Origin of the sequence: Paenibacillus sp. AN1007, from assembly GCF_040702995.1 — a bacterium.
Taxonomy (GTDB): Bacteria; Bacillota; Bacilli; order Paenibacillales; family Paenibacillaceae; genus Paenibacillus.
In genome coordinates, this window is sequence record NZ_CP159992.1 from 1 (window position 1) to 57,201 (window position 57,201).

The window sequence follows — 57,201 nt, forward strand, 5'->3', positions numbered from 1 at the left end:
TCGTCAGATTCAAAATGAGCTTATCGCTCTTTTCAATACCCCGATGAGTTTCACAGCGTTTAACTACGCTGACGAAATTCATCTTTATTGGAGAGTTTGATCCTGGCTCAGGACGAACGCTGGCGGCATGCCTAATACATGCAAGTCGAGCGGACTTGAAGAGAAGCTTGCTTCTCGGATGGTTAGCGGCGGACGGGTGAGTAACACGTAGGCAACCTGCCCTCAAGCTTGGGACAACTACCGGAAACGGTAGCTAATACCGAATACTTGTTTTCTTCGCCTGAAGAGAACTGGAAAGACGGAGCAATCTGTCACTTGGGGATGGGCCTGCGGCGCATTAGCTAGTTGGTGAGGTAACGGCTCACCAAGGCGACGATGCGTAGCCGACCTGAGAGGGTGATCGGCCACACTGGGACTGAGACACGGCCCAGACTCCTACGGGAGGCAGCAGTAGGGAATCTTCCGCAATGGGCGAAAGCCTGACGGAGCAATGCCGCGTGAGTGATGAAGGTTTTCGGATCGTAAAGCTCTGTTGCCAGGGAAGAACGCTTGGGAGAGTAACTGCTCTCAAGGTGACGGTACCTGAGAAGAAAGCCCCGGCTAACTACGTGCCAGCAGCCGCGGTAATACGTAGGGGGCAAGCGTTGTCCGGAATTATTGGGCGTAAAGCGCGCGCAGGCGGTCATGTAAGTCTGGTGTTTAATCCCGGGGCTCAACCCCGGATCGCACTGGAAACTGCGTGACTTGAGTGCGGAAGAGGAGAGTGGAATTCCACGTGTAGCGGTGAAATGCGTAGAGATGTGGAGGAACACCAGTGGCGAAGGCGACTCTCTGGGCTGTAACTGACGCTGAGGCGCGAAAGCGTGGGGAGCAAACAGGATTAGATACCCTGGTAGTCCACGCCGTAAACGATGAATGCTAGGTGTTAGGGGTTTCGATACCCTTGGTGCCGAAGTTAACACATTAAGCATTCCGCCTGGGGAGTACGGTCGCAAGACTGAAACTCAAAGGAATTGACGGGGACCCGCACAAGCAGTGGAGTATGTGGTTTAATTCGAAGCAACGCGAAGAACCTTACCAGGTCTTGACATCCAACTAACGAGGCAGAGATGCGTTAGGTGCCCTTCGGGGAAAGTTGAGACAGGTGGTGCATGGTTGTCGTCAGCTCGTGTCGTGAGATGTTGGGTTAAGTCCCGCAACGAGCGCAACCCTTGATCTTAGTTGCCAGCACTTCGGGTGGGCACTCTAAGGTGACTGCCGGTGACAAACCGGAGGAAGGTGGGGATGACGTCAAATCATCATGCCCCTTATGACCTGGGCTACACACGTACTACAATGGCCGGTACAACGGGCAGTGAAGCCGCGAGGTGGAACCAATCCTAAAAAGCCGGTCTCAGTTCGGATTGCAGGCTGCAACTCGCCTGCATGAAGTCGGAATTGCTAGTAATCGCGGATCAGCATGCCGCGGTGAATACGTTCCCGGGTCTTGTACACACCGCCCGTCACACCACGAGAGTTTATAACACCCGAAGTCGGTGGGGTAACCGCAAGGAGCCAGCCGCCGAAGGTGGGATAGATGATTGGGGTGAAGTCGTAACAAGGTAGCCGTATCGGAAGGTGCGGCTGGATCACCTCCTTTCTATGGAGAATCGTCTTCTGCAACGAAGACATTCAAATATGCAGGTTCAATGGACCTGCAAGCAGTATCAAGTTGCTACTCCATTTGTTCAGTTTTGATGGAATTTGAGGGGCCATAGCTCAGCTGGGAGAGCGCCTGCCTTGCAAGCAGGAGGTCAGCGGTTCGATCCCGCTTGGCTCCACCAAACAATTTCATCTATTTGTTGTGTTCTTTGAAAACTAGATATCGAAACGAAACAAACGCGAATTAGAACATTCCTTTTAGGGATGAATGCTGGATCGGTTCAAGCAACCGAACAACAATCATCCGAGCTGAACTTGTGTCAACAAGTGAAAGTGTATATAAGGTAGTTAAATGCAATTGCGATGGTATCGGATGGGAGCGACTTTTGGCTTTGCGTAAGCAAAACAAGGGAAGCGAGCAAACGAAACCGGAGCAATCTGGTTAAGCTGCTAAGAGCACACGGAGGATGCCTAGGCGCTAGGAGCCGATGAAGGACGTGGCGAACAACGATACTGCCTCGGGGAGCTGTAAGCAAGCTTTGATCCGGGGATGTCCGAATGGGGAAACCCAGCTGGGGTAATATCCAGTTACTCACAACTGAATACATAGGTTGTGCAGAGGCATACCAGGGGAACTGAAACATCTAAGTACCCTGAGGAAGAGAAAACAATAGTGATTCCGTCAGTAGCGGCGAGCGAACGCGGAGAAGCCCAAACCAGAGAGCTTGCTCTTTGGGGTTGTGGGACGTCTCACATGGAGTTACAAAGGAGTCAGTTAAACGAAGAGGTCTGGAAAGGCCCGCCAAAGAAGGTAAAAGCCCTGTAATTGAAAGTTGATTCTCTCCGAGACGGATCCCGAGTAGTGCGGGGCACGTGAAACCCCGTATGAATCCGGCAGGACCATCTGCCAAGGCTAAATACTTCCTAGCGACCGATAGTGAAGCAGTACCGTGAGGGAAAGGTGAAAAGCACCCCGGAAGGGGAGTGAAATAGAACCTGAAACCGTGTGCTTACAAAAAGTCAGAGCCCTATGTTGCGAACTTGTTCGTCAACAGGGTGATGGCGTGCCTTTTGTAGAATGAACCGGCGAGTTACGTTCCCGTGCAAGGTTAAGGTGAAGAGCCGGAGCCGCAGCGAAAGCGAGTCTGAATAGGGCGACATAGTACGTGGACGTAGACCCGAAACCGGGTGATCTACCCCTGTCCAGGGTGAAGGTGCGGTAACACGCACTGGAGGCCCGAACCCACGCACGTTGAAAAGTGCGGGGATGAGGTGGGGGTAGCGGAGAAATTCCAATCGAACTCGGAGATAGCTGGTTCTCCCCGAAATAGCTTTAGGGCTAGCCTCGGAAAACAGAGTCGTGGAGGTAGAGCACTGATTGGGTGCGGGGCCCGCAAGGGTTACCAAGCTCAGTCAAACTCCGAATGCCATAGACTTACTTCCGGGAGTCAGACAGTGAGTGCTAAGATCCATTGTCAAAAGGGAAACAGCCCAGACCATCAGCTAAGGTCCCCAAGTGTGTGTTAAGTGGGAAAGGATGTGGAGTTGCACAGACAACCAGGATGTTGGCTTAGAAGCAGCCATCATTGAAAGAGTGCGTAATAGCTCACTGGTCGAGTGACTCTGCGCCGAAAATGTAACGGGGCTAAACACACCACCGAAGCTATGGCTTGGATCGACTTCACTGCTTCTTTGAGGCGGTGTTTACCACAAGGACATTTTTGTCTAACAAGGTTTGAAATCTTGGAAGACCAAATGTTTCTCAGGGGATAAACACAGGACTTCGAAGCTGGAGTGAAGTCGATCCAGGGGTAGGGGAGCGTTGTATAAGGGTTGAAGGTGTACCGTAAGGAGCGCTGGACATTATACAAGTGAGAATGCCGGTATGAGTAACGAAAAGATCAGTGAGAATCTGATCCGCCGAAAGCCTAAGGGTTCCTGAGGAAGGCTCGTCCGCTCAGGGTAAGTCGGGACCTAAGGCGAGGCCGAAAGGCGTAGTCGAAGGACAACAGGTCGAAATTCCTGTACCACCGTAAATCGTTACGAGCGATGGGGGGACGCAGTAGGGTAGTGACGCAGACTGATGGATGTCTGTCCAAGCAGTAAGGCTGATGTGTAGGCAAATCCGCACATCGTAAGGCTGAGCTGTGATGGGGAGTGAAAATTACAGTAGCGAAGGTCATGATCTCACACTGCCAAGAAAAGCCTCTAGCCAGATGAAGGTGCCCGTACCGCAAACCGACACAGGTAGGCGAGAAGAGAATTCTAAGGCGCGCGGAAGAACTCTCGTTAAGGAACTCGGCAAAATGACCCCGTAACTTCGGGAGAAGGGGTGCCCCGGTAGTGTGAATAGCACGAGGGGGCCGCAGTGAAAAGGCCCAAGCGACTGTTTAGCAAAAACACAGGTCTGTGCGAAGCCGTAAGGCGAAGTATACGGGCTGACGCCTGCCCGGTGCTGGAAGGTTAAGGGGAGTGGTTAGGAGCAATCCGAAGCTGTGAACCGAAGCCCCAGTAAACGGCGGCCGTAACTATAACGGTCCTAAGGTAGCGAAATTCCTTGTCAGGTAAATTCTGACCCGCACGAATGGCGTAACGACTTGGGCGCTGTCTCAACGAGAGATCCGGTGAAATTTTAATACCTGTGAAGATGCAGGTTACCCGCGACAAGACGGAAAGACCCCATGGAGCTTTACTGCAGCTTGATATTGAATTTGGGTACGATCTGTACAGGATAGGTGGGAGCCTTTGAAGCATGAGCGCCAGCTTGTGTGGAGGCACCGTTGGGATACCACCCTGATCGTATCTAGGTTCTAACCTGGTGCCCTAAGCGGGTACGGGGACAGTGTCAGGTGGGCAGTTTGACTGGGGCGGTCGCCTCCTAAAGAGTAACGGAGGCGCCCAAAGGTTCCCTCAGAATGGTTGGAAATCATTCGAAGAGTGCAAAGGCATAAGGGAGCTTGACTGCGAGACCTACAAGTCGAGCAGGGACGAAAGTCGGGCTTAGTGATCCGGTGGTACCGCATGGAAGGGCCATCGCTCAACGGATAAAAGCTACCCTGGGGATAACAGGCTTATCTCCCCCAAGAGTCCACATCGACGGGGAGGTTTGGCACCTCGATGTCGGCTCATCGCATCCTGGGGCTGAAGTAGGTCCCAAGGGTTGGGCTGTTCGCCCATTAAAGCGGTACGCGAGCTGGGTTCAGAACGTCGTGAGACAGTTCGGTCCCTATCTGTCGTGGGCGTAGGAAATTTGAGAGGAGCTGTCCTTAGTACGAGAGGACCGGGATGGACGTACCGCTGGTGTACCAGTTGTTCCGCCAGGAGCACCGCTGGGTAGCTATGTACGGACGGGATAAGCGCTGAAAGCATCTAAGCGTGAAGCCCCCCTCAAGATGAGATTTCCCAGTATGTAAGACCCCTTGAAGACGACGAGGTAGATAGGCTGGGGGTGGAAGTGCAGCAATGCATGGAGCTGACCAGTACTAATCGGTCGAGGGCTTATCCAATAGCAGGTTTTAAGTCGCGTAAGTTTCGTTTCGAATCTAGTTTTCAGAGAACAACACTCTGAATAGTGAAATGAAAATCGGTACATCCCTTAAGGTGTGGTTGGTTTTCAGTTTCAACTGAATGGAAAGAAGTACAACTTCGATCCAACCCTCGTTTGGTGGCGATGGCGGAGGGGTTCCACACGTACCCATCCCGAACACGACCGTTAAGCCCTCTAGCGCCGATGGTACTTGGACCGCAGGGTCCTGGGAGAGTAGGACGCCGCCAAGCAAAGAACCACTGCCGATGATGTTCGGTGGTGGTTTTTATTTTATATATCTTTTTCAGGAGATGCATCATGCATCTCCTGTTTGACTTTATGAGTAACCTCTGACAAACTCAAATGTATGGAGCAGCATCGTATAACCTTTTCACAAGAAATGGGCTTACACTACAAGAGAATGAGGTGCAGGATCATATGGAACTTCGCAAATTAACAACTGACGATTATGAGGCATGTATGGCTCTTTCCGAATATGCTTTCCAGTTCACGATGACAGAGGAACAGCTGGAGAGACGCCGTCAGGAATTTGCTGCACACAATGTACTGGGTGTATATGCAGATGGCCAAGTTGGGGCCAAACTTCAGATTATTCCTTTTCAAACCTATATAAATGGAAGATCGTTTGAGATGGGCGGCATCGCGGGTGTAGCCACTTGGCCGGAATACAGACGAAAGGGCTGGGTAGCAGGACTGCTGCAGTATGCACTGGAAGAGATGAATCGGAATAAGCAGAGTGTGTCCTTCCTGCATCCGTTTGCATTTGCGTTCTATCGGAAGTATGGATGGGAAACCTACGTTGAATATAAGAAATACAAACTGACGACTTCCCAACTGCCAGCTAAAAAACAGACGCCAGGTGTGATTAAACGAAATAATCCCGAGCTTGCTGTATTGAAGCAGGTATACAATGTCTATGCAGCGCGTTACAACGGAACGTTGAATCGTGATGACGCTTGGTGGACGAATTCAGTTTATGTCAAAAAAGGAAGCCAGCGGGCTGTTTACTTTGACGAGACGGGTGTACCACAGGGATATGTACTTTACGAAGTTAAGGAAGGCAAATTTACAATTGGTGAGATGATTCATCTCAACGAAGAGGCGAGACAAGGACTATGGACATTCATATCTAATCATGATTCCATGGTTGATGAAGTGACTTTGCAGGCACCTGCACGGGATATGCTTGCTTTTCAATTGGACAATCCTCGGATCCAGCAGGAGATTGTACCATACTTTATGGCGCGAATCGTAAGTGTGGAGCAGTTCATTTCGCAGTACCCTTTTGCAAGCCAGGACTCACCTGTACAGATTTTGCTTGAGGTTGAGGATGCCTATGCTCCTTGGAATGAAGGGGTATGGGAATTGAATGTGGCAATGAACGGAACAGCTTCGATATGGAAAAAGTCCGGATCAGAGCATGTTGGTCAGGAAGATCAGACGCTTCGCCTGAACATTCAATCGCTCACGGCGGTATTAATGGGATATCGCAGACCGGCAGAGATGGCCCAGATCGGCAGACTGGAAGGACCAGCTGCCGCGGTCCAAGCGCTGGAGAAGGCGGTTCCGGAGCGTGAAACCTATTTGCTTGATTTTTTCTAAGAGGTATATTGTTCAGCCGGATTAGACCGGGCAGATTCAGAGGGTAATCGTAAGACAATCAGACTTCTCCTGACATTTGGGAGAGGTTTTTTTGTGTCAGGCGAATATTTCGTGTAAAATCGTAAAAAATGAATAGTGCCCCCACTTGGCAAACCAGTAAAATATGCTATAATGTATATAAAGTCAAAGAAAGTCAAAGTCAACTGAAGGCTGAATAATAATGATTTCACCTATGACAGGATGTCGCGCTCTCTTACTGCTCTCTAATGAATGAAAAGTATCGTATTTCGGATACAAGTCATTTGGAAGATCAAGGGATATTAAAGGACCTTCGTGCTTCCTTTGTTCTCCTGTTTAGCACCTCAGTCAGCAAGATTCGCTGTTTCTCTGAATGGTTAAATGGGTGGAGAAGGTGTACTCTGTGGGGGCGTGCAGGTCCTTATTGACTTAACGTTTCAGACAGTGGAGGATGATTGGATGCGTAATATCTCTGATATTATCGAACGATATCTGAAGGGTATTTTGCATGAAAGTCCCGAAGGAATGATTGAAATTCAGCGTAATGATCTGGCAGATCAGTTTTCATGTGTACCTTCCCAGATCAATTATGTCATCAGCACCCGTTTTACTCTTGAAAAAGGTTACCTGGTAGAGAGTAAACGCGGCGGCGGTGGATATGTTCGCATACAGCGCATTGAATTGCCTGCCCAATCAGCACTGCATAATCATCTGCATCATAGTATTGGTGAGGAGATTGGACAGACTGCTGCTGAAGGGCTGATCTATCAACTGGAAGAAGCGCGTTTTTTAAGCAAGCGGGAAGCCGGTTTGATGCGTGCAGCTGTGTCGAGAGAGGTTCTAATGGTCAAACTTCCTTACCGGGATCAAATTCGTGCCAGAATGTTGAAGGCGATGCTAATATCTTTGCTCGGTAAATGAAAACTATCGGGATCAAAGGAGGTACATCTATATGCTGTGCCAAGAATGTAATAAACGTCCGGCTACACTGCATTTTACGAAAATTGTAAATGGAGAGAAGACGGAATTCCATATCTGTGAGTCATGTGCCCGTGAGAAGGGCGAGATGATTCCTGGAACAGCAGGAGGATTTTCGATTCACAATCTGTTGTCCGGTCTGCTTGATTTTGATCCGGCAGGCAAAAGTGCAGCACCTGCCAAGGCGCTGCAGTGTGAAGAATGCGGCATGACCTATGCCCAGTTCAGTAAAATCGGCCGTTTTGGCTGCAGTTCCTGTTACAAATATTTTGACAGCCGCCTGGACCCGTTATTCAAACGAGTGCATGGCAGTACATCACATGTAGGTAAAGTTCCTGCCAGAGCAGGTGGACGTATCAAAGTGAAACGGCAGATCGCCGATCTGAAGCAGCATCTGCAGCAGAGCATTGCTCAAGAAGAATTTGAAGAGGCTGCTCAGATACGTGACCAAATCAGGGAACTTGAAAAAGGAATAGCTCAGGAGTAAAGTTTGTCATGAGTAGGAGGGAAGCATAATGCCTAATCTGCGCTTTACAGAGAAGGCGCTCAGTGACTGGATGCGCAGCGATGCGGCTGATTCTGAGATTGTCATCAGCAGCCGTGTCCGGATTGCACGTAATCTTCAGCATATCCCGTTTCCCATGCTGGCTTCGGGTGAGCAATCGGAAGAGGTGCTGAATAAGCTGAGCGAAGTACTTCAGTACGATGACGTACACGCCTTTGGAGATTTTACTACACTCGATCTGACGGATATCGACGAACTCGACAAGCGTGTGCTGGTGGAGAAACATCTGATCAGTCCGAATCTTGCGAATGAATCGAGAAACGGGGCCGTAATCCTCAGTGAAGATGAATCGGTAAGTATTATGATTAATGAAGAGGATCATCTGCGTATCCAGTGCCTCTATCCGGGGTTCCAGGTAAAAGAAGCCTGGGAGAAAGCTTCCGCTATAGATGATGCATTTGAAGCGCACGTGGATTATGCCTTTGATGATCGCAGAGGTTATCTGACCAGCTGCCCAACAAACGTGGGCACAGGTGTAAGAGCATCAGTCATGATGCATCTTCCCGCACTCGTCATGACCCAGCAGATCGGTCGTATTCTCAGCGCTGTATCCCAAGTGGGATTAACGGTGCGTGGGATTTACGGTGAAGGCAGTGAGGCGATGGGCAACCTGTTCCAGATCTCCAACCAGATTACACTTGGACAGACGGAGCAAGAAGTGATCGAAAATCTGCACAGTGTCGTTTTACAGATGATCGGTCATGAACGTACAGCAAGAGAACGGCTGATTACGGATTCCAGATTACGTATTACGGATCGTGTGATGCGTTCATATGGAATTCTATCTCATGCGGCCATTGTCGACACGAAGGAAGCTGCGCAGCGGTTGTCTGATGTACGTCTTGGCGTAGACTTGGGACTGCTGAATGGGCTGTCCATTCCAGTGATGAATGAGCTGAATGTGATGACACAGCCTGGATTTTTGCAAAAAACGTATGGGGATATGCGTACCGATGAGCGTGATATCTATCGGGCTCAGTTAATTCGTGATACGATCAATGCAGCTAAAAGTTCTGGGTAAACTCTACCTAAAATTCAAGAAACTATTTCGGTTTCATGCCGCTTCTGCGGCTTTTATATAATAAGGTCTCCGCTTCTGCTGGAGTACCCATGATTTTATTCGCAGCATGGCTGCCAAAAAAATGATATGAAGAATACGAAGGATGATGAACTCGGGTGAGAGTCCCTTCGTTTTATTCAAAACCATGGAGGTGCAGGAGATATGATGTTTGGAAGATTTACGGAACGGGCCCAAAAGGTGCTCGCACTCGCGCAGGAAGAAGCTGTCCGTCTCGGTCATAATAACATCGGTACGGAGCATATTTTGCTCGGCCTCATTCGTGAAGGCGAAGGCATTGCTGCCAAAGCACTGATCGGCCTGGGACTCGGATTGGAAAAAATTCAGGATGAAGTAGAGACGCTGATTGGTCGCGGCCAAGAGCAGCCTACGAACATTGCATATACGCCGCGTGCGAAAAAAGTAATTGAACTGTCCATGGATGAAGCTCGTAAACTTGGCCACACGTATGTGGGCACAGAGCACATTCTGCTTGGATTGATTCGTGAGGGTGAAGGGGTTGCAGCACGTGTGCTCAACAACCTCGGTATCAGTTTGAACAAGGCACGTCAGCAAGTGCTGCAGCTGCTGGGCAGCAGTGAAGCTGTCTCCAGTCACAACGGCACACCGGCTAACGTAAGCACACCTACACTCGACAGTCTGGCACGCGACCTTACCGCTTACGCCAGAGAGAACAACCTGGACCCGGTTATTGGGCGCAGCAAGGAGATTGAACGTGTCATTCAGGTACTGAGCCGTCGTACCAAAAACAACCCGGTATTGATCGGTGAACCTGGCGTAGGTAAAACCGCTATTGCTGAAGGTCTCGCACAGAAAATCATTGCGAACGAAATTCCAGAAACATTGCGAGACAAACGCGTAATGACGCTGGATATGGGTTCGGTTGTAGCCGGAACCAAATATCGTGGTGAATTCGAAGATCGTTTGAAAAAAATCATGGATGAGATTCGTCAGGCCGGTAACATTGTCCTGTTCATCGATGAGCTGCACACGTTGATTGGCGCAGGCGGAGCTGAAGGTGCAATTGATGCATCAAACATTTTGAAACCAGCTCTGGCTCGTGGCGAACTGCAGTGCATTGGTGCAACGACACTTGATGAGTACCGTAAATACATTGAGAAAGATGCTGCGCTGGAGCGCCGCTTCCAACCGATTACAGTGGATCAGCCTTCACCGGAAGAAGCGATTCAAATTCTGCACGGTCTGCGTGATCGTTATGAAGCCCATCACCGTGTGAAAATTACGGATGAAGCGATTGTGCAGGCAGTCAAATTGTCTGACCGTTATATTACGGACCGTTTCCTGCCAGATAAAGCAATCGACTTGATTGATGAAGCTGGATCAAAAGTAAGGCTGAACTCATACACGATTCCGCCAAACTTGAAACAATTGGAGAGCCGTTTGGAGGATATCCGTAAGGAAAAAGACGCTGCGGTTCAGAGCCAAGAATTCGAAAAGGCAGCTGCGCTTCGTGATACAGAACAAAAGATTCGTGAAGAATTGGATACCACGAAAAATCAATGGAAAGAAAAACAAGGCCGTACCGATTCCGAAGTAACGCCGGAGGATATCGCTCAAGTGGTTGCCAACTGGACAGGAATTCCGGTGAACAAGCTGAAGGAAGAAGAAACGCAGCGTTTGATGACTCTGGAGTCCATTCTGCATGAACGAGTGATCGGTCAGGATGAAGCAGTTAAATCAGTAAGCCGTGCCGTTCGCCGTGCACGTGCCGGACTCAAAGATCCGAAACGTCCGATGGGTTCATTTATCTTCCTCGGTCCTACCGGTGTAGGTAAAACAGAACTCGCTCGGGCACTTGCTGAAGCAATGTTTGGCGACGAGAATGCCGTAATCCGGATTGACATGTCCGAGTACGGAGAGAAACATTCCACAGCACGTCTTGTCGGAGCGCCTCCAGGATATGTGGGATACGAAGAAGGCGGTCAGCTGACAGAGAAAGTTCGTCGCAAACCGTACTCCGTTGTCCTCCTGGACGAAGTGGAGAAAGCTCACCCGGAAGTATTCAACATCCTGCTGCAGGTACTTGAAGATGGTCGTCTGACCGATTCCAAAGGACGTGTGGTTGACTTCCGCAATACACTGATTATCCTGACGTCTAACGTAGGTGCAGAAGCGATCAAACGTAACTCCACCCTTGGTTTCACGGCTGTTGTCGATGCAGGTGCAGATTACGATAACATGAAGGGCAAAGTAATGGATGAGCTGAAGAAAAGCTTCCGTCCTGAGTTCTTGAACCGGATTGACGAAATTATCGTGTTCCACTCCCTCGAACAGAAACATATCGCTGAGATTGTTACACTTATGAGTGAGGAACTGCGGAAACGGCTTAACGAATATGAGGTTGATTTCGAGCTTACGGATAACGCTAAGGCCTTCCTGGCCAAAGCTGGATTTGATCCTGCTTACGGTGCACGTCCGCTTCGTCGGGCAATCCAGAAGCATATCGAAGATAAATTGTCCGAAGAACTGCTGACGGGTAATGTGACCAAAGGCGATTCCCTGCTTATTGACGAAGAGAATGGTGCATTGTCGGTTACCAAGAAAGATGCACCGGTGCCATCGAACGAGGAAATTGAAACGAAATAAATACAGCTTGCGCGGCTGACTACAGCAGACCTGCAGGGTGTATGATAATCCTTCCCGGCTTCGACCGGGGAGGTTTTTTTTGTATATGTCAGATGCCGGATGGATCTGTTCGAGAAATAAATAAGAATGCAGCGATAATTTCAGGAACATGTGTAAAGTTTGCGATAAACCTTTACGAAAAATCTCAAACAATGGTAAACTTTTAGTAACCCTGCATGTCAGGACTGCGAGCAAAATTCGTCGAATAATGCAAAATGCTGTTATAAAATAATATATTTATAGGAGTGCTGAAGTGGCCAAAGTAAAAACCAAGTTTCAATGTACAGAATGCGGCTATGAAGCCCCAAAATGGTACGGGAAGTGCCCTGGTTGTCAGTCCTGGAATTCGATGATAGAAGAAACCGAAACGGTAGTCAAAACACAAGGGAGAAATTCTCCTCTGTTTGACAGTAAAGATAAACCGCTTCCTATCATAGATATAGATAGCGGTCAGGAGCCGCGTGTACAGACTGGAATCGGGGAGCTTAACCGTGTTTTGGGCGGGGGTATCGTACCCGGTTCGCTCGTTCTGGTGGGGGGCGACCCCGGGATCGGAAAGTCAACATTAATGTTACAAACGTCTCATGCACTGACCCACTCGGGGCTGCGTGTGTTATATGTATCCGGGGAGGAATCCGTGAAGCAGACCAAACTGCGTGCAGACCGCCTGGGTGCACTGTCACCTGAGCTGTATGTGCTGTGTGAAACCAATATGGAACGGGTGGAGGAAGCGGTGGATCAGATCCAGCCGAATTTTCTGGTCATCGACTCGATTCAGACCGTATATCTGCCCGAAGTTACCAGTGCACCAGGAAGTGTAGCGCAGGTAAGGGAATGTACGTCCAGATTCATGCGAATTGCCAAAGGGCGAGGCATTGCAACAGTTCTTGTAGGGCATGTTACCAAAGAAGGTGCCATCGCCGGCCCCCGCATGCTGGAACATATGGTGGACTGCGTATTATATTTTGAAGGAGAACGGCATCATACGTATCGTCTCCTCCGTGCCGTGAAGAACCGTTTTGGTTCTACCAACGAAATCGGCATATTTGAAATGGGAGAAGACGGTCTTCGTGAAGTCGGCAATCCCTCAGAGTTATTTTTATCTGAACGTCCGCTCGGAGTAGCGGGATCTACGGTTGTAGCCAGCATGGAGGGGACGCGGCCGATGCTCGTGGAGCTGCAGGCATTGATTTCGACGACGCACTTTCCATCTCCGCGCAGGATGGCAACGGGGATAGATCATCATCGTTTAAATCTGATCATTGCTGTGCTGGAAAAGCGGATGGGCATGTTCCTGCAGACACAGGACGCTTATCTGAACGTGGCTGGTGGGGTAAGGCTGGATGAGCCTGCGGTCGATCTGGCTGTAGCGGTCAGCATTGCCTCCAGCTTGAGGGATGTGCCGACCAAGCCTGATGATGTCATCTTTGGCGAGATTGGCCTGACCGGTGAGGTTCGTGCCGTATCAAGGGCGGAACAGCGTGTAAAAGAAGCCGCAAAGCTGGGCTTCAAAAGGGTTATTTTACCAGAAAAAAGCTTAAAGGGCTGGAAACATCCTCGCGGGATACAACTGATCGGTGTAAATACCGTGGCAGATGCACTAGCGGTTGCTTTAGATTAGGGGGCATAACAAGATGAAGGATTCAAGCCAACTGGACAATATGAATGATTTGTTAAGGCTGATCGCACCGGGTACACCTTTCCGCGAAGGTCTGGAAAATGTGCTGCGTGCCAAGACGGGCGCACTGCTTGTTGTAGGATACAGCCCTGAAGTGATGGAAGTGGTGGATGGGGGATTTTCGATTAACTGTGATTTCTCCCCGAACTATCTGTATGAGCTGGCTAAAATGGACGGTGCGATTATTCTGAGTGAGGATTTGAAGCGGATTTTGTATGCCAACACACAGCTGATCCCGGATTCCTCCATCTCGTCATCCGAGACAGGTATTCGTCACCGGACGGCAGAGCGGGTGGCAAAACAAACCGGCAAGCTGGTGGTATCTATCTCACAGCGCCGGAATATTATTACCCTGTATCAGGGAACACTTCGATACTCGCTTAAAGAAATCGGGGTAATTTTGACCAAAGCGAATCAGGCCATTCAAACGCTCGAAAAGTATAAAGCGGTACTGAAGCAATCCCTTACAAATCTGAGTGCCTCTGAGTTTGAGGAACTGGTGACGATTCCAGAAGTGGTTAACGTCATTCAGCGTACAGAAATGGTGCTGCGGATCAAAACGGAGATTGAACGATATATTGATGAACTGGGTAACGAAGGCAGGCTCATTTCCATGCAGATGGAAGAACTTGTGGGTACAACAGAGGAAGAGGCGTGGCTGCTGTATAAAGACTATGCCCGGGACGACAGTGATGACAAAATCCGCGAAATTATCATGGGCCTGAAAAGATTGTCGGACGATGAGCTTCTTGATGCTCACCATATCGTACGGCTGCTCGGTTACCCTTCATCTGCGGCAACGTCTGAGGATTCGGTTGCACCGCGCGGATATCGGGTATTAAATAAGATCCCACGTCTGCCTAATGTAATTATTCATAATCTTGTGGATCAATTCGAGCAATTACCCCATGTCATCATGGCAACAATTGAAGAACTCGATGAGGTGGATGGCATTGGTGAGGTTCGCGCCCGCACCATCAAGCAGGGACTCAAACGTCTGCAGGAGCAGATGTTTATTGACAGACAGATGTAGGAATCGCCGTTAACGGCTTCTAATGAATGAGGTGAAACAATATGTTAACCAGATTCATTCCAAATCTTTTTACCTTGGGTAATCTGTTTCTTGGCATGCTGGCCATTTTGCTGGCGATTAACGGGAAATACAGTTCAGCCGCAATTCTGGTTATCGTTGCCATGCTGCTGGATGGTCTGGATGGACGGGTGGCAAGAGCGCTTAATGCACAGAGTGAATTCGGCAAGGAACTGGATTCCTTGTCTGATATGATTTCCTTTGGTGCAGCGCCTGCATTAATCATTTTTATGGTGTCATTTCAGGATGCTATGCCGATCTTTGCCTGGATTGCTACGGCGGCCTTTCCGATCTGTGGTGCAATTCGATTAGCGAGATTTAACGTACGTCCGGGTATTCCGGGGTATTTTACAGGCTTGCCCATTCCGGCTGCAGGTGGGGTACTCGCTACACTTTCCTTGTTTCACAAAGATATCGGGCCGATCAGCATGATGATTGCTGCGCTGTTGCTGTCGTATCTGATGGTCAGTTCGCTGAAATATCCCAATTTCAAAAAAGTCGGATTGCCCCGCAAGGCGATCTGGATCGCCCCTTGGGTTGTGCTGCTGGCCGTAGCGCTGGCTGTTCTTTTCCCGGATCAGCTTTCGAAACTGATCTTTATCCCGCTGGTGCTGTACGCCTTATACGGCATGAGATACAGCATGAGAACAGCAGCTTCCCGCAATCGTGCCCAGAAACGCAAGAATAAGAAGTCTTCCCGACCTTCCGACAATTAAAAGCAGCGCATTTCATCATAAGCACGAACATTATTATAAAAAAGCACGTACGTTCCTGAAAGGGAGCGTACGTGCTTTTTGTTTGACTTTGCTGATCTATGCTAAGGAGCGGACAAATTAACTAGGACAGATTGAACAAGCCCAGCGTTGAACATTTCTGTGATTCGTGATTTACGACCTCTTCCATGTTGATGTCCAGCAGATTGCAGAGAGCAGACATATAGAACAGGTTTCGCCCCAATTCGGAGCTGATTACCTCTTTGCAATTCTCACACAATTCACCTTCCACATGCGTTTCCAGCAGACTCTTGGATTGAGAAATCCCGCTTTCGGGTGCATATTGCTGTTTGGTGGCGTGCAGCTCAATGCAGCCGCATTCGGTAATGGCTTTGGACACAGCACGGTTAACAGAGGCTCCGGCTTGTCCTGTCTTGGACAGTACATCAATCAGGCTGCGATGACGCAGCAGCAGTTCGGAAACTTGATCCTGAAAAGCCTGTAAACTTAGCGTACTCATTTTGCCACTCACCTCGGGATATGAATTGAATTCATTATATGCCAATAAAAGTCTCACTTTCAACTGACGAATGGAACATTTCCAAAAACTTCATGCAGGGGCGATTAGCTTTTCGAAAATTGGATCATACTGGATATGAAAATGAAGAATGATTGAGGAGGTGCAGGAACTCATGTGGAGAAAAGGCATTTTAACTTTTACTGGATTGTGCGGCGCATGGTTCGGGTACACGGCATATTATCTGGCAGGAAAGTCTATACCCTGGATGGCTGAATGGATTCAGTCAGCAGGATTGCTGGGGGCTGGTGTGTCAACACTGCTGGGAGCAGTACTTTTTATGTCCGTATGTACGATTGGCGGCACAATGATTGCAAACCGATTGCACAGCAGTATCGATTCTTTAGCGAGAATACCGATGAACGAACTGGCTGCTGGTGCGGCAGGCATCGTAACCGGACTGCTGGCTGCATTACTGCTGTATCCCTGCCTGGCCTGGCTGGGAACTGCAGGAGAGGTGCTGCAGGTGGCTCTGACGGTCATTGCTGCGTATTCAGGATACAGTTTGGCTATGGCCAAAAAAGACGATCTGGCCGCATTCTGGAAGTCTGGACGGTGGGGACATCCCGAGGCGGAAGAAGAACGACGGATGGAAGAACATAAAATTTTAGACACCAGCGTCATTATAGACGGAAGAATCGCAGATATCTGCAAGACAGGGTTCATCGAAGGCACGATTGTTATTCCCGAATTTGTACTGGAAGAGCTGCAGCATATAGCAGACTCATCGGATCTGCTCAAGCGCAACCGCGGGCGCCGCGGTCTGGATATTTTGAACAAAATCCAGAAGGAGCTTGATGTGCAGGTCCTGATCTACGAAGGCGATTTCGAGGAAATTTCCGAAGTGGACAGCAAACTGGTGAAGCTCGCTAAAGTACTGCAGGGCAAAGTCGTCACCAATGACTTCAACTTGAACAAAGTCTGTGAACTCCAAGGGGTATCTGTACTGAACATCAATGATCTCGCGAATGCGGTGAAACCGGTTGTGCTGCCAGGAGAAGAAATTATGGTGCAGATTATCAAGGATGGCAAGGAACACGGGCAGGGCGTCGCTTATCTGGATGACGGAACGATGATTGTGGTAGAAGGTGGACGCGAGTATATCGGCATGATGATGGAAGTGCTGGTAACGAGTGTACTGCAGACGTCCGCGGGACGAATGATTTTTGCCAAGCCGAAACTGTTGGAAAAAGCCCAATAAAGCGGTATGATGGGTAGTGTATCGTTGAACGATGATGGGTATCGAAGCAGATATGAATTGTTGCCCGGCGATAAACTGACAGACAAGGCAGGGATTGCGGCATGGATAAAGGGTGGGGCGTTGTCATTGTAGCGGCTGGTCGGGGAACCCGCATGGGCACAACCGAAAGCAAACAATTTTTGCTGCTGCAGGACAAGCCCGTTTTCATACATACGCTTGAAGTATTTGCGGCTCTGGACGAGATTCGCGAGATGGTCCTGGTTACAGGAGCTGCAGATATTGAACGATGCCTGAAATGGGTAAAAGAATACCAGCTGGAATCGCGTGTCCGCGTCATCCCCGGAGGGAAAGAGAGGCAGCATTCGGTCTATGAAGGCCTTCGGGCGCTCGGTACCGATGGCGTCCTCGTTCACGACGGGGTGCGTCCTTTTGTGACCCGTGAGCAGATCAGAAACTGCATGGCTGCCGCCGCATCGGGCGGAGGTGCTGTGCTGGCTGTGCCGGTGAAGGATACGATCAAACAAGTGAATGCGGAAGGTGTCGTTACGGCGACGCCTGACCGCAGCAGTCTGTGGAGCATTCAAACCCCGCAGGCTTTTCGTCTTTCTTCCCTGCTGGAGGCTTATGAATCGGCGGAGCGTGACGGGTTTCTGGGGACGGATGATGCCATGCTGGCTGAGCGCCAGGGAATGTCGGTCAAGGTTGTGGAAGGCAGTTATACCAACATCAAACTAACGACACCGGAAGATTTACAGTATGCCGCGTTTTGGCTTGGGGGAGAGAAGAAGCGATGATACGTGTAGGACAAGGATTTGACGTTCACCAACTGGTGGAAGGTAGACCGTGTATTATTGGCGGGGTAACGATTCCTTATGAAAAAGGGCTGCTGGGCCACTCGGACGCAGACGTACTGCTGCATGCCATTAGTGATGCGATTCTTGGTGCGCTGGCACTCGGAGACATCGGCAAACATTTCCCGGATACCGATCCGGAATTCAAGGACGCCGACAGTCTGAAACTGCTGGAGCATGTATGGCAGCTTGTGAAGGAACGCGGTTATAAGCTTGGGAATATCGATTCAACGATTATTGCCCAGAAGCCTAAAATGGCGCCGTATATCCCGCAGATGGCTGAAGTGATCGCTAAAGCGCTGGAAGCGGATGTAACACAAGTGAACGTGAAGGCAACAACAACAGAGCAGCTTGGGTTCCCTGGTCGGGGAGAGGGAATTGCAGCCCAATCGGTTGTATGCCTGGTACGTGTGTGATAATATCAACCAATTAGAGACGGAGGGGATCATATGAGCGCAGAAATTCGGGTGCGCTACGCACCGAGCCCAACGGGACATTTGCATATCGGCAATGCTCGTACGGCACTGTTTAACTACTTGTATGCCAAACATAATAACGGAAAATTTATCATTCGTATCGAAGATACGGACGTGAAGCGGAACATTGCGGGCGGAGAAGAAAGCCAGCTGAAATACTTGAAATGGCTCGGCATCGAGTGGGATGAGAGTATTGATGTAGGCGGAGAATACGGGCCATACCGTCAGACGGAACGTCTGGATTTGTATCGCAAATATACGCAGGAACTGCTGGATAAAGGTCTGGCTTATCGCTGCTACTGCACGGAAGAAGAACTCGAACAGGAGCGCGAAGAGCAGTCAGCTCGTGGAGAGACCCCGCGTTACTCCGGCAAACACCGTGACCTGACACCAGAGCAGATCGAGGCATTTGAAGCTGAAGGCCGCGTGGCGAGCATTCGTTTCCGTGTACCTGCAGATCGCACATACACATTCAACGACATGGTTAAAGGCACAATCTCGTTCAACAGCAAGGAATCAGGCGACTTTGTCATTGTGAAAAAGGACGGCATTCCCACGTACAACTATGCCGTTGCCGTGGACGATCACTTGATGAAGATCTCCCACGTGCTGCGCGGGGAGGATCATATCTCCAACACGCCGCGTCAGCTGATGATCTATGAAGCGCTCGGCTGGGAGCCGCCGCAATTCGGTCATATGACGCTGATCGTGAACGAAAACCACAAAAAACTGAGTAAACGCGATGAATCCGTCATTCAGTTTATTGAGCAGTATGATCAGCTCGGCTATCTGCCGGAAGCGATGTTTAACTTCATCTCCCTGCTTGGCTGGTCGCCTGAAGGGGAAGAAGAAATTTTTTCACAGGAGCAGCTGATCTCTATCTTTGATACGAAGCGTCTGTCCAAGAGTCCGGCTGTATTCGACACACATAAGCTGGCACATTTGAACAACCATTACATCAAAAATGCTGACCCGGCACGAATTGCCGAGATGGCGATTCCGCATCTCCAAAAAGCAGGACGTCTTCCTGCGGACTTGTCTGCTGAGCAAAAAGAATGGGCGCATATGCTCGTGCATCTCTATCAAGAGCAGATGACAGCAGCTTCCGATATCGTGGAACTGTCCGAGGTATTCTTCCGTCCAGAGGTTGAACTGGAAAGTGAGGGTGCTGCGGTTCTTGCTGAGGAGCAGGTTCCCACGGTATTGAAGGCATTTGCTGATAAGGTTCAGGCCAGTGACGAATTTACGCCGAGCAAAATGGCTGCATTGATCAAGGAAGTGCAGAAGGAAACAGGCTTCAAGGGCAAACAGCTCTTCATGCCTATCCGCGTTGCTTTGACTGGACAGACACATGGACGTGATCTCAATCAGACCATTGTGCTGCTGGGCCGTGACACTGTCATAGAGCGTTTGCTGGCACAGGTGAAAGGTGCTTAAACAAGCGTTGTGAGAACGCCTGGTATTTCATAAGTGGAGCTAATCATTTACACAGAAACGGAGAGGACAGAAAAAACCTGAAAAAGCGAAGCGCTCGCCTAAAAGCTTTCTGCAAGAAAGCTGCATCGGAAGCATACGCTTATCACCGGATTTTCCCTTTGGAAAAGGGAATCAAAAAAATCTGGGGATAACAGCGATTGGAAGGTTATTCTGTCATCGGAGTGCTTGTGTAAATATTCATTAGTTCAACTTATGGAATTGGATTCTGCTGGTTGTCAGTAAGAAGGCTTTTCGCTATAATAGCAACACAAGGTTGAATTGTCATAATACGTTCATATAGAACAGCAAAGACCGGGAGAAGTAAGCTGATCCGGACAGACCCAGAGAGGATGGCCCCGCACGCGAGCAGGTATTAGATCTGTTTGGCGGGTGGTGGCTGCGAGCCGTCCACTGTCCAGCAGCCCGAAATGCACCCGTGAGCTGCACCGTCGAATCCGGCCCCGCCTCTGTCAACAAGATGAGGAAAACGTCAGGATAGATGGCGACGACTGGTTCCCGTTACCGAGCCGCCAGAGGGTTCATTCATTTCAGTCAAGATTGAAGAATGAACCAAGCAGAGTGGGACCGCGATTAACGCCTCTGCAGCTTCGTGCTGCAGAGGCGTTTTTTGTTTAGGCGAGTGCGCAGTATACTACCAAGGAACGCGCCGTCCGGCAAACCCGGAGGACGAGGACCTGAACAAGAGGGGAACGAGCATGTTCAAAAAGATCAGATCCGATATCCAGACGGTCTTTGAAAATGATCCGGCCGCCCGGAGTTGGTTTGAAGTGGTATTTACGTATTCTGGGCTGCATGCAATATGGGCCCATCGATTTGCCCACTATCTATACAAACGAAGATGGTTCTCGTTCGCCCGGTTCATATCACAGGTAAGCCGGTTTATGACAGGTATAGAGATTCATCCTGGGGCAACCATCGGCGAAAGGTTGTTCATTGACCACGGTATGGGGGTTGTCATCGGGGAGACCTGTGAGATCGGTGACGATGTCGTAATCTATCAAGGAGTAACGCTGGGTGGAACAGGAAAAGAAAAAGGGAAGAGACACCCGACAATTGGTAATAATGTGGTTATCTCATCTGGTGCCAAGGTACTGGGGTCGTTTCGTGTAGGGGATCAAAGCAACATCGGAGCTAACTCCGTTGTGTTAAAGGAAGTACCTGCGAACAGCACGGTGGTGGGAATTCCCGGAAGAATCGTCAAGCAGGATGGTCGGCGGGTGGATCGTCTCAATCAGCAGCTGCCTGATCCGGTTATTGATTCCCTGCGCAGCATGCAGCGCGAAATTGAGCGTCTGCAGGAGGAAGTGCGTACGCTGCAAAATACGCGTGAATCCGAAAAATGCACATAAATGCATAAGTAAACATAGAACATGGAATATAGTAAAGGCAGTTTAGGACGAAAGGAAAAGTGACTATGGCGCTGCAGATTTATAACACGATGAGTCGTACCAAAGAGGAGTTTGTACCACAAGAGCCTGGCAAAGTGAAAATGTATGTATGCGGACCAACCGTATACGACTACATCCATATTGGGAACGCACGTCCGGTGATCTTTTTCGACACCGTTCGCGGATATTTGGAGCAAACTGGACATGAAGTGAATTATGTCGTGAATTTTACGGATGTGGATGACAAACTGATTCGCAAAGCAGAGCAGCTGGGTACCGATGTTCCACATGTGGCAGAGAAATTTATTGCCGCTTATTATGCGGACCTTGAAGGACTTGGAATCCCTAAGGCCAGCAGTAATCCAAGAGTAACGGAGAATATGCCGCTGATTATTGATTTTATCCGTGAATTGGTTGACAAAGGTTTCGCATATGAGAATGGCGGTGACGTATATTATCGAACAGGCAAGTTCGAAAATTACGGTCAATTGTCGAAACAAAACCTGCAGGAACTGCAGTTTGGTATTCGGATCGGAGTAGATGAGCGAAAGGAGCATCCGGAAGATTTCGTGCTTTGGAAAGCAGCCAAGCCAGGCGAGATTTCCTGGTCCAGTCCTTGGGGAGACGGTCGTCCAGGCTGGCATATCGAGTGCTCTGCCATGGCAAGAGAATACCTTGGGGATACACTGGATATTCACGGCGGCGGACAGGATTTACAGTTCCCTCACCATGAGTGCGAATGCGCGCAGTCAGAAGCCATTACGGGCAAACCGCTCGCGAATTACTGGATGCATAACGGTTTTATTCGCATCGATAACGAGAAAATGTCGAAATCTCTCGGCAACGGTGTTCTCGTCAAAGACCTGCGCAGCGAGTACAAACGGGAAGCGATCCGTTACTTCATGCTGTCTACCCACTATCGTAACCCGCTCAATTTTACGGAAGATACAATGGAACAGGCGCAGAACAGCGTGGAGCGGATTTCCAACGCGGTAGGCAACCTGAAGCATCGTCTGAGTGCGGTGACTGTAAATCAGGAGGTTTCAGCTGAATTTGCAGCAAGATTAGAGCAGATTCGACAGCAGTATCACGAGAAAATGCAGGATGATTTCAATACACCGGATGCGATTACCGCGCTGTTTGAATGGGCTGCGGAAGCGAACCAGCTGCTGCAGCGGGATGTGGTTAATGCCGCTGCGATTCATGCACTGCTTGAACTGTTCAACGAACTGAATGCTGTGCTGCGAATCTATACAGAGGTTGAACCCGAGCTGCTGGATGAGGATATTGAACGATTGATCGCAGAGCGTGTGGAAGCACGTAAGTCGAAGAACTGGGCTCGTGCCGATGAAATTCGCGATGAGCTATCTGCCCAGGGTATCCTGCTGGAGGATACAGCACAGGGAATGAGATGGCGGCGCAAATGAGCAAAGAGAAGGAAAAGATTTTGTCTGCATCTGTCGAAGGGTCTGAAGAGGCCGATCAGTCTACCCGGACTGTGCCAAAGAATAAGGCAGATGTACTGGATGGTGGATGGTTTCCTTATCCGCCTTCCAGACCTGCCCGGCTGATCCCGCCAATTGCACTGGCATACATTGGCGATGCTGTATATGAAGTTGCCGTGAGGCAGTATCTGTTATCCAAAGCAAACATGCGTCCTAATCATCTGCACCGAAGTGCAACCAAATTGGTATCTGCCAAAGCACAAAGCCGCATACTGAATAGTATTGAGGCTGAATTGACGGCAGAAGAACTGGATATTGTCCGGCAGGGACGAAATGCCAAGTCCGGCAGTGTTCCGAAGAATGCGGATGTGCTGGAGTACAGACATGCAACAGCATTTGAATGTCTGATCGGCTATCTGTACAGCAGCAGTCAGCATGATCGAATGATCCAGCTGATCGGACTCGGGATTGAGCAGGCGGAGCAGGCCTCTGCTTCAGCAGAATAACTTTGGTATAAAACATATATAACAAGCAATTAAAGAGAGGAACGAACAAGGATGGAAGAAGAATGGATTGCCGGTAAACACTCCGTAACGGAGGCGCTGCGGTCAGGCCGGACCATTAATAAAATATGGATCGCCGATACGGCGCAGAAACATCTAACGCAGCCGATCATTGCGGAGGCAAAAAAACAGGGGATTGTCATTCAGCATGTGGACAAGCGCAAGCTGGATCAGACGGTTCCCGGTATTCAGCATCAGGGTGTGGTTGCTCAGGCGGCGCCTTATGCCTATGCTGAGGTTGAAGATATTTTAGATGCAGCCAAGTCCAAGAATGAGCAGCCGTTTATTCTTTTGCTGGATGAGATTGAAGATCCCCATAATCTGGGCTCCATTCTGCGTACGGCAGACTGCACAGGAGCTCACGGTGTCATTGTTCCCAAACGGCGCTCAGCTTCAGTAACGGCAACCGTGTCCAAAACATCGGCAGGTGCAGCAGAGTATGTTCCTGTTGCCCGCGTAAGCAATCTGGCACAGACCATTGACCGTTTGAAAGAAGAGGGGGTATGGGTTGTAGGTACGGATGTTACTGCGCGTGAAGCTGTTTTTGGCAATGGTGTATTCACAGGTCCGGTAGCACTCGTGATCGGAAATGAGAACAAAGGCATGGGCCGTCTCATTCGTGAGAAATGTGACGTACTGGTCAAACTGCCGATGCAGGGTCAGATTAATTCCCTGAATGCCTCCGTGGCAGCGGGTGTTGTCATGTACGAGGTGCTTCGCTCCCGCCAAGCACAGGGATAGATGATATGGCTGATTCCCGTGATGTGCTTCTAGTAGACGGGTACAACATGATTGGTGACTGGCCGGAATTATCCAAGTTGGCAGAAAGCGGGCTGGAAGAGGCGAGGAACAGATTGCTCTTCCGGCTTGCGGACTATCAGGCTTTCTCCGGCCGCCGAGTCATTGTTGTGTTTGACGCTTACCTTGTGCCAGGACTCGGTAAATCCTTTACACAGAGCAGAGTTCAAGTTCATTTTACAAAGGAAAAAGAGACGGCAGACGAATGCATCGAGAGACTCGTTCGGGAACTAAGCATGCGAAGACGCCAAATCTATGTAGCAACCAGCGATATGGTAGAGCAACATGTCATCTTCGGACAGGGAGCGCTGCGTGTGTCCGCCAGAGAGCTGCTGATTGAAGTGGAGCAGAACGAAAAGGAGCTCCAGCAGCGGCTTGCGGAAGACCAAGCCAGATCAACACGTAATACAATCGGAGGGAAATTAAGCCCGGATATTTTGAAGCAGTTTGAACGCTGGAGACGAGGCTGACAGCGGACTTTTTACAAATTTTACAATAATGAAACTATTGACAATTATGTTATAGCTGTTCTTTTTTAGGCATGGCGTGGTTGACGATGGGAGGTACCATCATATATACTTGTCCTATATTTCATAGAGTAGAGTAACGGGGTACCTTGCGTTGCAGCCGGAGGGATTGTCTGTGAGTGTCGACCTCAAAGATATCATGTTATCCAAGTATGATTACCAAAGTGACGAAGACATTGTCGAAGCGGTCCGTGAAGGCGAAAGCGAAGCGCTGGAGTTTTTGATCAACAAGTATCGCAACTTTGTACGCGCCAAGGCAAGATCTTATTTTTTGATCGGAGCTGACCGGGAAGATATTATTCAAGAAGGAATGATTGGCCTTTACAAATCGATTCGTGATTTCAAAGGGGACAAGCTTGCTTCTTTCAAGGCTTTTGCCGAACTGTGCATTACAAGACAGATCATTACGGCGATCAAGACAGCCACACGTCAGAAGCATATTCCGCTTAATTCTTATGTATCTCTGGATAAGCCCATTTATGATGAAGAGTCTGATCGTACGTTACTCGATGTGATTTGTGGAACTCAGGTCAGTGATCCGGAGGAACTAATTATTAACCAGGAAGAATTTGTGGGCCTGGAAGATAAAATGTCCGAGATTTTAAGTGACCTGGAACGTAAAGTGCTGATGTTGTATCTGGACGGGAGATCTTATCAAGAAATTGCAGTGGATCTGGACCGTCATGTGAAGTCCATTGATAATGCCTTGCAGCGCGTGAAGCGCAAACTTGAAAAGTACCTGGAAGTTCGAGATAATTGAACAAAAGTTGTTGTCGTTGATGGAAAAGGCTCGGTGTTTGAGTCTTTTTTTATTGTCTGAAGTTTATATTGTTCAGGATTGATAAATACTAGTAATCGCTCGGTTCATGCCGGAGCAGTGAAAAAATCAGAGATGAGAGATACGTGCGTTTTGTGCAGAAATAATACCCAATGATGAAAGGTTATTCTTTCATTGACATGCTTATACCCTTGTGATAAAGTGTTTTAGGTAGGCCTATTTTACGGCTTTTTTTTCAGGATCAATTTAGAGACTCTGCTTCAATGTGGAAGTCTTCGGGAGGTGTACATCATGCGGGTAATTATTACTTTGGCTTGTACGAACTGCAAACAAAGAAATTACACTACGACAAAAAACAAGCGTAATCACCCCGACCGCATGGAGATGAAGAAATTTTGCAAGTTTTGTAACGAGCAGACTTCTCATCGCGAAACCAGATAGTTTTTGGAGGTGTAGTCGGCGTGAAACGTAGTTTCAAATCTCTGATTTCCTTTTTCTCTGAAAGCTGGGCTGAACTTAAAAAGGTTCGCTGGCCTAATCGTAAAGAGCTGACGAACTACACGTTAATCGTACTTGGTACTGTTGTGGTTATGACGCTGTTTTTTTGGGTCGTAGATATCGGCATCTCCGCTGTGATCGAAGCGATTATTTAAGAAGGGTCCCAGGTGGCTTGATATGGAAAAAAGATGGTACGTCGTTCATACCTATTCAGGGTATGAAAATAAGGTCAAAGCCAATTTGGAAAAACGCGTAGAGTCCATGGGCATGGAAGACAAGATTTTCCGCGTTCTTGTTCCGATGGAAGAAGAAGTGGTGAACAAAGACGGTAAGAAAAAAACCGTTATGCGTAAAGTTTACCCCGGTTATGTCTTGGTCGAAATGGTTCAGACGGATGATTCTTGGTATGTTGTTCGCAATACACCGGGTGTTACCGGCTTTGTCGGTTCGACAGGTTCCGGTTCCAAACCAACAGCTCTGCTGCCAGAAGAAGTGGAACAAATTCTGAAGCACATGGGTATGGTTGAACCTAAGCCTAAAATTGAATTCGATATTAAGGAATCCGTACGAATCAAAGTCGGTCCTTTTGCGAATTTTGTGGGCTCCGTGGAAGAGATTTTGGTAGACAAAAGCAAGCTGAAGGTACACGTCAACATGTTTGGACGGGAAACGCCGCTTGAGTTGGAATACACCCAAGTGGAGAAGATATAGTTTCTTCAAGTTTCTTGTGGGAGGGCTGTGAAGCCCGCTAACCACTATTTTGCAAGGAGGTGTCAATCATGGCAAAAAAGGTAATCAAAATGGTAAAACTGCAGATTCCAGCAGGTAAAGCGAATCCAGCACCGCCAGTAGGTCCGGCATTGGGTCAAGCAGGTGTCAACATCATGGCATTCTGTAAAGAGTTCAACGCTCGTACAGCTGATCAGGCGGGATTGATCATTCCAGTTGAAATCTCTGTATTCGAGGACCGTTCCTTTACATTCATCACTAAAACTCCACCGGCGGCAGTTCTGTTGAAAGTGGCAGCGAAAGTTGAAAAAGGATCCGGCGAGCCGAATAAGAAAAAAGTTGCTACCGTTAAACGTGATGCGGTACGTCAAATCGCGGAAACAAAAATGCCTGACCTGAATGCTGCTGACGTTGAGTCCGCAATGCGTATGGTCGAAGGTACTGCCCGCAGCATGGGTATCACCATCGAAGACTAATTTTCACATGAAACATGGCTTCGTAAAGCCGGCCGATTCGCGGCCGGTCAATGTGGGAGGTATATCCGCTAAAACCACAAAGGAGGAATAAAACATGGCTAAACACGGTAAAAAATACCTGGAAGCTGCTAAGCTGATCGACAGCGAAGCAACTTACGAGCCTTCAGAAGCTGTAGAGCTTGTGAAAAAGGCAGCTACTGCAAAATTCGATGAAACAATCGAAGCGGCAGTTCGTTTGGGCGTAGACCCACGTAAGCAAGACCAGGCAGTACGTGGTGTTGTTGTCCTGCCACACGGTACAGGTAAAACACAACGCGTATTGGTATTTGCAAAAGGTGACAAAGCGAAAGAAGCGGAAGCGGCTGGCGCGGACTATGTTGGTGATGCAGACATGATCAACAAAATCCAACAAGGCTGGTTCGAGTTCGACGTCTGCGTAGCGACACCAGATATGATGAGCGAAGTAGGTAAATTGGGCCGTCTGCTCGGCGGTAAAGGCCTGATGCCTAACCCTAAAGCCGGAACGGTAACTTTCGATGTATCCAAGGCTGTTCAAGAAATTAAAGCCGGTAAAATCGAATATCGTCTGGATCGTGCAGGTCAAATTCATGCACCGATCGGTAAAGCTTCTTTCTCTTCCGAGCAGTTGAATGAGAACTTTAAAGCTCTCATGGACGCTCTGAACCGTGCTAAACCGGCGGCAGCAAAAGGTGTTTATCTGAAGAATGTAAGTCTTTCTTCTACGATGGGCCCTGGCGCACGCGTGAATGCAGCAGCTTTTAGATAAAATGTCTTGACAGGTTCGGCCTGTTCTGATATTCTATAAAAGTTGCGAGTCCGAGTGACTGACCGTTGACATTTGAATATGCTTGCCGTAGACAGTAGGTGCCATATGGCTTAATTTCCTACCGAGGTGTGATTATACAACTTGAAACGATGCAAATCGGATGCGAGTATATATCAAGCCTTCGTGATTCTACGGAGGCTTTTCTTAATGGGATAAATTTGATCAGGAGGTGTACAGATTGGCAAACGCAAAAGTGATTCAAGCAAAACAAGAATCCGTTGATGTAGTAACAGCAAAATTGCGCGAAAGCGCGACGACTGTTGTTGTTGACTATCGTGGATTGAACGTTTCCCAAGCTACTGAACTGCGCAAGCAGCTTCGTGAAGCTGGTGTAGAATTCCAAGTGCTGAAAAACACATTGCTTCGCCGTGCAACTGCTGCAGCAGAATTGACAGAACTCGATAGCGTTCTGACAGGTCCTACTGCAATTGCATTCAGCGGAGAAGATGCTGTAGCTCCAGCCAAAATTCTGAACGACTTCGCGAAAAAGAACGATGCACTGAAATTGAAAGGTGCTGTCGTAGAAGGTCGCGTAATTGGAGTAGAAGAAGTTAAGGCGTTGGCAGAACTGCCATCCCGCGAAGGTCTCCTCTCCATGCTCCTCAGCGTGCTTCAAGCCCCTATGCGCAACTTCGCGCTTGCGGTTAAAGCCGTTGCAGAAAAAGAAGAACAAGGCGCGTAAGCTGCTTGATCTGAATACTGCTTAGCAGTAATGAAATACAAAAAAATAAAATTATATATGGAGGTTCAATCATGAGTAAAGAGCAAATCTTGGAAGCAATCAAAGGCATGACTGTACTGGAACTGAACGATCTTGTTAAAGCAATCGAAGAAGAATTCGGCGTAACTGCTGCAGCTCCAGTAGCTGTTGTAGGTGGCGGCGCAGCTGCAGCTGAAGCTGAGCAATCCGAGTTCGACGTAATCTTGACTAACGCTGGTGCTTCCAAAATCAACGTTATCAAAGCAGTTCGCGAAATCACAGGTCTTGGCCTGAAAGAAGCAAAAGAACTGGTTGACAACGCTCCAAAACCACTGAAAGAAAAAGTGGCTAAAGAAGAAGCAGACTCCATCAAAGCTAAGCTTGAAGAAGCTGGCGCTACAATCGAAGTTAAATAATTTAGCTTATCCAAGCTGAATGAACAAAACAACAAACCCCTTGACTTATCAAGGGGTTTGTTGCTGTAAATGTAACTATGGAAAGTGAGTGAGGGCATGTCCAATCATTATTATTCGGACAAACCACAAGTGGCGCATGATCGTAAGGCCGCAGAAGCGGTCCTCCGCGGATTTAGTCTGCGGCTGGTGACGGATGCTGGGGTTTTTTCCAAAAACGGAATCGATTATGGCAGCAGGGTGTTAATTGATGCAATGGAACTGCCGTCAGGTGCTCATGTTCTTGATGTGGGATGTGGTTACGGGCCAATCGGGCTTACAGCAGCAAAACTTGTACCGGATGGGCATGTCACCATGATCGATATCAATGAGAGAGCCGTTGAGCTTTCCAGAGAAAATGCCAAAGCAAACGGCATTACCAACGTTACGATTATGCAGAGTAATCTACTAACTGAAGTAAACAAGCGGGATTTCGACGTGGTCTTGACTAATCCTCCGATTCGGGCGGGCAAAGAAACAGTACATGCTATCTTTGACCAGGCATATGACCATTTGAAGGTTGGGGGGGCGTTATGGATTGTCATTCAAAAGAAACAAGGTGCACCTTCTGCAAAAGCGAAGCTGGAATCGTTGTTTTCACGAGTGGATGAAGTAACGAAGGATAAAGGCTACCGAATCTTCAAAGCGGTAAAGGAAGAGTAGAGGAACTGTGAGAGGTTCATTCGAATTTGTAAAGTAAGCAGGGGATCATTTTTTTTGCAATAGGACTATTGACTTGAAATTCAAGCCGTGGTATAGTTGTAAAATGTCAGTATTAAGATGCCCTACTTGGCTTTAGCTAACTGAAAATGTCAACCTTTTTTACGCCGAACCGGGCTTATTATGCCTATGTTTGGCGTATAATATGTACATTTTGGGCAAACTGGGGATAAGAATGATTTGGAAAGACATCCGCCGATCAAAGTTGCTCTTTTATCGAACGACATTTCGAATAAGGGCTTTTCTTTATTTGCGGGTGCATTGCTTTGCTCTGTATGTGTACCATTATAAGGTTACAAACAGAGGTTCGCAACGAAATTTTTAAAGTGAGTAGACATTGAGGGGTGAGTTTAAGTTGGCAGGACATCTTGTTCAATATGGTCGACGCACTCGGCGCAGTTATGCACGAATTAACGAGATACTCGAAGTTCCGAACCTGATTGAAATCCAACAAAAATCATATGATTGGTTTTTGGAGGAAGGGTTGCGCGAAATGTTCCAAGATATCTCGCCGATCCAGGATTTCACAGGCAACTTGATTTTGGAATTTATCGATTACAGTCTCGGAGAACCGAAGTATACAGTAGATGACGCGAAAGAGCGCGACGTTACTTATGCAGCACCACTTCGGGTCAAAGTCCGGCTCATTAATAAGGAAACCGGAGAAGTCAAAGAGCAGGAAGTATTCATGGGAGATTTCCCGCTGATGACCAGCACCGGAACATTTATTATTAATGGTGCGGAACGGGTTATTGTCAGCCAGTTGGTTCGCTCTCCTAGCGTTTACTTCAGTACCAAAGTAGATAAGAACGCCAAAAAAACGTATACCGCTACAGTAATTCCTAACCGCGGCGCTTGGCTCGAACTGGAGATGGACGCGAAGGACGTTGTTTACGTTCGGATCGACCGTACGCGTAAAATACCGGTTACGGTTCTCCTGCGTTCTCTTGGTTTTGGCACAGACGCTGAGATTCTGGATTTGCTCGGTAATGACGAATATATCCGCAACACGCTGGACAAAGACAACACGGACTCTACGGAAAAAGCTCTCATTGAAATCTATGAGCGTCTTCGTCCGGGCGAGCCGCCAACGCTGGATAATGCGAAAAGCTTGCTCGTAGCACGTTTCTTTGATCCAAAACGTTATGACCTCGCAAATGTGGGTCGTTACAAAATCAATAAAAAGCTTCACATCAAAAACCGTTTGTTTAATCAGCGCTTGGCAGAGTCTCTGATCGATGCTGAAACAGGCGAAATTATTGCAGAAGCAGGTCAAATGGTAGACCGTCGTTTGCTCGACGAGATCATGCCTTACCTGGAGAAAAGCGTTGGCTTCCGTACGTATCATGTAGGCAACGGCGTTTTGGATGCCAATGATATCCCGATGCAAACGATTGATGTTTTTTCACCAATTGAAGATGGTAAAGTGGTTAAGCTGATTGCCAATGGCGACATTGACAAGTCCGTGAAAAACATCACGCCAGCGGACATCATTTCTTCCATCAGTTACTTCTTGAACCTGCTGCATGGCATCGGAAGCACGGATGATATCGACCACTTGGGTAACCGTCGTCTGCGCTCTGTTGGTGAGCTTTTACAAAACCAGTTCCGTATCGGTTTGTCCCGTATGGAGCGTGTGGTTCGTGAGAGAATGTCCATTCAGGATGCAAACGTCATTACACCTCAAGCATTGATCAACATTCGTCCGGTCATTGCATCGATTAAAGAGTTCTTCGGAAGCTCCCAATTGTCACAGTTTATGGATCAAACGAATCCGCTGGGTGAGTTGACGCATAAACGTCGTCTGTCCGCACTCGGACCGGGCGGTTTGACACGTGAACGTGCCGGCATGGAAGTCCGTGACGTCCATCCATCCCACTATGGCCGGATGTGCCCGATCGAGACACCAGAGGGACCGAACATCGGTTTGATTAACTCCTTGTCGACGTTTGCGCGTGTGAACGAATATGGCTTCATTGAAGCTCCATATCGCTGGGTTGATCCGAAGACGGGTGTCGTAACCGAGCAGATCGATTACCTGACAGCAGACGAAGAGGACAACTATGTTATCGCTCAGGCGAATGCGAAGCTGAATGAAGACAGTACCTTCGCAGAGGATGCGATCATTGTACGTTACAACAAACAGTCGGATAATATCCTTACGATGCCGAGTGAGCGAGTAGACTACATGGACGTATCTCCTAAGCAGGTTGTGTCGGTCGCTACGGCGCTCATTCCGTTCCTTGAGAACGATGACTCCAACCGTGCCCTGATGGGATCAAACATGCAGCGGCAGGCGGTTCCGCTCTTGATTCCTAAAGCTCCGCTTGTAGGAACAGGTATGGAACACAAAGCTGCCAAAGACTCCGGTGTATGTATTGTTGCCGAATATGACGGAATTATTGAACGTTCCTCTGCGAACGAGATTTGGCTTCGTCGTGTAGAAGAGGTAGACGGCCAGGAAGTTAAAGGCGATATCGTTAAATATAAATTACACAAATTTATGCGTTCGAACCAAGGAACATGCATCAACCAACGTCCGATCGTGAAAAGAGGCGCTGCTGTCAAAGCTGGCGACATTCTTGCTGACGGTCCTTCGACGGAAATGGGTGAACTTGCTCTTGGACGCAACGTTGTTGTTGCCTTCATGACTTGGGAAGGTTACAACTACGAGGATGCGATCCTGCTCAGCGAAAAACTCGTCAAGGAAGATGTTTACACATCCATCCACATCGAGGAATATGAGTCGGAAGCTCGTGATACGAAGCTCGGACCTGAAGAGATCACACGTGATATCCCTAACGTTGGGGAAGAAGCGCTGCGTAATCTGGATGAGCGTGGTATTATCCGCATCGGTGCCGAAATTGCTGCTGGCGACATTCTCGTTGGTAAAGTTACGCCGAAGGGTGTGACGGAACTGACTGCAGAAGAGCGTCTCCTGCACGCGATCTTTGGTGAAAAAGCACGTGAAGTACGTGATACATCGCTGCGTGTACCACACGGTACGGATGGTATCGTTGTTGACGTGAAAGTATTTACCCGTGAAAACGGAGATGAACTGCCACCAGGTGTTAACCAGCTCGTTCGTGTCTATATTGCCCAAAAACGGAAAATTTCCGAGGGTGATAAAATGGCCGGACGTCACGGTAACAAAGGGGTCGTGGCCCGCATCTTGCCGGAAGAGGATATGCCTTTCCTGCCAGACGGTACACCGGTTCAGATCGTTCTTAACCCGCTGGGCGTACCTTCCCGGATGAACATCGGTCAAGTACTCGAAGTTCACTTGGGTATGGCGGCAATGCAGCTGGGGATCCACGTGGCAACACCTGTATTCGACGGAGCGAAAGAGTATGACGTCTTCGATACGATGGAAGAAGCAGGTATGCAGCGTAATGGTAAAACCGTGTTGTATGACGGACGTACAGGTGAAGAGTTTGAACGTGAAGTTACCGTTGGTGTCATGCACATGATCAAACTGGCACACATGGTTGACGATAAAATCCATGCCCGTTCCACAGGTCCTTACTCACTAGTTACGCAGCAGCCGTTGGGTGGTAAAGCCCAATTTGGTGGTCAGCGTTTCGGGGAGATGGAAGTTTGGGCGCTTGAGGCGTACGGTGCCGCTTATACACTGCAAGAAATCTTGACGGTTAAATCCGATGACGTTGTGGGTCGGGTGAAAACGTATGAGTCCATTGTCAAAGGCGAGAACGTACCGGAACCAGGTGTTCCTGAATCGTTCAAAGTATTGATCAAAGAGCTGCAAAGCTTGGGTATGGACGTTAAGATTTTGAGTGAAGATGAGCAGGAGATTGAAATGAAAGAAATGGACGATGAAGATGACGCTGCGAGCGACAAGCTCAGCCTCAACCTTGAGGGTACAGAGGTCGGAGCGGAATAATCGCTTCGGGCGCAAGATGACCGGCGTTTTTCATCAGGCTCGCGTCATGCTCCGGCCTTGGCTGGAGCAGGCGTAACCTAGAATACAGGAATTAGGTTAAGGAGGGTTGCTCCTTGTTGGACGTCAACAATTTCGAATACATGAAGATCGGGCTTGCTTCCCCAGAGAAAATTCGTTCTTGGTCCCGCGGAGAAGTGAAAAAACCGGAAACGATCAACTATCGCACGTTGAAACCGGAAAAAGAAGGGCTGTTCTGCGAAAAGATTTTTGGCCCTACAAAAGACTGGGAATGTCATTGCGGTAAATACAAACGCGTTCGTTATAAAGGCGTTGTCTGTGACCGCTGTGGCGTTGAAGTAACACGTGCGAAAGTTCGTCGTGAACGGATGGGCCATATTGAGCTTGCTGCTCCGGTATCGCATATCTGGTACTTCAAAGGTATTCCGAGCCGTATGGGTCTCGCATTGGATATGTCTCCGAGATCTCTTGAAGAGATCATTTATTTTGCATCATATGTAGTAACCGATCCAGGAGAAACTCCACTGGAGAAAAAACAGCTGTTGTCCGAGAAGGAATATCGCAGCTACCGTGAAAAATACGGATACGGCTTCCAAGCCGGCATGGGTGCAGAAGCAGTTAAAAAATTGCTTCAAGACCTCGATGTAGAGAAAGAGCTTGAATTCCTGAAGGAAGAGCTTCGTACTGCACAAGGCCAGCGCCGCAACCGTGCAATCAAACGTTTGGAAGTTATTGAAGCATTCCGCAACTCTGGGAACAATCCGGAGTGGATGATCATGGATGTACTTCCTGTTATTCCACCGGAACTTCGTCCGATGGTACAGCTGGATGGCGGACGTTTTGCTACGTCTGACTTGAATGACCTGTATCGCCGTGTAATTAACCGGAACAACCGTCTGAAACGTCTGCTTGACCTGGGCGCGCCGGATATCATCGTGCAAAATGAAAAACGGATGCTGCAGGAAGCTGTTGATGCGTTGATCGATAACGGTCGTCGCGGTCGTCCTGTTACAGGTCCGGGTAACCGTCCTTTGAAATCCCTCAGCCACATGCTGAAAGGTAAACAAGGTCGTTTCCGTCAAAACTTGCTCGGTAAACGTGTTGACTATTCCGGCCGTTCCGTTATCGTTGTCGGACCATACCTGAAAATGTATCAGTGCGGTCTGCCGAAAGATATGGCACTGGAACTGTTCAAGCCTTTTGTGATGAAAGAGCTTGTCAATAAAGGGCTTGCCCACAACATCAAGAGCGCAAAACGTAAAGTTGAGCGTGTAAGTCCTGAAGTATGGGATGTTCTTGAAGAAGTTATCAAGGAGCATCCGGTTCTTCTGAACCGTGCCCCTACGCTTCACCGTCTCGGCATTCAAGCGTTTGAACCGATTCTGGTTGAAGGTAAAGCAATTCGTCTTCACCCGCTCGTATGTACGGCGTACAATGCCGACTTTGACGGTGACCAAATGGCCGTGCACGTTCCATTGTCCGCTGAAGCACAAGCGGAAGCACGTATTCTGATGCTTGCATCAGGCAACATTTTGAACCCGAAAGACGGTAAACCGGTTGTAACTCCTTCCCAGGATATGGTTCTTGGTTCGTACTATCTGACGATGGACAACAAAGAAGAGAAGGGTACAGGTATGGTTCTGCGTACAGTCAATGAGGCTGTATCTGCATACCAACGGGGTACTGCTGGTCTGCATGCACGTGTAGCGATTCCGGTTAAAGCGCTTGGTAAAACAAGCTTCACGGAAGAGCAGCAAAAAGGCATGCTGTTAACAACGATCGGTAAAATTATCTTTAATGAGATTTTCCCGGCAAGCTTCCCTTATATCAATGATGCGACGCGTGCAAACCTGTATCAAGGTACAGCCGATCACTCATTCGTATATGAGAAGGGTGCTGACTTGAGAGAAGCAATCATGAATGCTCCTCAAGCAGGCGGTGTCGGTAAAGAATATCTGGGCTCTATCATCGCACGCTGCTTTGAAATTTATCACACAACCGAAACTGCGGTTATCCTCGATAAAATCAAACAGCTCGGATTCACATACTCTACGCGTGCCGGTATTACCGTGGCCGTGTCTGACGTAATCGTTCCGGATGAGAAAACAGACATTCTGAAACAGTCTGAGGAGAAGGCACAAATTGTTACGAATCAGTACCGTCGTGGTCTGATCACGAATGAGGAGCGCTATGACCGCATCATCGATATCTGGTCGAAATCCAAAGATGATATCACAGATATCCTGATGAAATCGATGGATCGTTACAACTCGATCATGATGATGGTTGACTCCAAAGCACGGGGTAACAAATCGCAAATCACACAATTGGGTGGTATGCGTGGTCTGATGGCCAACCCGTCTGGTCGAATTATCGAACTCCCAATCAAATCGAACTTCCGTGAAGGTCTGACAGTACTCGAGTACTTTATTTCCACTCACGGTGCGCGTAAAGGTCTCGCGGATACAGCCCTGCGTACAGCCGACTCAGGTTATCTGACTCGTCGTCTCGTAGACGTAGCCCAAGACGTAATTGTGCGTGAAGACGATTGTGGTACAGATAAAGGCTTTACCGTTAGTCGTATCCAGGATGGTAAAGAGGTCATTGAAGATCTCTACGACCGTATTGAAGGCAGATACTGCTTCGAGACTGTTCGTCATCCGGAAACGAAAGAGATTATTGCCGGCCGCAATGAACTGATCGACTCTGATAAAGCAGAAGCGATTATCAAAGCTGGCGTAACCAAATTGCAAATCCGCTCCGTTCTCAGCTGCCGTGCAAGTCATGGTGTCTGCAAGAAGTGTTACGGTCGCAACCTTGCGACAGGTAAACACGTGGAGATTGGTGAAGCGGTTGGTATTATTGCAGCACAATCCATTGGTGAGCCAGGAACACAGCTTACTATGCGTACGTTCCATACCGGCGGTGTAGCCGGAGACGACATTACGCAAGGTTTGCCGCGTATCCAGGAGTTGTTTGAGGCTCGTAACCCTAAAGGTCAAGCAACAATCAGTGAGATTGATGGTGTGGTTAAAGAGATTCGCGAAGCGAAAGATCGTCGTGAAATCGAAATTCAAGGTGAAGCGGAATCCAAAGTGTACTCTGTTACTTACGGTTCCCGTGTCCGCGTGAGCGAAGGCATGGAAATCGAAGCGGGTGACGAGTTGACAGATGGTTCCATCGATCCAAAAGAAATGCTGCGCATCAAAGGTGTACGCGGCGTACAGAACTACATCTTGCAGGAAGTACAGCGCGTATACCGTAACCAGGGCGTAGAAATCAATGACAAACACGTTGAAGTTATGATCCGTCAAATGCTGCGTAAAATCCGTATCGTAGATGCGGGAGATACAACGCTGCTGCCGGGATCATTTGTGGATACCCATGAGTACGAAAGAGCCAACAAAATTGCGATTCTGAGTGATAAAGAGCCTGCGGTTGCAAAACCAATCCTGCTCGGTATTACAAAAGCATCCCTTGAAACAGACTCCTTCCTCTCTGCGGCATCGTTCCAAGAGACAACACGTGTATTGACAGATGCGGCGATCAAAGGTAAAGTCGATCAGCTGCTCGGTCTGAAGGAAAATGTAATTATCGGTAAATTGATCCCTGCCGGTACAGGTATGAACCGTTACCGCAGCATCAAATTTGCTGAACCAGAAGACGGCCAATCTTCCGTGGAAGAGTTGGAACCTGTTTCTGTAGATTAAATAAGTATTTTCTCTTCATGTGAGAGTAAAGAATGTGTGTTTCAGGAGGAGGACGTTTGTACAATTGAGACGGACGAATCCTGATCTACACAAACTTTATAAAATCTTTTAGGATTAGCATTGACAATGCTTGCGCTAGATGCTAATATATCAAAGGTGCGTGGGCAGCTGATTGTAATTGGTCCTATTCGGAGGAATGTACAATGTCTAATGAAAAAGGCTTGCAAGATGCTCATGTCAAGATTGGTACCAAACAGACCATGCGGACAGTGCAGACAGGAATGGCTTCTGAAGTCTATGTCGCAGAGGATAGTGATCCGCAGCTCACTTCCAAAATCATTGCTTTGTGTGAACAGCACAATGTGAAGTACACGAGAGTGGACACAATGAAAAATCTCGGCAAAGCGTGCGGGATTGGAGTGGGAGCAGCTATGGCTGCTGTCGTAAAATGATAGGGTAAGGAACGTTTTTGTCCGAGAACATTTAAGGATTCTCCAAGGCAAAAACTTTTCATTTGTCTTTTTATGAACCGCCTGGGTCTGTGGGCTTAGATAAAGGTTTGTAAAGAAACATGAATAATTGAGGAAGGGGGTGGCAATCACATGCCAACTATTAACCAACTGGTTCGTAAAGGACGTCAAGCTAAAGTTGAGAAGTCAAAATCACCAGCTTTGCAAAAAGGATTCAACGCTTTGAAACGTGAATCCACTAACATCAGTGCCCCACAAAAACGTGGTGTCTGCACTCGTGTAGGTACAATGACTCCACGTAAACCGAACTCTGCACTTCGTAAATATGCCCGTGTTCGTTTGACGAACCGTCTCGAGGTAACTGCTTATATCCCGGGAATCGGACATAACCTTCAAGAGCACAGTGTGGTATTGATCCGCGGAGGTAAAGTAAAAGACCTTGCAGGGGTTCGTTATCACATCGTTCGTGGAGCTCTCGATACTGCAGGCGTGAACAACCGTATGCAAGCTCGTTCTAAATACGGTGCAAAACGTCCAAAAGCTAAAAAAGCCTAAATTATGATAAGCAGGTTGCCTGAAAGCCTTCTGGCTTAGGTCTGGAAGGTACAGGGACTGCTGAACAAGAAAGAAAGGGGGATATCCATGCCACGCAAAGGTCCAGTTACGAAAAGAGACGTGCTGCCAGATCCGGTATACAACTCCAAGTTGGTTACTCGTTTGATCAACCGCATCATGCTCGACGGAAAACGCGGTGTTGCTCAAAGCATTCTGTATAATGCGTTCAAGTTGATTCAAGAACGTACGGGTAATGACCCGATGGAAGTATTTGAGACAGCAATCAAAAATATCATGCCAGTCCTGGAAGTTAAAGCTCGCCGTGTCGGCGGTTCCAACTACCAAGTACCAATCGAGGTGAAACCAGAGAGACGTACTGCTTTGGGTTTACGTTGGCTCGTGAACTACTCCCGCAACCGCGGTGAGAAAACAATGGAAGAGCGTTTGGCGGCTGAGATCATCGATGCTTCCAACAACACAGGCGCTTCCGTTAAGAAACGCGAAGATACGCACAAAATGGCTGAAGCGAACAAAGCGTTTGCTCACTACCGTTGGTAGGATTCAGTTCACAATAAAAAACTTCAATTTTGAAGGGAGACCCATTTCATGGCTAGAGAGTTCTCCTTGAAAAATACACGTAATATCGGGATCATGGCTCATATTGATGCGGGTAAAACCACGACAACTGAGCGGATCTTGTTTTACACAGGACGTACGCACAAAATCGGTGAAGTTCACGAAGGCGCTGCGACAATGGACTGGATGGAACAGGAACAGGAGCGCGGAATTACGATTACTTCCGCTGCGACTACCGCTGCTTGGAAAGGCCACCGCGTAAATATCATTGATACCCCGGGACACGTTGACTTCACTGTTGAAGTTGAACGTTCCCTTCGTGTATTGGACGGAGCAGTAGGTGTATTCAGTGCGAAAGAAGGCGTTGAGCCTCAGTCTGAAACTGTATGGAGACAGGCTGACAAGTACGGCGTACCTCGTATCGCATACGTAAACAAAATGGATATCATCGGCGCTGACTTCTTGAACGTTGTATCTGACATGCGTGATCGCCTTCAAGCGAACGCAGTTGCGATTCAACTTCCGATCGGTGCTGAAAATGATTTCAAAGGTATCATTGATATCGTTGCACAACGGGCTCATATGTATAAAGATGATCTCGGACAAGATATCGAAGAAACTGATATTCCTGCGGAATTCGTTGAGCAGGTTGAAGAACTTCGCAACGAATTGATTGAGCGTGTTGCAGAACTTGACGAAGAATTGACAATGAAATACCTGGAAGGCGAAGAAATCTCTATCGATGAGATCAAAGCCGCTCTCCGTAAAGGTGTAGTAGAGGTTAAAATCTTCCCAGTTATCTGTGGTTCCTCATACCGCAACAAAGGTGTTCAACTCATGTTGGACGCTGTTATCGACTACTTGCCAGCTCCAACTGATGTTCCTTCTATTACTGGACATCTTGAAGATGGAACTGAAGCAGTTCGTAAGTCTTCCGATGAAGAGCCATTCTCTGCATTGGCCTTCAAAATCATGACTGACCCTTACGTTGGTAAATTGACATTCTTCCGCGTATACTCCGGTGTACTTCAATCCGGGTCTTATGTATTGAATGCAACTAAAAACAAACGTGAGCGTATCGGTCGTATCCTTCAAATGCACGCAAACAGCCGTCAAGAGATCACTGAAGTTTACTCCGGTGATATTGCAGCAGCTGTAGGTTTGAAAGATACAGGTACAGGTGATACACTATGTGATGAGAAACACCCGGTTATCTTGGAATCAATGAACTTCCCTGATCCGGTAATCGAAATCGCTGTTGAACCTAAAACCAAAGCTGACCAAGATAAAATGGGTGTGGCTCTCGGTAAGTTGACAGAAGAGGATCCAACTCTTCGCGCTCACACTGACGAAGAAACAGGCCAAACCATCTTGGCAGGTATGGGTGAGCTTCACCTTGATATCATCATCGACCGTATGCGTCGTGAGTTCAAGGTGGATACTACTGTGGGTAAACCACAAGTAGCTTACCGTGAAACATTCCGTGCTCCAGCGCGCGTTGAAGGTAAATTCGTACGTCAATCCGGTGGTCGTGGTCAATACGGTCACGTATGGGTTGAGTTCGAACCTCTCGAGCCGGGTACAGGCAGCCAGTTCGAAAGTAAGGTTGTCGGTGGTTCGGTGCCAAGAGAATACATTCAACCTGCACTGTCAGGGATTGAAGAGCAAATGAAAAACGGCGTAATCGCAGGCTTCCCGCTTGTAGACGTTAAGGCTACAATTGTAGACGGATCTTACCATGATGTCGATTCCAACGAGATGGCATTTAAAATTGCCGGATCTATGGCGCTGAAAGCAGCGAAAGACAAATGTAGTCCAGTTCTGCTTGAGCCAATCATGAAAGTAGAAGTAACTGTTCCAGAAGAGTACATGGGTGACGTAATGGGTATGTTGAACTCCCGTCGTGGCCGCATTGAAGGTATGGATTCCCGTAGTGGAGCTCAAATCATCCGTGCTAAGGTGCCTCTCTCTGAAATGTTTGGTTACTCTACAACTCTTCGTTCCGGTACTCAAGGACGCGGTGTATTCTCCATGGAGCTCTCTCACTATGAAGAAGTTCCTAAGAGCATTGCAGAAGAGATCGTTGCCAAAACAAAAGGCACCGAGTAGTTTTCTCACACTGGATGCTTGTGCTTGAAACCTGGTTTGAAGCACCGCATTCAGTGAAAACATAAAATTATAATTTCTAAGGAGGCCACGTTCAAATGGCAAAGGCTAAATACGAACGTACTAAACCACACGTTAACATTGGTACTATCGGTCACGTCGACCATGGTAAAACAACTCTGACTGCTGCAATCACAACTGTATTGTCCAAAACTTACGGTGGTGCAGCAATCGCTTTCGATCAAATCGATAAAGCTCCAGAAGAGCGCGAGCGCGGTATCACAATCTCAACTTCACACGTTGAGTACGAAACTGACACTCGTCACTACGCTCACGTAGACTGCCCAGGTCACGCCGACTATGTTAAAAACATGATCACTGGCGCGGCACAAATGGACGGAGCTATCCTGGTAGTATCCGCAGCTGACGGCCCAATGCCACAAACTCGTGAGCACATCCTGCTCTCCCGTCAAGTAGGCGTACCATACATCGTTGTTTTCTTGAACAAATGTGATATGGTTGAAGACGAAGAGTTGTTGGAACTGGTTGAGATGGAAGTTCGCGACCTTCTTAACGAATACGAGTTCCCAGGTGATGATACTCCAATCACTCGTGGATCCGCTCGTGAAGCTCTGCAAAACCCTGATGGTGAGTGGGCTCAAAAAATCGTTGAGATGTTCAAAGAGATCGACACTTACATCCCACTGCCTGAGCGTCAAACTGACAAACCTTTCTTGATGCCTGTCGAGGACGTATTCTCCATCACTGGTCGTGGTACCGTTGCTACAGGTCGTGTAGAGCGTGGTACTGTTAAAGTCGGCGAAGAGGTTGAGATCGTTGGTATCGTTGAAGAAACTAAAAAATCCGTAGTTACGGGCGTTGAGATGTTCCGTAAATTGTTGGATTCCGCACAAGCGGGTGACAACATCGGTGCATTGCTGCGTGGTGTTGACCGTACTCAAATCGAGCGTGGTCAAGTACTTGCTAAACCAGCATCTGTTAAACCACACACAGAGTTCACTGCACAAATCTACGTTTTGACTAAAGAAGAGGGTGGCCGTCATAAGCCTTTCTTCACTGGATACCGTCCACAGTTCTACTTCCGTACAACTGACGTAACGGGTATCATCAACCTGGCAGAAGGTACTGAAATGGTAATGCCTGGTGACAACGTTACTGTAACTGTTCAACTGATCTCTCCAATCGCGATCGAAGAAGGAACTAAGTTCTCTATTCGTGAAGGTGGACGTACAGTTGGTGCGGGTTCCGTAGCATCGATCCAAAAATAATTTGGCTTTTGCCAAATGAGCATAAGTAACAGTGTACTGTAACGAGTAACATTGTATTGTAACGAAGCTTCGGAAGAGTTCTTTATCCGACATCGGATAAAGAACTCTTTTTTAATGTCAACGTTTCGGAACCTTCGTCATCTAAAATGAACAAGATTTATCTTATAGATTGATAGGTTAGGCAGCCTGGATATTGGTGAAAACATTGTACTAACATAGTCGATTCTCTTGAAAAGACCAGTTTGAATGTTTTTTTTAAATATGCTTGCAATACGCCCATCTTTTCTATATAATAATGAATGTTGTTCTTGTGACGTTGCGATGATGTGAGAGGTTACTGGCACACCCGGCCCCTTTGCCATGGGAGAGTGGTCAGAAAATTTTCACGGAGTATGTCCGATAAAAAATTGGGCGATAGAAGGAGGGACTAAAATGGCAAAGCAAAAAATTCGTATTCGTTTGAAAGCTTACGACCACAGAATTCTTGATCAATCCGCGGAGAAAATTGTTGAAACAGCAAAACGTTCGGGTGCAGGTGTATCCGGTCCGATTCCGCTTCCTACTGAAAAACAAATCATTACTATTCTTCGTGCGGTGCACAAGTACAAGGATTCTCGGGAGCAATTCGAACAACGCACACATAAGCGTTTGATCGATATTGTTAACCCGACTCCACAAACTGTGGATGCCTTGATGCGCTTGGATCTGCCGTCCGGTGTAGATATCGAAATTAAATTGTAATATATAGCAGCAAACAAGACCACGTATAAAGGAAAAGAGGTGTCAACATGAAAGGTATCTTAGGAAAAAAACTTGGAATGACTCAAGTGTTTACCCCTGAAGGTAACGTAGTTCCAGTAACGGTTATCGAAGCAGGCCCTTGTGTTGTTTTGCAAAAGAAAGATATTGAGAACGATGGCTACGAAGCAGTTCAAATCGGTTTCTCCGATAAGAAAGAGAAAAATGCTAACAAGCCAGAAGCAGGACACGCTAAAAAAGCGAATACTGCACCTAAGCGCTACGTTCGTGAGCTTCGCGGCATCAACATCGCGGAATATGAAGTTGGCCAAGAATTGAAAGCTGACATTTTCGCTGAAGGCGAGTTCGTTGACGTAACGGGTATTTCTAAAGGTAAAGGTTTTGCCGGCGTAATCAAACGTTGGGGACAAAGCACTGGACCTATGTCACACGGTTCGCGTTACCACCGTGGCCCGGGTTCGATGGGTTCGATCCAAGCTAACCGCGTTCCTAAAGGCAAACGCCTTCCAGGACATATGGGACATGATACTGTTACAATTCAACGTCTTGAAGTTGTTAAAGTAGACGCTGAGCGTAACGTGATTCTTGTTAAAGGATCCATCCCAGGTCCAAAGAACAGCCTTGTAAGAGTTAAAGAAACGGTGAAAAAATAACCACTGAAGAAAGGAGGAACACAAAATGCCAAAAGTATCAGTTTACAATGTAGATGGTAGCCAAGTAGGTGAAGTTGAACTGAATGATGCTGTATTCGGAATTGAGCCGAATCAACACGTTCTGTACGATGCAGTTCTTATGCAGCGCGCTTCCCTTCGTCAAGGTACCCACAAAGTAAAAGGACGTTCTGAAGTACGTGGCGGTGGACGTAAGCCTTGGAAACAAAAAGGTACAGGTCGCGCTCGTCAAGGTTCAATTCGTTCACCACAATGGAAAGGCGGCGGTATCGTATTTGGTCCGACTCCACGGAGCTATGCGTACAAACTGCCTAAGAAAGTTCGTCGTCTGGCGATCAAATCTGCCCTTTCATCTAAAGTGCAAGACAATGACATTATCGTTTTGGATGCTCTGACTTTGAGCGCTCCTAAAACTAAAGAATTTGCAGCTATCTTGAACAACCTCAAAGTAGGCCGCAAAGCTTTGATTGTAGCACCTAGCTATGATGATAATGTAGCTCTTTCCGCACGGAATATTCCTGGCGTGAAATTCGTAGCTGCTGACGGCATTAATGTTCTTGACGTGCTTGGGCACGACAAACTGATCATTACGAAAGAAGCAGTTCAGAAGGTAGAGGAGGTGCTCGCGTAATGAAGGATCCTCGTGATATTGTAAAACGTCCGATTATTACGGAACGTACTGCTGACATGATGAACGACTTGAAATATGTATTTGAAGTCGATATCCGTGCAAACAAAACCGAGATCAAAAAAGCGGTAGAAGCTATTTTCGGCGTAAAAGTGAAAAACGTGAACACACTTCGTGTTCCAGCTAAACCGAAACGGTACGGACGTTATTCCGGATACACAAGCGAGTGGAAAAAAGCGTTTGTAACACTGACGCAAGACAGCAAATCGCTTGAGTTCTTTGAAACTGTATAATTGAAATCTTTGAAGTAAGGAGGGAAAACTAGTGCCAATCAAAAAGTATAAACCAACATCCCCGGCAAGACGGAACATGTCCGTTTCTACATTTGAGGAAATCACCACAGATAAGCCGGAGAAATCGTTGTTGGCCCCATTGAGCAAACAGGCAGGCCGCAACAACCAAGGTAAAATTACAGTTCGTCACCACGGTGGTGGACATAAACGTAAATACCGTATCATCGACTTCAAACGTACTAAAGATGGAATACCGGGCCGCGTTGCTACAATCGAGTATGACCCGAACCGTACTTCCAACATTGCATTGATTCACTATGCTGATGGTGAGAAACGTTACATCATCGCTCCTAAAGGTCTGAAAGTTGGAGATCAAGTATTCTCAGGTCCTGACGCAGACATTAAAATTGGTAACGCACTGCCGCTTGAAAACATTCCAGTAGGTACCGTTATCCACAACATCGAGTTGAAACCAGGTAAAGGCGGACAATTGGTTCGTGCTGCTGGTACTGAAGCTCAATTGCTTGGTAAAGAAGAAAAATACGTTTCTGTTCGTCTCTCTTCCGGAGAAGTTCGTCGTATTCTGAAAGTTTGCCGCGCAACAATCGGATCCGTTGGTAACCAAGACCACGAGCTTATCAAAATCGGTAAAGCCGGTCGTAGCCGTTGGTTGGGTCAACGCCCTGAGGTTCGTGGTGTGGTAATGAACCCTAACGATCACCCTCACGGTGGTGGTGAAGGTCGTGCTCCAATCGGACGTAAATCGCCAATGTCACCATGGGGTAAACCTACTCTTGGTTTCAAAACGCGTAAGAAAAATAAAGCTTCTGATAAATACATCATCCGTCGCCGCACGAAGTAATACACACTGTGCATAACTTCGTGAGGCATCTACGGATGCATAAAAGCTATGTTTGAAGGGAGGATCTCCACATGAGTCGCAGTTTGAAAAAAGGGCCATTCATTGATGGCTACATGCTCAAGAAGGTAGAAGAGATGGAAGCATCAGGCAAGAAGAACGTTATCAAAACCTGGTCCCGTCGCTCTACAATTTTCCCACAATTCATCGGACACACATTTGGCGTTTACGACGGTCGTAAACACGTGCCAGTGTATGTAACTGAGGACATGGTCGGACACAAACTGGGTGAGTTCGCTCCAACCCGTACGTACAAAGGCCATACTGATGATGATAAGAAGACAAGAAGATAAATGAACATCTCTAATGTTTGAGAGGAGGTTACACAATGGAAGCAAAAGCACATGCTAAGTTTATCCGGATTGCTCCTCGTAAAGTTCAACTCGTTGTTGACTTGATTCGCGGCAAGCAAGTAGGTGAGGCGGTTGCCATTCTCCGTCACACTCCGAAATCCGCTTCTCCAGTTGTTGAGAAGCTGCTTAACTCCGCTATTGCGAATGCGGAACATAATTATTCTTTGGATGTTAATAACTTGGTGATCTCGCAAGCTTACGTAAACCAAGGACCGACTATGAAGCGTTTCCGCCCTCGTGCAATGGGACGTGCAAGTCGTATTAACAAACGTACTAGCCACATTACTTTGGTGGTATCTGAAAAGTAGAAGGAGGGAAAACGTGTGGGCCAAAAGGTAAATCCAGTCGGACTTCGTGTCGGAGTTATCCGTGACTGGGAATCTAAGTGGTATGCAGGCAAAGACTTCGGTGATCTTTTGATGGAAGACGTGAAAATTCGTGAATTCCTGAAAAATAAATTGAAAGACTCCGCTATGTCTCGTGTTGAGATCGAGAGAGCGGCTAACCGCGTAAACGTAACGATTCACACAGCGAAACCAGGTATGGTAATCGGTAAAGGTGGATCCGAAGTTGAAAATCTTCGTAACCAAATTACGAAAATTGCTGGCGGTAAAAAAGTACACATCAACATCTCTGAAATTAAGAATCAAGACCTGGACGCAATCCTGGTAGCAGAAAGCATTGCACAACAATTGGAACGTCGTGTTTCTTTCCGTCGTGCGTTGAAACAAGCTATTCAAAGAACTATGCGCTCCGGGGCTAAAGGTATTAAAACTCAAGTAGGCGGACGTCTTGGCGGTGCTGAGATTGCACGTTCTGAAGGCTACAGCGAAGGAACTGTTCCACTGCACACACTGCGTGCTGACATCGACTATGGTACAGCAGAGGCACATACTACTTACGGACGTATCGGCGTAAAAGTATGGATCTATCGTGGAGAGGTTCTTCCTACGGCTAAGAAACAAGCTGCTAAGGAAGGAGGCAACTAATCATGTTGGTACCAAAACGCGTAAAACACCGTAAGCAACAACGCGGACATATGAAAGGCCAAGCAAAAGGCGGAACTACGCTGAACTTTGGCGAATACGGTCTGCAAGCTACGGAACCGGCTTGGATTACGAACCGTCAAATCGAAGCGGCTCGTATTGCGATGACTCGTTACATCAAACGTGGTGGTAAAGTCTGGATCAAAATTTTCCCTGACAAACCAATCACTCAAAAGCCTCTCGAGGTTCGGATGGGTAGCGGTAAAGGTAACGTAGAAAAATGGGTTGCAGTAGTGAAACCAGGTAAGATCATGTTTGAACTTGCTGGAGTACCGGAGGAGATCGCACGCGAAGCAATGCGTCTTGCCGCTCACAAACTGCCAATCAAAACGAAGTTCGTGAAACGTGAAGAATTGGGTGGTGAAGCAAATGAAAGCTAGTGAATTTCGCAACCTAACCTCTGCTGAAATCGAGCAAAAGATTGCCGGATTTAAAGAAGAACTCTTTAATCTCCGCTTTCAACTCGCTACCGGTCAGCTGGATAACCCGACTCGAATCCGTGATGTGCGGAAAGAAATAGCTCGTGCTAAAACCATCATCCGTGAAAGAGAACTGGGAATCGGTTAATCAGAGGTCGGATATACATTCCGTCCGTAATCAGGAAGGAGGCCAACAATGAGCGAAGAACGTAACGCACGTAAAGTGCAAATCGGTAAAGTGGTCAGCGATAAAATGGACAAAACGATCGTTGTTGCTGTAGAAACTTACAAAAAACACGACTTGTACCATAAACGTATCAAGTACACTAAAAAGTTCAAAGCGCATGACGAAGAAAACACTGCGAAAATCGGTGACACGGTGAAAATCATGGAAACTCGTCCGCTTTCGAAAGATAAACGCTGGAGACTTACTGAAGTCGTAGAAAAAGCGGTTATCATCTAATTGCATGATCAGCATAGCTGGAAGGAGGAATACTAAATGATTCAACCATTTACACGTTTGACTGTAGCTGACAACTCCGGTGCGAAGGAACTGATGTGTATCCGCGTACTCGGCGGTACGGGACGTCGTACAGCTCAAATCGGTGATCTGATCGTTTGTTCTGTAAAACAAGCAACACCAGGCGGCGTTGTCAAAAAAGGTGATGTAGTTAGAGCGGTTATCGTTCGTACGAAACGTTCTGTACGTCGTAAAGACGGTTCCTACATCGGTTTTGATGAAAATGCAGCTGTTGTTGTAAAAGACGACAGAAGCCCGCGTGGAACACGTATTTTCGGACCTGTTGCTCGTGAACTTCGCGAGAAAGACTTCATGAAAATCGTTTCCTTGGCCCCAGAGGTTATCTAATAGATTAAGCTCGTGATGTTTAGAAACAGGAGGTGTACGAAATGCCAAGAGTGAAAAAAGTTCTGGAATCCCATAACAACAAACTTCACGTTAAAAAGGAAGATACGGTTATGGTGATCAGCGGTAAAGACAAAGGTAAAAAAGGCCGTGTCATCGCTGCTTATCCTCGTGAAAACCGCGTCCTTGTGGAAGGTGTTAACATGGTGAAAAAACACCAGAAGCCTAACCAGCAAAACCCGCAAGGCGGCATTATCGAGAAGGAAGCTCCGATTCACGTTTCCAACGTGATGCACATCGATCCAAAGAGCGGAAAAGTAACCCGTATCGGTTACAAAGTGTTGGATAACGGTAAAAAAGTGCGCGTTGCAAAACGTTCCGGAGAAATTATCGACTAATTGAACCGAATGAGAAAGGAGGGCTATGATTCATGGCATCAAGAATGAAAGAACGTTACCTGCAAGAAATTGCTCCTGCTTTGATGCAGAAGTTTAACTATACAACGGTAATGCAAGTGCCGAAAATCGAGAAAATCGTTATCAACATGGGAGTGGGCGACGCTGTCCAAAACTCTAAAGTGTTGGATTCCGCAGTAAACGATTTGCAGCTGATCGCAGGTCAAAAACCTGTAATCACTCGTGCGAAAAAATCTATCGCAGGTTTCAAACTGCGTGAGAACATGCCTATCGGTGTGAAAGTTACATTGCGCGGCGAGCGTATGTACTACTTCCTCGATAAATTGTTCAACGTTACACTTCCACGTGTACGTGACTTCCGTGGTGTATCGAGCAAAGCGTTCGATGGTCGCGGTAACTACACTCTGGGTCTGAAAGAGCAATTGATCTTCCCAGAGATCGAGTATGATAAAGTTGACAAAGTCCGCGGTATGGATATTGTCATCGTAACAACGGCGAAAACAGACGAAGAGTCCCGCGAGTTGCTTACTCAACTGGGAATGCCTTTCGTTAAATAATGTTGGCATAAACGTTCCGGGTGTCTGGAAAGACTCCCTTTTCTCCGAAATTATTTAGGAGGTGTCAGGCTAAAGTGGCAAAAACTTCGATGAAAGTTAAACAACAACGTACACCAAAGTTTAAAGTACGTGCTTATACACGCTGTGAGCGTTGCGGTCGTCCACATTCGGTACTGCAAAAGTTCAAAATTTGCAGAATTTGCTTCCGTGAATTAGCTTATAAAGGCCAGATTCCTGGCGTGAAAAAAGCAAGCTGGTAAAAAGTCCTGAACGGGAAGGAGGTTAACTCACAATGACTATGTCTGATCCAATTGCAGATATGCTTACTCGTATTCGTAACGCGAACACTGTTCGTCACGAAACAGTAGAAATGCCTGCTTCGACAATGAAAAAACAAATCGCCGATATCTTGAAGCGCGAAGGTTTCATCCGTGACGCTGAATTTATCGAAGATAACAAACAAGGGATTATCCGTGTTTTCTTGAAATACGGTCAAAATAACGAGCGCGTTATCACTGGTCTGAAAAGAATCAGTAAACCTGGTCTTCGTGTTTACACGAAAAGCAACGAAGTACCTCGCGTACTTGGTGGCCTGGGAATCGCGATCATCTCGACATCCAAAGGTGTTATGACGGACAAAGAAGCTCGTCAATCGAAATCCGGCGGAGAAGTCGTTTGCTACGTTTGGTAATATAACGTCACAAGATAGGAGGTGCAACACATGTCTCGTATTGGTCGCAAACCAATTACAGTACCAAGTGGTGTAGACATCACTTTGGACAACACCGTTATTACGGTAAAAGGACCAAAAGGAACTTTGACTCGTGAGCTTCATAAAGACATGAAGGTTACAGTTGAAAACAACGAAATTACAGTTGTGCGTCCTTCCGATAACAAAACTCACCGTTCTTTGCACGGTACAACGCGCAGCGTTGTCAGCAACATGGTGAGCGGCGTAACTGAAGGATTCGCTAAATCTCTGGAGCTGGTTGGGGTCGGATATCGTGCAAGCAAATCCGGAGATAAAATCGTTCTGAACGTTGGATACTCTCACCCGGTTGAAATTACACCGGAAGCGGGAATCGAATTCGAAGTACCTTCGAATACGAAAATCATCGTTCGCGGTATCGATAAAGAGCGCGTAGGTGCTTACGCTGCTAAGATTCGTTCCGTTCGTGAACCTGAGCCGTACAAAGGTAAAGGTATTAAATATGAAGGCGAGCGTATCATCCGTAAGGAAGGTAAAGCCGGTAAGAAGAAATAAGATTTCTCTTACCGCCTTTGCGCGGCTTTCGGCTTGCTTGCTTCGTTTGTTTCTAATATACCCCGTGGCTTCTGCTTTGAAGCCAGCGAGGTAACCTGAAAGGAGTGAATCCCTGAGATGATTACGAAACCAGATAAAAACAAGGCTCGTCTGAAAAGACACCTTCGTGTTCGTAAGAAAATCCAAGGAACGGCTGCACGTCCTCGTTTGAACGTTTTCCGTTCTGGTAAACATATGTACGCTCAAATCATCGATGATGTAGCTGGTGTAACAATTGCTTCCGCGTCTACTGTAGACAAAGAATTGAGCACTGACATCAAAAATGGTGCATCTGTTGAATCTGCTCGTAAAGTTGGCGAACTCGTTGCTAAACGTGCAAAAGACAAAGGTGTTTCCAATATCGTATTTGACCGTAGCGGATATCTGTACCATGGTCGTATCGCAGCTTTGGCTGAAGCGGCTCGTGAAGCAGGACTTGAGTTTTAAGATATTTTTCAAAAGGAGGTTAACGACTTGCGTGTAGATCCGAATACTTTGGAACTGTCTGAAAGAGTAGTAAACATTAATCGCGTAGCTAAAGTAGTAAAAGGCGGACGCCGTTTCAGCTTTAGCGCACTGGTTGTAGTCGGCGACGGCAACGGCTGGGTTGGAGCGGGTATCGGTAAAGCTGGCGAAGTACCTGATGCAATTCGCAAAGGTATTGAAGATGCTAAGAAAAACCTTGTACACGTTCCACTCGTAGGAACTTCGATTCCTCACTTGGTAACAGGTAAGTTCGGCGCAGGACGCGTTCTGTTGAAACCAGCATCTGAAGGTACTGGTGTTATCGCTGGTGGTCCTGTACGTGCAGTTCTCGAACTTGCTGGTGTAGGTGATATTTTGACAAAATCTCTGGGTTCTTCGAATTCCATGAACATGGTCAATGCGACTTTGGAAGGTTTGTCCCGTTTGAAGCGTGCTGAAGACGTGGCTAAACTGCGCGGAAAATCCGTCGAAGAGCTTCTGGGTTAGGAGGGAATTCTCATGGCTAAATTAGAAATTACCCTCGTCCGCAGCTTGATCGGACGTCCGGAGACGCAAAGAACAACTGTGAAAACATTGGGATTGCGCAAAATCAACAGCAAAGTGATCCAAAACGATAATCCTGCCATCCGTGGTATGATTAACAAAGTAAGTCACTTGGTAGCTGTCAAAGAAGTAGAAGCTTAAGAAACGGGTATACACCCACAAATCTTTAAGGAGGTGCAACGAACGATGAAGTTACATGAGCTTTCACCATCTCCTGGATCGCGTAAAGAACGCAAACGTGTTGGTCGCGGTCCAAGTAGTGGTACGGGTAAAACATCAGGTCGCGGTCATAAAGGACAAAACGCTCGTTCTGGCGGTGGTGTTCGTCCAGGCTTCGAAGGTGGACAAAATCCATTGTATCGTCGCTTGCCAAAACGCGGTTTCGTAAACCCAACTCGCAAAGAATATGCAGTTGTTAATATCGAAGACCTGAATAGTTTGCCTGCGGGTACTGAAGTAACTCCAGAATTCTTGATGACGAACGGCGTTGTTAAAAACGCTAAGTCCGGAATCAAAGTTCTGGGTAACGGTGAAGTCACTGTGAAGCTGACTGTTAAAGCTAATAAGTTTTCTCAATCTGCGGTGGAGAAAATTGAAGCTGCCGGCGGTACAACCGAGGTGATTTAATGTTCAAGACCCTAAAGAATATCTGGCGGGTTGAGGATCTGCGCAAAAGGGTATTATTTACCCTTTTTGTACTGATCATTTACCGCATCGGCTCCTTTGTTCCCGTTCCGGGAGTTAACAAAGATGTGTTCGAAGCGACAAATTCTGCGGGTAAAGAAGTTTTTGGACTTCTCAATACGTTCTCGGGTGGAGCACTGTTTCAGTTCTCGATATTTGCACTCGGGATCGTACCTTACATCACTGCGTCTATCATAGTACAGCTGCTTTCCATGGACGTTATTCCTAAATTAGCGGAGTGGGCAAAGCAGGGTGAACAAGGTAAGAAAAAGTCTGCACAACTGACTCGTTATTTAACAATCGGGCTGGCATTGATTCAAGCGTTTGGTACGTCGATCGGATTTAACCGCTTGTACAATACAGACATGATTCCTAACGCAACGTTTGCAGATTATATCTTGATCGCAATTGTACTTACGGCCGGTACTTCATTCCTGATGTGGCTTGGTGAGCAGATCACCGAGAAGGGCATCGGAAACGGAATCTCGATTTTGATCTTTGCGGGTATCCTGTCTACAGTGCCTAATATTATCAAACAAACAATCGAGTCCGATTTCATCCAACCTGATCAGCTGTTCATGAACATCCTTAAAGGTGTAATCATCGCGATTGTTATTGTGTTGATTATCATCGGGGTCATTTACATCCAGCAGGCGATTCGGAAAATTCCGGTTCAGTACGCAAAACGTGTCGTAGGGAACAAAATGTACGGTGGACAGAACACACATATCCCGCTGAAGATTAATGCAGCTGGTGTTATCCCTGTCATCTTCGCATCATCGCTGTTGATGTTCCCAACGATTATCGCCAACTTCTGGGCTAATCATGGTTGGGCACAGTGGATCGGTCAGAACTTGACTACACACAAACCTCTTGGTATGGTGCTTTATGTCGTGATGATCTTCGGATTCACATTCTTCTATACTTTCGTACAGATGAATCCTCAGCAGATGGCTGATAATATGAAAAAGAACGGCGGTTACATCCCAGGCATTCGCCCGGGTAAAGCAACCGAGAAATATCTGACCCGTGTCATGACTCGTTTGACAATGGCCGGAGCCATCTTCTTGGCAGTCATTTCCGTTCTGCCTGTATTCTTAGGGGCACTTTCTGGTTTGCCTCAATCAGCGCAAATTGGGGGAACTTCTCTCCTGATCGTTATCGGTGTTGCGCTGGATACGATGAAGCAAATCGAAAGCCAATTGATCAAACGCCACTACAAAGGTTTTATCAATAAATAGGCAATAGGTTCCGGTTGAGTAAAGATTTACTTGCCGGCACCTATTGTGCTGTTTGTTGATGTAGGGTAGTCTTGGAGGGAGTGACATAACGTGAACATCCTATTCATGGGCCCTCCGGGGGCAGGAAAAGGTACGCAAGCAGACGTCATTGTGAAAGAGTTCGGTATTCCCCATATTTCAACAGGCGATGCATTTCGTCTCGCGATTAAACAGGGAACTCCCATTGGCTTGAAAGCCAAGGAATATATGGATCAAGGATTACTTGTACCAGATGATGTAACCATCGGCATCGTTGAAGAACGTTTGCAGCAGTCCGACTGCAGAGAAGGTTTTCTCTTGGATGGATTTCCAAGAACCCTGTCTCAGGCAGAAGCACTGGATGGCATCCTGGGACGACTGAATTCAGGTCTTGATCATGTGATCAATCTGAAAGTGGATCGCAACAAACTGCTCGCTCGTCTGACGGGTCGTCGCATTTGTAAAAACTGTGGTTCCACGTATCATGTCGTGTTTAATCCACCGAAGCAGGAAGGTATCTGTGATAAATGCGGCGGCGAGCTGTACCAGCGCTCTGATGATAATGAAGAGAGCGTAGGCACTCGTTTGGACGAATATATCAACAAAACAGCACCACTCCTCACGTTCTACGAAACTAAAGGTCTTCTTCGTCAAATGGACGGAGAGCAGGATATCGATCAAGTTTCTCAAGAAATCGTGTCCTTGTTGAGAGGTTAATTGATGATCATTGGTAAGTCCGAAACGGAACTGGGTTTGATGAGGGAAGCAGGGAGAATCGTTGCGGAAACGCATCGTCTCTTGGCAGAGCATATCGCTCCCGGTATTACGACTGGTGAACTTGACCATATGGCTGATCAATATATCCGCAGTCAAGGAGCTGTGCCGTCTTTCAAAGGTTATAACGGTTTCCCTGCCAGTGTGTGCGCTTCAGTAAATGAAGAGTTGGTACATGGATTTCCCGGCAAACGCAAGTTGAACGAGGGCGATATCGTTACGTTTGACATTGGCGCGCAGTACCAGGGGTATCATGGAGATTCTGCCTGGACTTATCCAGTTGGCCGTATTTCCGAAGAAGCCCGTCGTCTTCTGGACGTTACCGAGGCTTCGTTATACGCAGGTCTGGCGCTGGTAAAACCAGATGTTCGCTTGTTTACAATATCTCATGCAATTCAGAAATATATTGAAGATGAAGGGTTCTCCGTCGTTCGTGAATATGTCGGTCACGGCATTGGAGCAGAACTGCACGAGGAACCATCGATTCCGAACTATGGTCTTCCTGATCGTGGACCAAGGCTGAAAGCTGGCATGGTGCTGGCTATTGAGCCGATGGTTAACGCAGGCAGACGGTATGTGAAAACGTTGGAAGATAACTGGACTGTCGTTACAGCCGATGGATCGTTATGTGCCCACTTTGAACACACCGTAGCAGTTACACCTGAGGGTATGGAAATTTTCACAAAACTGAATGCGTAGGTGATTAGGCATGAACAATCCGTCGAATCCGCAGCTCGGTCAACTTGTGAAGATCCGTAAAGGCCGCAATGCGGACCAAGCCGCAGTAATTGTTGCTATAGAGGACAGCAGGTTCGTATATATCGCGGATGGAGACAAACGAAAGTTTGACCAACCCAAGAAGAAGAATATTCTTCATCTTGAACTTCAGCCCATGATTAGCAGTGAGGTTGTAAACAGTTTAAACGAGAGTGGTCGGGTGACAAACGGAAAGCTCCGCTACGCGGTTCATTCGTTTCTGGAATCCACCAACATTCAAGCTGAAGAGAAAGGAGACTGACTAATGGCCAAGGAAGATGTCATTGAAGTGGAAGGTACGGTTCTTGAACCGCTGCCGAATGCAACGTTCAAGGTTGAGCTTGAGAATGGTCATCAAATTCTCGCTCACGTTTCCGGAAAGTTGCGGATGCACTTCATCCGTATCCTGACTGGAGACAAAGTAGTTGTTCAGTTATCGCCTTATGATCTAACAAAAGGTCGTATAACTTACCGTAAATAGTAGTAGACAGTTGCAGTGAACTGTGAAGCTTATGAAGCGGGTTTTGCCCGGCAAAACTTGCGAAAGCTTCGAAGCCGGTTTTACAATAGTAGAACAAGGTCAATGCTTACGAAGAGGGTTTTGCTAAGCAGAACTTTGAGGAGGTAATTCACATGAAGGTAAGACCTTCGGTCAAGCCGATTTGCGAAAAATGCAAAGTCATTCGCCGCAAAGGGAATGTAATGGTTATCTGTGAAAATCCAAAACACAAACAAAAACAAGGTTAATGAAGGGGGTGTAGCGTAAAATGGCACGTATAGCTGGTGTGGATTTGCCACGTGATAAACGCGTTGAGATCGCCTTGACTTATATTTTCGGAATCGGTAAAACGACTTCCCAGAAAATCCTGAGCTCTACAGGCATCAATCCGGACACTCGTGTTCGTGATTTGACGGAAGATGAAGTCAGCAAATTGCGTGAAAGTATCGACAAAGAGGTCAAAGTAGAAGGTGACCTGCGTCGTGAAATCTCTTTGAATATTAAACGTTTGACGGAGATCGGTTGTTACCGTGGAGTTCGTCATCGTCGTGGTCTGCCTGTTCGTGGACAACGTACGAAAACGAATGCTCGTACTCGTAAAGGTCCTCGTCGTACTGTAGCAAACAAGAAGAAATAATAAGGGGGGATAAGAGAAAATGGCTAAACCGAAAAAAGTCGTACGTACTAAACGTCGTGACCGTAAAAATATTGAATCTGGCGTGGCACATATCCGTTCCACTTTCAATAATACTATCGTTACTATTACGGATCCTCACGGAAACGCGATTTCGTGGGCAAGTTCCGGCGGACTCGGGTACAGAGGTTCCCGTAAATCGACTCCGTTTGCTGCACAAATGGCTGCTGAAGCTGCTGCCAAAGCTGCAATGGAACATGGGATGAAATCCGTTGAGGTTATGGTTAAAGGACCAGGCGCAGGCCGTGAAGCAGCGATCCGCTCTTTGCAAGCTGCTGGTCTTGAAGTTAACCTGATCAAAGACGTAACTCCAGTCCCGCATAACGGATGCCGTCCTCCAAAACGTCGTCGTGTCTAATGAGATTTGCCCCTGCGTGTGGTATATTTCCAGCACAATCTGCTAATAATGGTTGTTTAGGCATACTACTACATGTTTTCGCAAGAGAAGGTAAATGTTTCATAGAGGACCGACGTTTTGAAGGAGGGGTATTGCAGTGATAGAAATCGAAAAGCCGAAAATTGAGACGGTAGACGTCAACGATGATGGCACCTATGGGAAATTCGTAGTAGAAC

Annotated in this window: 64 protein-coding genes, 1 tRNA gene, 3 rRNA genes and 1 other annotated feature (1 of these 69 only partly in view); of the genes, 67 read left to right on the forward strand and 1 reads right to left on the reverse strand. The window is 47.5% G+C overall.

Annotation, left to right across the window (positions count from 1 at the left end):
• The first annotated feature begins 84 nt into the window (after positions 1-84).
• From ABXS70_RS00005 to pssA, 12 genes are all read left to right on the forward strand, one after another.
• Positions 85-1,639: ribosomal RNA gene (locus ABXS70_RS00005) — 16S ribosomal RNA — on the forward strand.
• A gap of 108 nt (positions 1,640-1,747) precedes the next feature.
• Positions 1,748-1,823 (forward strand) — tRNA-Ala (locus ABXS70_RS00010).
• A gap of 258 nt (positions 1,824-2,081) precedes the next feature.
• Positions 2,082-5,147, forward strand: a 23S ribosomal RNA gene (locus ABXS70_RS00015).
• Between the two features lie 154 nt (positions 5,148-5,301).
• Positions 5,302-5,418, forward strand: a 5S ribosomal RNA gene (gene rrf, locus ABXS70_RS00020).
• Together the 16S, 23S and 5S rRNA genes with 1 tRNA gene alongside form the textbook arrangement of a ribosomal RNA operon.
• Positions 5,419-5,605: 187 nt before the next feature.
• The gene (locus ABXS70_RS00025; RefSeq protein ID WP_342552985.1) at positions 5,606-6,790 is read left to right on the forward strand and encodes a GNAT family N-acetyltransferase; all 1,185 of its coding nucleotides are present in this window, start codon (positions 5,606-5,608) and stop codon (positions 6,788-6,790) included.
• A 477-nt stretch (positions 6,791-7,267) separates the two neighbouring features.
• The gene (locus ABXS70_RS00030; protein WP_110899255.1) at positions 7,268-7,729 is read left to right on the forward strand and encodes a CtsR family transcriptional regulator; all 462 of its coding nucleotides are present in this window, start codon (positions 7,268-7,270) and stop codon (positions 7,727-7,729) included.
• Between the two features lie 31 nt (positions 7,730-7,760).
• Positions 7,761-8,273, forward strand: a complete 513-nt coding sequence (locus ABXS70_RS00035; RefSeq protein WP_342552984.1) for a UvrB/UvrC motif-containing protein — start codon at positions 7,761-7,763, stop codon at positions 8,271-8,273.
• 28 nt (positions 8,274-8,301) lie between these two features.
• Positions 8,302-9,372: a protein arginine kinase gene (locus ABXS70_RS00040; protein WP_342552983.1), complete on the forward strand. Its 1,071-nt coding sequence runs from the start codon at positions 8,302-8,304 to the stop codon at positions 9,370-9,372.
• 201 nt (positions 9,373-9,573) lie between these two features.
• Positions 9,574-12,036, forward strand: a complete 2,463-nt coding sequence (locus tag ABXS70_RS00045; protein WP_342552982.1) for an ATP-dependent Clp protease ATP-binding subunit — start codon at positions 9,574-9,576, stop codon at positions 12,034-12,036.
• A gap of 292 nt (positions 12,037-12,328) precedes the next feature.
• A complete protein-coding gene (gene radA / locus ABXS70_RS00050) occupies positions 12,329-13,696 on the forward strand; it encodes a DNA repair protein RadA (RefSeq protein WP_366293091.1) in 1,368 nt (455 codons plus the stop codon).
• A 13-nt stretch (positions 13,697-13,709) separates the two neighbouring features.
• Positions 13,710-14,786: a DNA integrity scanning diadenylate cyclase DisA gene (gene disA, locus ABXS70_RS00055; protein WP_342552981.1), complete on the forward strand. Its 1,077-nt coding sequence runs from the start codon at positions 13,710-13,712 to the stop codon at positions 14,784-14,786.
• Between the two features lie 41 nt (positions 14,787-14,827).
• Positions 14,828-15,559 (forward strand): CDP-diacylglycerol--serine O-phosphatidyltransferase, encoded by a 732-nt coding sequence (pssA, locus tag ABXS70_RS00060; RefSeq protein ID WP_366293094.1) that lies wholly within the window; start codon positions 14,828-14,830, stop codon positions 15,557-15,559.
• 121 nt (positions 15,560-15,680) lie between these two features.
• Here the strand turns inward: pssA and ABXS70_RS00065 are convergent, their stop codons facing one another.
• Positions 15,681-16,076, reverse strand: a complete 396-nt coding sequence (locus ABXS70_RS00065; RefSeq protein ID WP_366293097.1) for a DUF1573 domain-containing protein — start codon at positions 16,074-16,076, stop codon at positions 15,681-15,683.
• Between the two features lie 172 nt (positions 16,077-16,248).
• Here ABXS70_RS00065 and ABXS70_RS00070 point away from each other — a divergent pair, with 172 nt between their 5' ends.
• From ABXS70_RS00070 to ABXS70_RS00340, 55 genes are all read left to right on the forward strand, one after another.
• Entirely contained in the window at positions 16,249-17,334 is a 1,086-nt protein-coding gene (locus ABXS70_RS00070) for a PIN/TRAM domain-containing protein (RefSeq protein WP_342552978.1), read from the forward strand.
• 101 nt (positions 17,335-17,435) lie between these two features.
• Positions 17,436-18,128, forward strand: coding sequence for a 2-C-methyl-D-erythritol 4-phosphate cytidylyltransferase (gene ispD, locus ABXS70_RS00075; protein ID WP_366293101.1), 693 nt, complete (start codon positions 17,436-17,438; stop codon positions 18,126-18,128).
• On the forward strand, positions 18,125-18,601 hold the full coding sequence (gene ispF / locus ABXS70_RS00080; protein ID WP_366293104.1) for a 2-C-methyl-D-erythritol 2,4-cyclodiphosphate synthase: 477 nt from the start codon (positions 18,125-18,127) through the stop codon (positions 18,599-18,601). The genes ispD and ispF overlap by 4 nt, the downstream gene beginning before the upstream one ends.
• Before the next feature lie 33 nt (positions 18,602-18,634).
• The gene (gene gltX / locus ABXS70_RS00085) at positions 18,635-20,098 is read left to right on the forward strand and encodes a glutamate--tRNA ligase (protein WP_342552976.1); all 1,464 of its coding nucleotides are present in this window, start codon (positions 18,635-18,637) and stop codon (positions 20,096-20,098) included.
• A gap of 755 nt (positions 20,099-20,853) precedes the next feature.
• On the forward strand, positions 20,854-21,507 hold the full coding sequence (gene cysE, locus ABXS70_RS00090) for a serine O-acetyltransferase (RefSeq protein ID WP_342552975.1): 654 nt from the start codon (positions 20,854-20,856) through the stop codon (positions 21,505-21,507).
• 65 nt (positions 21,508-21,572) lie between these two features.
• On the forward strand, positions 21,573-22,973 hold the full coding sequence (gene cysS, locus ABXS70_RS00095; protein WP_342552974.1) for a cysteine--tRNA ligase: 1,401 nt from the start codon (positions 21,573-21,575) through the stop codon (positions 22,971-22,973).
• Positions 22,970-23,497: a ribonuclease III domain-containing protein gene (locus tag ABXS70_RS00100; RefSeq protein ID WP_342552973.1), complete on the forward strand. Its 528-nt coding sequence runs from the start codon at positions 22,970-22,972 to the stop codon at positions 23,495-23,497. The genes cysS and ABXS70_RS00100 overlap by 4 nt, the downstream gene beginning before the upstream one ends.
• A gap of 51 nt (positions 23,498-23,548) precedes the next feature.
• On the forward strand, positions 23,549-24,295 hold the full coding sequence (gene rlmB / locus ABXS70_RS00105; protein WP_342552972.1) for a 23S rRNA (guanosine(2251)-2'-O)-methyltransferase RlmB: 747 nt from the start codon (positions 23,549-23,551) through the stop codon (positions 24,293-24,295).
• 5 nt (positions 24,296-24,300) lie between these two features.
• Entirely contained in the window at positions 24,301-24,822 is a 522-nt protein-coding gene (locus tag ABXS70_RS00110) for an NYN domain-containing protein (protein WP_342552971.1), read from the forward strand.
• A 172-nt stretch (positions 24,823-24,994) separates the two neighbouring features.
• A complete protein-coding gene (gene sigH, locus ABXS70_RS00115; protein WP_024633601.1) occupies positions 24,995-25,639 on the forward strand; it encodes an RNA polymerase sporulation sigma factor SigH in 645 nt (214 codons plus the stop codon).
• Positions 25,640-25,948: 309 nt separating this feature from the next.
• Positions 25,949-26,098, forward strand: a complete 150-nt coding sequence (gene rpmG, locus ABXS70_RS00120; RefSeq protein WP_072735843.1) for a 50S ribosomal protein L33 — start codon at positions 25,949-25,951, stop codon at positions 26,096-26,098.
• A gap of 20 nt (positions 26,099-26,118) precedes the next feature.
• Positions 26,119-26,310 carry a preprotein translocase subunit SecE gene (secE, locus tag ABXS70_RS00125; protein ID WP_024633600.1) on the forward strand — a complete coding sequence of 64 codons (192 nt, stop codon included), beginning with the start codon at positions 26,119-26,121 and terminating at the stop codon, positions 26,308-26,310.
• Between the two features lie 22 nt (positions 26,311-26,332).
• Positions 26,333-26,866 (forward strand): transcription termination/antitermination protein NusG, encoded by a 534-nt coding sequence (gene nusG, locus ABXS70_RS00130; RefSeq protein ID WP_024633599.1) that lies wholly within the window; start codon positions 26,333-26,335, stop codon positions 26,864-26,866.
• A gap of 68 nt (positions 26,867-26,934) precedes the next feature.
• Positions 26,935-27,360, forward strand: coding sequence for a 50S ribosomal protein L11 (gene rplK / locus ABXS70_RS00135; RefSeq protein ID WP_017692062.1), 426 nt, complete (start codon positions 26,935-26,937; stop codon positions 27,358-27,360).
• Positions 27,361-27,454: 94 nt separating this feature from the next.
• Positions 27,455-28,147: a 50S ribosomal protein L1 gene (gene rplA / locus ABXS70_RS00140; protein WP_342552970.1), complete on the forward strand. Its 693-nt coding sequence runs from the start codon at positions 27,455-27,457 to the stop codon at positions 28,145-28,147.
• Positions 28,148-28,214: 67 nt separating this feature from the next.
• Positions 28,215-28,362: a sequence feature (ribosomal protein L10 leader region), on the forward strand.
• Between the two features lie 23 nt (positions 28,363-28,385).
• Positions 28,386-28,889, forward strand: coding sequence for a 50S ribosomal protein L10 (gene rplJ / locus ABXS70_RS00145; protein ID WP_293203415.1), 504 nt, complete (start codon positions 28,386-28,388; stop codon positions 28,887-28,889).
• A 71-nt stretch (positions 28,890-28,960) separates the two neighbouring features.
• Positions 28,961-29,323, forward strand: coding sequence for a 50S ribosomal protein L7/L12 (gene rplL / locus ABXS70_RS00150; RefSeq protein WP_342552969.1), 363 nt, complete (start codon positions 28,961-28,963; stop codon positions 29,321-29,323).
• Between the two features lie 96 nt (positions 29,324-29,419).
• Positions 29,420-30,022: a class I SAM-dependent methyltransferase gene (locus tag ABXS70_RS00155; protein WP_366293117.1), complete on the forward strand. Its 603-nt coding sequence runs from the start codon at positions 29,420-29,422 to the stop codon at positions 30,020-30,022.
• A gap of 412 nt (positions 30,023-30,434) precedes the next feature.
• The gene (rpoB, locus tag ABXS70_RS00160; protein ID WP_342552967.1) at positions 30,435-33,980 is read left to right on the forward strand and encodes a DNA-directed RNA polymerase subunit beta; all 3,546 of its coding nucleotides are present in this window, start codon (positions 30,435-30,437) and stop codon (positions 33,978-33,980) included.
• A 113-nt stretch (positions 33,981-34,093) separates the two neighbouring features.
• Positions 34,094-37,708 carry a DNA-directed RNA polymerase subunit beta' gene (gene rpoC / locus ABXS70_RS00165; protein WP_342552966.1) on the forward strand — a complete coding sequence of 1,205 codons (3,615 nt, stop codon included), beginning with the start codon at positions 34,094-34,096 and terminating at the stop codon, positions 37,706-37,708.
• Positions 37,709-37,911: 203 nt separating this feature from the next.
• Entirely contained in the window at positions 37,912-38,160 is a 249-nt protein-coding gene (locus ABXS70_RS00170) for a ribosomal L7Ae/L30e/S12e/Gadd45 family protein (protein ID WP_342552965.1), read from the forward strand.
• A 150-nt stretch (positions 38,161-38,310) separates the two neighbouring features.
• Entirely contained in the window at positions 38,311-38,733 is a 423-nt protein-coding gene (rpsL, locus tag ABXS70_RS00175) for a 30S ribosomal protein S12 (RefSeq protein WP_017692070.1), read from the forward strand.
• Positions 38,734-38,820: 87 nt separating this feature from the next.
• Positions 38,821-39,291, forward strand: coding sequence for a 30S ribosomal protein S7 (gene rpsG / locus ABXS70_RS00180; RefSeq protein ID WP_145336474.1), 471 nt, complete (start codon positions 38,821-38,823; stop codon positions 39,289-39,291).
• A 48-nt stretch (positions 39,292-39,339) separates the two neighbouring features.
• On the forward strand, positions 39,340-41,418 hold the full coding sequence (fusA, locus tag ABXS70_RS00185) for an elongation factor G (RefSeq protein WP_342552964.1): 2,079 nt from the start codon (positions 39,340-39,342) through the stop codon (positions 41,416-41,418).
• A gap of 95 nt (positions 41,419-41,513) precedes the next feature.
• A complete protein-coding gene (gene tuf, locus ABXS70_RS00190) occupies positions 41,514-42,704 on the forward strand; it encodes an elongation factor Tu (protein WP_111271023.1) in 1,191 nt (396 codons plus the stop codon).
• 432 nt (positions 42,705-43,136) lie between these two features.
• Positions 43,137-43,445: a 30S ribosomal protein S10 gene (rpsJ, locus tag ABXS70_RS00195; protein WP_017692074.1), complete on the forward strand. Its 309-nt coding sequence runs from the start codon at positions 43,137-43,139 to the stop codon at positions 43,443-43,445.
• A gap of 47 nt (positions 43,446-43,492) precedes the next feature.
• Positions 43,493-44,116, forward strand: coding sequence for a 50S ribosomal protein L3 (gene rplC, locus ABXS70_RS00200; RefSeq protein WP_111271024.1), 624 nt, complete (start codon positions 43,493-43,495; stop codon positions 44,114-44,116).
• Positions 44,117-44,141: 25 nt separating this feature from the next.
• A complete protein-coding gene (gene rplD / locus ABXS70_RS00205) occupies positions 44,142-44,765 on the forward strand; it encodes a 50S ribosomal protein L4 (protein WP_111271025.1) in 624 nt (207 codons plus the stop codon).
• A complete protein-coding gene (rplW, locus tag ABXS70_RS00210) occupies positions 44,765-45,055 on the forward strand; it encodes a 50S ribosomal protein L23 (protein ID WP_090924675.1) in 291 nt (96 codons plus the stop codon). The genes rplD and rplW overlap by 1 nt, the downstream gene beginning before the upstream one ends.
• Before the next feature lie 31 nt (positions 45,056-45,086).
• A complete protein-coding gene (gene rplB, locus ABXS70_RS00215) occupies positions 45,087-45,917 on the forward strand; it encodes a 50S ribosomal protein L2 (RefSeq protein ID WP_111271026.1) in 831 nt (276 codons plus the stop codon).
• 71 nt (positions 45,918-45,988) lie between these two features.
• Positions 45,989-46,267, forward strand: a complete 279-nt coding sequence (gene rpsS, locus ABXS70_RS00220) for a 30S ribosomal protein S19 (protein WP_056697694.1) — start codon at positions 45,989-45,991, stop codon at positions 46,265-46,267.
• A gap of 35 nt (positions 46,268-46,302) precedes the next feature.
• The gene (gene rplV / locus ABXS70_RS00225; RefSeq protein WP_090924674.1) at positions 46,303-46,635 is read left to right on the forward strand and encodes a 50S ribosomal protein L22; all 333 of its coding nucleotides are present in this window, start codon (positions 46,303-46,305) and stop codon (positions 46,633-46,635) included.
• A 15-nt stretch (positions 46,636-46,650) separates the two neighbouring features.
• Positions 46,651-47,316, forward strand: coding sequence for a 30S ribosomal protein S3 (rpsC, locus tag ABXS70_RS00230; protein ID WP_090924673.1), 666 nt, complete (start codon positions 46,651-46,653; stop codon positions 47,314-47,316).
• Between the two features lie 2 nt (positions 47,317-47,318).
• The gene (gene rplP, locus ABXS70_RS00235) at positions 47,319-47,753 is read left to right on the forward strand and encodes a 50S ribosomal protein L16 (RefSeq protein ID WP_017692082.1); all 435 of its coding nucleotides are present in this window, start codon (positions 47,319-47,321) and stop codon (positions 47,751-47,753) included.
• Complete coding sequence (gene rpmC, locus ABXS70_RS00240; RefSeq protein WP_017692083.1) at positions 47,743-47,940, forward strand: 50S ribosomal protein L29; 198 nt, start codon at positions 47,743-47,745, stop codon at positions 47,938-47,940. Before rplP ends, rpmC begins: the two co-directional genes overlap by 11 nt.
• 48 nt (positions 47,941-47,988) lie before the next feature.
• A complete protein-coding gene (rpsQ, locus tag ABXS70_RS00245) occupies positions 47,989-48,255 on the forward strand; it encodes a 30S ribosomal protein S17 (protein ID WP_110899284.1) in 267 nt (88 codons plus the stop codon).
• Positions 48,256-48,291: 36 nt separating this feature from the next.
• On the forward strand, positions 48,292-48,660 hold the full coding sequence (gene rplN / locus ABXS70_RS00250) for a 50S ribosomal protein L14 (RefSeq protein ID WP_272040447.1): 369 nt from the start codon (positions 48,292-48,294) through the stop codon (positions 48,658-48,660).
• 41 nt (positions 48,661-48,701) lie between these two features.
• A complete protein-coding gene (gene rplX / locus ABXS70_RS00255) occupies positions 48,702-49,055 on the forward strand; it encodes a 50S ribosomal protein L24 (RefSeq protein WP_090924672.1) in 354 nt (117 codons plus the stop codon).
• 32 nt (positions 49,056-49,087) lie between these two features.
• Complete coding sequence (gene rplE / locus ABXS70_RS00260; RefSeq protein WP_111271027.1) at positions 49,088-49,630, forward strand: 50S ribosomal protein L5; 543 nt, start codon at positions 49,088-49,090, stop codon at positions 49,628-49,630.
• Positions 49,631-49,704: 74 nt separating this feature from the next.
• The gene (locus ABXS70_RS00265; protein WP_013312154.1) at positions 49,705-49,890 is read left to right on the forward strand and encodes a type Z 30S ribosomal protein S14; all 186 of its coding nucleotides are present in this window, start codon (positions 49,705-49,707) and stop codon (positions 49,888-49,890) included.
• A 32-nt stretch (positions 49,891-49,922) separates the two neighbouring features.
• Positions 49,923-50,321, forward strand: a complete 399-nt coding sequence (gene rpsH / locus ABXS70_RS00270) for a 30S ribosomal protein S8 (RefSeq protein ID WP_123067254.1) — start codon at positions 49,923-49,925, stop codon at positions 50,319-50,321.
• Positions 50,322-50,351: 30 nt separating this feature from the next.
• Complete coding sequence (gene rplF / locus ABXS70_RS00275; protein ID WP_090924669.1) at positions 50,352-50,894, forward strand: 50S ribosomal protein L6; 543 nt, start codon at positions 50,352-50,354, stop codon at positions 50,892-50,894.
• Positions 50,895-51,011: 117 nt separating this feature from the next.
• On the forward strand, positions 51,012-51,380 hold the full coding sequence (gene rplR / locus ABXS70_RS00280) for a 50S ribosomal protein L18 (protein WP_017692090.1): 369 nt from the start codon (positions 51,012-51,014) through the stop codon (positions 51,378-51,380).
• A 27-nt stretch (positions 51,381-51,407) separates the two neighbouring features.
• Complete coding sequence (gene rpsE, locus ABXS70_RS00285; protein ID WP_024633574.1) at positions 51,408-51,905, forward strand: 30S ribosomal protein S5; 498 nt, start codon at positions 51,408-51,410, stop codon at positions 51,903-51,905.
• Positions 51,906-51,917: 12 nt separating this feature from the next.
• Complete coding sequence (gene rpmD / locus ABXS70_RS00290) at positions 51,918-52,103, forward strand: 50S ribosomal protein L30 (RefSeq protein ID WP_090924668.1); 186 nt, start codon at positions 51,918-51,920, stop codon at positions 52,101-52,103.
• A gap of 45 nt (positions 52,104-52,148) precedes the next feature.
• Positions 52,149-52,589 (forward strand): 50S ribosomal protein L15, encoded by a 441-nt coding sequence (gene rplO / locus ABXS70_RS00295; protein WP_090924667.1) that lies wholly within the window; start codon positions 52,149-52,151, stop codon positions 52,587-52,589.
• Positions 52,589-53,887 carry a preprotein translocase subunit SecY gene (gene secY / locus ABXS70_RS00300; RefSeq protein WP_090924666.1) on the forward strand — a complete coding sequence of 433 codons (1,299 nt, stop codon included), beginning with the start codon at positions 52,589-52,591 and terminating at the stop codon, positions 53,885-53,887. The genes rplO and secY overlap by 1 nt, the downstream gene beginning before the upstream one ends.
• A gap of 90 nt (positions 53,888-53,977) precedes the next feature.
• Positions 53,978-54,622: an adenylate kinase gene (locus tag ABXS70_RS00305; protein ID WP_342552963.1), complete on the forward strand. Its 645-nt coding sequence runs from the start codon at positions 53,978-53,980 to the stop codon at positions 54,620-54,622.
• Positions 54,623-54,625: 3 nt separating this feature from the next.
• A complete protein-coding gene (gene map / locus ABXS70_RS00310) occupies positions 54,626-55,378 on the forward strand; it encodes a type I methionyl aminopeptidase (RefSeq protein ID WP_342552962.1) in 753 nt (250 codons plus the stop codon).
• A 10-nt stretch (positions 55,379-55,388) separates the two neighbouring features.
• A complete protein-coding gene (locus ABXS70_RS00315; protein WP_342552961.1) occupies positions 55,389-55,697 on the forward strand; it encodes a KOW domain-containing RNA-binding protein in 309 nt (102 codons plus the stop codon).
• Between the two features lie 3 nt (positions 55,698-55,700).
• Complete coding sequence (gene infA / locus ABXS70_RS00320; RefSeq protein ID WP_017692098.1) at positions 55,701-55,916, forward strand: translation initiation factor IF-1; 216 nt, start codon at positions 55,701-55,703, stop codon at positions 55,914-55,916.
• 152 nt (positions 55,917-56,068) lie between these two features.
• The gene (gene rpmJ / locus ABXS70_RS00325; RefSeq protein ID WP_003333770.1) at positions 56,069-56,182 is read left to right on the forward strand and encodes a 50S ribosomal protein L36; all 114 of its coding nucleotides are present in this window, start codon (positions 56,069-56,071) and stop codon (positions 56,180-56,182) included.
• Between the two features lie 20 nt (positions 56,183-56,202).
• On the forward strand, positions 56,203-56,571 hold the full coding sequence (gene rpsM, locus ABXS70_RS00330) for a 30S ribosomal protein S13 (protein WP_095293406.1): 369 nt from the start codon (positions 56,203-56,205) through the stop codon (positions 56,569-56,571).
• 19 nt (positions 56,572-56,590) lie between these two features.
• Entirely contained in the window at positions 56,591-56,986 is a 396-nt protein-coding gene (rpsK, locus tag ABXS70_RS00335; protein ID WP_123067258.1) for a 30S ribosomal protein S11, read from the forward strand.
• 136 nt (positions 56,987-57,122) lie between these two features.
• A protein-coding gene (locus ABXS70_RS00340; RefSeq protein ID WP_024633566.1) for a DNA-directed RNA polymerase subunit alpha crosses the window boundary here: on the forward strand, positions 57,123-57,201 show its start. Its footprint extends 866 nt past the window's final position; only the first 79 of its 945 coding nucleotides appear in the window; it begins with the start codon at positions 57,123-57,125; its stop codon lies off the right edge, out of view.

Bases quoted from the DNA above. Each gene is read 5' to 3' on its own strand.
- ABXS70_RS00025 (WP_342552985.1), top strand. From the start codon at position 5,606: ATGGAACTTCGCAAATTAACAACTGACGATTATGAGGCATGTATGGCT.
- ABXS70_RS00030 (WP_110899255.1), top strand. From the start codon at position 7,268: ATGCGTAATATCTCTGATATTATCGAACGATATCTGAAGGGTATTTTG.
- ABXS70_RS00035 (WP_342552984.1), top strand. From the start codon at position 7,761: ATGCTGTGCCAAGAATGTAATAAACGTCCGGCTACACTGCATTTTACG.
- ABXS70_RS00040 (WP_342552983.1), top strand. From the start codon at position 8,302: ATGCCTAATCTGCGCTTTACAGAGAAGGCGCTCAGTGACTGGATGCGC.
- ABXS70_RS00045 (WP_342552982.1), top strand. From the start codon at position 9,574: ATGATGTTTGGAAGATTTACGGAACGGGCCCAAAAGGTGCTCGCACTC.
- disA (WP_342552981.1), top strand. From the start codon at position 13,710: ATGAAGGATTCAAGCCAACTGGACAATATGAATGATTTGTTAAGGCTG.
- pssA (WP_366293094.1), top strand. From the start codon at position 14,828: ATGTTAACCAGATTCATTCCAAATCTTTTTACCTTGGGTAATCTGTTT.
- ABXS70_RS00065 (WP_366293097.1), bottom strand. From the start codon at position 16,076: ATGAGTACGCTAAGTTTACAGGCTTTTCAGGATCAAGTTTCCGAACTG.
- ABXS70_RS00070 (WP_342552978.1), top strand. From the start codon at position 16,249: ATGTGGAGAAAAGGCATTTTAACTTTTACTGGATTGTGCGGCGCATGG.
- ispD (WP_366293101.1), top strand. From the start codon at position 17,436: ATGGATAAAGGGTGGGGCGTTGTCATTGTAGCGGCTGGTCGGGGAACC.
- ispF (WP_366293104.1), top strand. From the start codon at position 18,125: ATGATACGTGTAGGACAAGGATTTGACGTTCACCAACTGGTGGAAGGT.
- gltX (WP_342552976.1), top strand. From the start codon at position 18,635: ATGAGCGCAGAAATTCGGGTGCGCTACGCACCGAGCCCAACGGGACAT.
- cysE (WP_342552975.1), top strand. From the start codon at position 20,854: ATGTTCAAAAAGATCAGATCCGATATCCAGACGGTCTTTGAAAATGAT.
- cysS (WP_342552974.1), top strand. From the start codon at position 21,573: ATGGCGCTGCAGATTTATAACACGATGAGTCGTACCAAAGAGGAGTTT.
- ABXS70_RS00100 (WP_342552973.1), top strand. From the start codon at position 22,970: ATGAGCAAAGAGAAGGAAAAGATTTTGTCTGCATCTGTCGAAGGGTCT.
- rlmB (WP_342552972.1), top strand. From the start codon at position 23,549: ATGGAAGAAGAATGGATTGCCGGTAAACACTCCGTAACGGAGGCGCTG.
- ABXS70_RS00110 (WP_342552971.1), top strand. From the start codon at position 24,301: ATGGCTGATTCCCGTGATGTGCTTCTAGTAGACGGGTACAACATGATT.
- rpmG (WP_072735843.1), top strand. From the start codon at position 25,949: ATGCGGGTAATTATTACTTTGGCTTGTACGAACTGCAAACAAAGAAAT.
- nusG (WP_024633599.1), top strand. From the start codon at position 26,333: ATGGAAAAAAGATGGTACGTCGTTCATACCTATTCAGGGTATGAAAAT.
- rplK (WP_017692062.1), top strand. From the start codon at position 26,935: ATGGCAAAAAAGGTAATCAAAATGGTAAAACTGCAGATTCCAGCAGGT.
- rplA (WP_342552970.1), top strand. From the start codon at position 27,455: ATGGCTAAACACGGTAAAAAATACCTGGAAGCTGCTAAGCTGATCGAC.
- rplL (WP_342552969.1), top strand. From the start codon at position 28,961: ATGAGTAAAGAGCAAATCTTGGAAGCAATCAAAGGCATGACTGTACTG.
- ABXS70_RS00155 (WP_366293117.1), top strand. From the start codon at position 29,420: ATGTCCAATCATTATTATTCGGACAAACCACAAGTGGCGCATGATCGT.
- ABXS70_RS00170 (WP_342552965.1), top strand. From the start codon at position 37,912: ATGTCTAATGAAAAAGGCTTGCAAGATGCTCATGTCAAGATTGGTACC.
- rpsL (WP_017692070.1), top strand. From the start codon at position 38,311: ATGCCAACTATTAACCAACTGGTTCGTAAAGGACGTCAAGCTAAAGTT.
- rpsG (WP_145336474.1), top strand. From the start codon at position 38,821: ATGCCACGCAAAGGTCCAGTTACGAAAAGAGACGTGCTGCCAGATCCG.
- fusA (WP_342552964.1), top strand. From the start codon at position 39,340: ATGGCTAGAGAGTTCTCCTTGAAAAATACACGTAATATCGGGATCATG.
- tuf (WP_111271023.1), top strand. From the start codon at position 41,514: ATGGCAAAGGCTAAATACGAACGTACTAAACCACACGTTAACATTGGT.
- rpsJ (WP_017692074.1), top strand. From the start codon at position 43,137: ATGGCAAAGCAAAAAATTCGTATTCGTTTGAAAGCTTACGACCACAGA.
- rplC (WP_111271024.1), top strand. From the start codon at position 43,493: ATGAAAGGTATCTTAGGAAAAAAACTTGGAATGACTCAAGTGTTTACC.
- rplD (WP_111271025.1), top strand. From the start codon at position 44,142: ATGCCAAAAGTATCAGTTTACAATGTAGATGGTAGCCAAGTAGGTGAA.
- rplW (WP_090924675.1), top strand. From the start codon at position 44,765: ATGAAGGATCCTCGTGATATTGTAAAACGTCCGATTATTACGGAACGT.
- rpsS (WP_056697694.1), top strand. From the start codon at position 45,989: ATGAGTCGCAGTTTGAAAAAAGGGCCATTCATTGATGGCTACATGCTC.
- rplV (WP_090924674.1), top strand. From the start codon at position 46,303: ATGGAAGCAAAAGCACATGCTAAGTTTATCCGGATTGCTCCTCGTAAA.
- rplP (WP_017692082.1), top strand. From the start codon at position 47,319: ATGTTGGTACCAAAACGCGTAAAACACCGTAAGCAACAACGCGGACAT.
- rpmC (WP_017692083.1), top strand. From the start codon at position 47,743: ATGAAAGCTAGTGAATTTCGCAACCTAACCTCTGCTGAAATCGAGCAA.
- rpsQ (WP_110899284.1), top strand. From the start codon at position 47,989: ATGAGCGAAGAACGTAACGCACGTAAAGTGCAAATCGGTAAAGTGGTC.
- rplN (WP_272040447.1), top strand. From the start codon at position 48,292: ATGATTCAACCATTTACACGTTTGACTGTAGCTGACAACTCCGGTGCG.
- rplX (WP_090924672.1), top strand. From the start codon at position 48,702: ATGCCAAGAGTGAAAAAAGTTCTGGAATCCCATAACAACAAACTTCAC.
- rplE (WP_111271027.1), top strand. From the start codon at position 49,088: ATGGCATCAAGAATGAAAGAACGTTACCTGCAAGAAATTGCTCCTGCT.
- rpsH (WP_123067254.1), top strand. From the start codon at position 49,923: ATGACTATGTCTGATCCAATTGCAGATATGCTTACTCGTATTCGTAAC.
- rplF (WP_090924669.1), top strand. From the start codon at position 50,352: ATGTCTCGTATTGGTCGCAAACCAATTACAGTACCAAGTGGTGTAGAC.
- rplR (WP_017692090.1), top strand. From the start codon at position 51,012: ATGATTACGAAACCAGATAAAAACAAGGCTCGTCTGAAAAGACACCTT.
- rpmD (WP_090924668.1), top strand. From the start codon at position 51,918: ATGGCTAAATTAGAAATTACCCTCGTCCGCAGCTTGATCGGACGTCCG.
- rplO (WP_090924667.1), top strand. From the start codon at position 52,149: ATGAAGTTACATGAGCTTTCACCATCTCCTGGATCGCGTAAAGAACGC.
- secY (WP_090924666.1), top strand. From the start codon at position 52,589: ATGTTCAAGACCCTAAAGAATATCTGGCGGGTTGAGGATCTGCGCAAA.
- map (WP_342552962.1), top strand. From the start codon at position 54,626: ATGATCATTGGTAAGTCCGAAACGGAACTGGGTTTGATGAGGGAAGCA.
- ABXS70_RS00315 (WP_342552961.1), top strand. From the start codon at position 55,389: ATGAACAATCCGTCGAATCCGCAGCTCGGTCAACTTGTGAAGATCCGT.
- infA (WP_017692098.1), top strand. From the start codon at position 55,701: ATGGCCAAGGAAGATGTCATTGAAGTGGAAGGTACGGTTCTTGAACCG.
- rpmJ (WP_003333770.1), top strand. From the start codon at position 56,069: ATGAAGGTAAGACCTTCGGTCAAGCCGATTTGCGAAAAATGCAAAGTC.
- rpsM (WP_095293406.1), top strand. From the start codon at position 56,203: ATGGCACGTATAGCTGGTGTGGATTTGCCACGTGATAAACGCGTTGAG.
- rpsK (WP_123067258.1), top strand. From the start codon at position 56,591: ATGGCTAAACCGAAAAAAGTCGTACGTACTAAACGTCGTGACCGTAAA.